The sequence below is a fragment of the Sutcliffiella sp. NPDC057660 genome (assembly GCF_042800035.1).
Classification (GTDB): domain Bacteria; phylum Bacillota; class Bacilli; order Bacillales; family Bacillaceae_I; genus Sutcliffiella_A.
This window is the reverse complement of record NZ_JBHVHV010000010.1, coordinates 146,909-204,579: the sequence shown is the minus strand read 5'-3', so window position 1 is coordinate 204,579 and position 57,671 is coordinate 146,909. Positions and strand designations below refer to the sequence as shown.

Sequence of the window (57,671 nt, the reverse complement as noted above, 5' to 3'; positions counted from 1 at the left end):
ACAGGGAAATTCAATGCACGCGATAAAGCGGCACTTCATCTGCATGCAGGGGCAAAGCGAGTGATTCTCACTGCGCCTGGTAAAGAAGAGGATGTAACCATCGTAATGGGTGTAAATGAAAAAGCCTTGGATTTGGATCAGCATTATGTCATTTCAAATGCATCTTGTACGACGAACTGCTTGGCACCTGTTGTGAAAGTCCTCGATGAGCAGTTCGGAATTGAAAATGGCCTGATGACGACGGTCCATGCTTATACGAATGATCAGAAAAACATCGATAATCCTCATAAGGACCTGAGACGTGCGAGAGCGTGCGGCCAGTCCATCATCCCGACGTCGACCGGTGCAGCGAAAGCATTGTCCCTTGTATTGCCTCATCTGAAGGGCAAACTTCATGGGATGGCATTACGTGTACCTACACCGAATGTCTCGCTGGTAGACTTGGTTGTGGACTTAAAGCAGCCTGTAACAGTGGATGATATAAACAATGCTTTCCAAACAGCTGCAGTCGGATCCATGGACGGCATCCTGGGTATAACCATGGAGCCTCTAGTGTCAGTCGATTTCAATACCAATCCACACTCGGCAGTGATCGATGGTCTATCCACTATGGTAATGGGGGAAACTAAGGTGAAAGTATTGGCTTGGTATGACAACGAGTGGGGCTACTCCTGCCGTGTTGTGGACCTGGTTCATTATGTAGCGGAGAAAATGGTGGAAGCGAAAGAAGTAATGGCTGGATAATATTTCACATAGTATGAACTGAAAAAATGTGAAAGCGGTTAACATCCCATGTTAGCCGCTTTTTTGCGTTGGAAGAATAGGGAGGATGAATTCTTTCTATTTTTGATAACAAAAAAATATGAAATGTATGTTGCAAAACTAATATAAAAACAGTATACTATTTTTCGTGAACTTCTTGAAACGGTTATGTGGCTACTTAAAGGGTTAGGACCTCTCTGGACTAACTTTCCCCCGTGGTAGTAATACAATAATCAATCTTCACCTTTGAGGAATTCATGTATTCTAAAAAATGTTAAAGGGGGAACGTGAGATGGAAACAGTAGGTCGTCACGTTATTTCAGAATTATGGGGTTGCGATTTTGATAAGTTGAATGATATGGATTACATTGAAAAAACTTTTGTTGATGCTGCGTTGAAATCCGGCGCTGAGGTTCGCGAGGTTGCATTCCATAAGTTTGCACCACAAGGAGTCAGCGGAGTTGTCATCATCTCTGAATCACATTTAACTATTCACAGCTTCCCGGAACACGGATATGCAAGCATTGACGTTTATACATGCGGTGAGTTGGATCCTAACATTTCTGCAGATTACATTGCTGAAGCTTTAAATGCTCAGACTCGTGAAACAATCGAACTTCCACGTGGAATGGGTCCTGTTCAAGTAAACAAAGCGAAAGCACTTTAAAATTATATCTAAATCGATTAAAATGGTAAGAGGTGTATAATATGCACCTCTTTTTATTATATCTTTTTTCCTACATATCATTTCTTTTATATAGAACGTAGTAAATCTAAGGGGTTGTCAAATTATCGTGGGAGCTATTCAAAAATTAAAAAACCTTTTATCCACTCATACGGAGACAAGGGAAAATCATATTGATGCAGCATTGCGAAGCCATTATTACAAGGTATCCAACAAAAATGCCATGAAAGCCCTCCAGGAAATGTTCCAAAAGATGGACGGGTTTTCAGTCAAATCCGTTTCAGAGGAACACGGAGAAATAGCGGTACAGGTGAACAAAGGAAAAAAGGCCTTCATGGTCGTGACAGTGATTTCGGTGAGGCCATTTGAAACGGCGATCGACTTTTCCGTTACAACGGATTCTGCCATTCTGCCGACAGATTTCGGCTTCAGTCGCAAACTGGTCCTGCATATGTACCAGGAACTTAATAAATCTCTCAACTATACAGGTTCGGGTTTAAATTCGGAAAGATAAAAATACGATAAGGAAATGGAGCTGAAACCCTTATGAAATGTCCAGCTTGTCAACATAATGGCACCAAGGTATTGGATTCCAGACCAGTGGAGGAAGGGCGCTCTATTCGTAGACGAAGAGAGTGTGAGTCCTGCTCCTATCGCTTTACCACTTTTGAAAAGGTGGAAGAGATGCCTTTGATCGTGGTGAAAAAAGAAGGGATCAGAGAAGAATTCAGTAGGGAAAAGGTGCTGCGTGGCCTGATAAAAGCCTGCGAAAAAAGACCGGTAGCGCTCAAAGTGCTAGAGGACATTGTCATCGAAGTGGAAAAGGAACTCCGCAATATCGGCATATCAGAAGTGAAGAGCGATATAGTGGGCGAGATGGTAATGGAGCGCCTTTCCAAAATTGACGAGGTTGCCTATGTAAGGTTTGCATCGGTTTACCGCCAATTTAAAGATATCAATGTTTTCCTTGATGAATTAAAAGAGATAATAGAAAAAGAGCGGAAATAATATCGCATAATTAGCAAAACAGAGAGGAGAAATATCAGCCTCTCTGTTTTATCATTGATCACTTATAGTTACAGAAAGGTTTGAATGTGTTATGTCTGAACGGCATTGGAAAGAACTGGTCCCTGTTGACCGCTATATGGTCCGTGCCAGCGGGGTACTTCAATCATTTGATCGGAAAATATTGACCATGCTTTATCAGCCTCTTCTTGGCTACAGGGGGTTCAGCCTGTTCATGACGCTTTGGAGTGAATTGGACCAGGATCGGCTATGGGGGGAAGTGACGACCCATCACGGCATCATGACAACGATGCAATGCAATTTAAAGGACATCCATCAGGAACGGATCAAGCTGGAAGGAATCGGACTGTTGAAGACCTGGGTGAAGGAGGACGAGCATTCCCGGACGTTCATCTATGAGCTTCAGCCTCCCCTTTCTCCTGATGCCTTCTTTTCCGAGCCTATGCTGACCATCTACCTCTACAATCGACTCGGTAAGACAAAATACTTGAGCGTAAAGAAGTATTTTTCAGATGAGGCGATTCCGGATGCGGATTACACCCAGATCACCCGTCAATTCAGTGACGTTTTCCAATCTGTCCAAGCAGAAAATATCGCCTATGCAGCGAATGAGGAAACGATGGAAGAACTGCAGCTATCAGAAGATAAAGAGTGGATAGGACGTAAAGTCGGTCAGGAGCCGGAAGTCGGAAAAAGTGAATTTGATTTCGAGTTGTTCTATGCCGGTCTTTCGGATGTGGTAATTCCAAAGAAAGCAATCACATCAAAAGTGAAGCAAGCCATTCAGAAGCTCGCCTTTATCTATCAGATCGATCCAATAACGATGAAGGATCTGATGATGAATGTCATTGATGAAGACGATATGATCAATCTGGAGAAATTAAGAAAAGCGGCACGTGACTGGTACCAATTGGAGTACCACAATACACTTCCCTCCTTGGTTGAGAAAACCCAGCCGGCCAATCTTAAACAGTTTACCGATAAAAATCCTTCATCCAAGGAGGAGCAGTTGATCCAGCAACTTGAAAATGTATCGCCTAAAGCGATGCTTACAGATCTCTCGGGAGGGGCGGAGCCGTCAGTCTCGGATTTGCGCATTGTCGAGGACGTCATGTTCAAGCAACAGCTCACCCCTGGGGTTACAAACGTATTGCTGTACTACGTTCTGTTGAAAACGGACATGAAGCTGAACCGCAAATATGTGGAGAAAATAGCAAGCCACTGGGCCCGCAAGCAGGTCAAAACAGTGAGCGCTGCGATGGAGCTTGCAAAAGAGGAACATCGCCAGTATCAAAACTGGGCCGATACGAAAACGACGAAAAAATCTGCCTCCGCTTCGAAAGAGAAGCAGGTACGAAACCGCTTTGTAAGCGAGTCGGACCCTGCAGAGGAGAACGCTGAAAGCTACCAGGAAGTACAGGAACAGGACAAACAGAAGCTCGCAGAACGACTTGCAAAATTGAAAAACAGGAAGTTGAAGCTTGATAACTAGAACCACATAGCCGCGTGCACTCGGTTTTTCTGAGTGTTGCGCGGCTTTTCGTCTGTATTTTTTCTATGAAGATTGCACCTTCTCACGTTATTCATCTAATTATTGGGTATGGTAAAATAAATGCACGAAAATTTCATGTCGAAAGGAGGAACGATAGTGGAAAAAGTGGCACTTATTTTAAACCCGAACGCCGGGAAGCGAAAGCTCGTGGAGTCGATGGATGTGATTAAAGAAAAGCTGCAGAAAGCGTTTAAAGATGTGGAAGTTTGTGTAACCAAGGAAGCAGGGGATGGAGCAAAGATAGTTTCCGACCTAGAAGGAAAGGTCGACCTTATCATTGGCGCAGGTGGGGACGGAACCATCTATGAGCTGATTAACGCCATTTGCAAGCTGAAGGATCGCCCTGCTTTTGCCATTATTCCGGGTGGCACCTGCAATGATTTTTCCAGGACCATCGGGATGAACCAGGACCCGGTCCTTGCTGCGGAACAGATTGTGGAAAAGAGAATGGAGCTCGTCGATGTAGGAAAATGTGAGAAGCAATACTTTCTTAATTTTTGGGGAATCGGCCTGATATCAAAGGTTTCGGATAATATGGATACCCAAAATAAACAACTGCTTGGAAAGCTTTCGTATTATATCAGTGCCGGCCAGACGGTTTTTGATAGTGAACCCTTTCAGCTTAAAGTAAAGAGTGATACGACAAGCTACGATGGAGAAGCGATGATGCTTCTGATCGGAAATGGCTCCTATGTAGGGGGATTCCAGTCCTTCTTCCCGGAAAGTCATGTACAGGACGGGGTACTAGATGTCCTTATTGTCAAACAAACATCCCTCACCCACTTATGGACATGGATGCAATCAAAAATTCAGCAGCAATTTCCTGCAGAAGCAAACGAGGATCTGATCTATTTCCAGGCAAGGGAAATTGAAATTGAGGCTACCCCAACACAGGAAATAGATTGTGACGGGGAGTGTAATTTCAGCACCCCATCCAAAATAAAGATTCTACCGAAGCATCTGAAAGTATTGGTGGGAGACTTTGCCGCTTTTGTTTAGCGAAGTTCTCCACCTCCGCGAAGAGGGGGAGGCTTGTATATAAAATAATCCCCTCTTGTTCCTTATATTTGTTATCATTTTTTCCCTCGTCCTCCCATATACATAGAATCAGGTGTACCAAAGGGGGGACAAACTTGTTTGAGATTTCCTTTCGCGATGAATTGGATGCAAAAACAGTGTTTTTACGAATACTCGAGACTAATCCAGAAGGTGATTCAATCCTTTCTTTACATAAAGAAAAAATTGTAGTGGAGTCTAAGGATATCGTTTTTTACCAACATGCAATCATACCCGCATTAAAGAGCTTCATTACAAAGGTGAAGGAAAAAGCATATATTGTATCTACCTTGGAAAATATATTTTATTTCAAGGATGAAGAGGAGCACGAGCAGATTCTATGTATCTTGCAATCTATCCTTCAAGGGGAAAGAAGCGATATACCCAATCTCCCTCCCATACAGGAAAGGGAAAAACAACTTGACTCCATCATCCATGGCTTTTTTATGGAGCCGGTTTCCTTTTCTTTTGATTCCTTTTTGACTTTCCGTTTAAAAGAGTACTATGATACCCTGCAGATCTATCTGGAGGCGGCAATAGATGAATACAAGCTGGAACAAGAATACCAGACCTTCATCCATCAGCTGCGGGAGCTGTTGAACGCTACTGATTCCAAATTGAATGAAGTCCATCTTGTCTACCAATACCAATTTGATTTCTACGATGAAAGCCTGAATCATATTACGAAGAATCAACTGATAAAATACATGAACCGAACGCATTTCAACAACTATTCCTACTATATCGATTCAGTCGTATTGGCCCCGTTGGTATCCATTGCACCGAGAAAACTCTTCCTTTATACCGACAATACGGATCATCAGCTGGTGGAAACCATCCGGAATATTTTCGAGGAAAGAACGGAAATTCTTCCTTATCACTATTTTGGGCAAAAAAAAAGCAAAATTGATTAAGATGTGTACTTGATTTTCCTTGATATGGAGAATATAATAACAGACATAATCAATTTTAAACCTTATAGCCTACAAGTAATGATGAGGACATGAGTACATTTGACACGAATTCAAGAGAGGGAAGTCACCGGCTGAAAGCTTCCTATTACGGTTAAAGTATTTACCGCCTCTAAACTTCAGCAGCGAAAATAAAAGTAGCTGTTGACGGGGAAATCCCCCGTTATCGAAAACGAAGCCGTCTTTTTATCAATTTTTAAAAGATGGGAACTTGGGTGGAAACACGGATATTAAACTCGTCCCTTATTTATAGGGGACGGGTTTTTTTATTTTTTCAAAAAATCTAAAGAAGAGGTGACAGGGATGTCGGAATTATTGAAAATCACATTTCCAGACGGAGCGGTAAAGGAGTTTGAGCGTGGCACGACAACAGAAGATATCGCTGCATCCATTAGCCCGGGTCTGAAAAAGAAAGCAATTGCAGGTAGATTTAACGGAGAGTTCATTGACCTTCGTTCCCCGATAGAAGCAGATGGAGAAATCAGCATTGTTGTCCAGGATACGGAAGAAGCCCTGGGAATCATGCGTCACAGCACTGCCCACTTGATGGCACAGGCGATCAAGCGTCTATATGGCAATGTGAAGCTTGGGATTGGACCAGTCATTGAAAATGGGTTCTACTATGACATTGATATGGAAGAGTCCTTGACTCCGGATGATCTGCAGAAAATCGAAAAAGAAATGAAGAAGATTGTAAGTGAAAACTTGGATGTAGTCCGGGTGGAAGTCAGCAGGGAAGAAGCAATGCGCCGCTACGATGAATTGAATGACGAGCTGAAGCTTGAGTTGATTCGTGAGCTTCCGGAAGGCGAAACAATCTCCATCTACGAGCAGGGCGAATTCTTTGACCTATGCCGAGGGATTCATGTACCATCCACTGGAAAAATCAAGGAGTTCAAGCTCCTAAGCATCGCTGGAGCGTACTGGAGAGGCGACAGCAAAAACAAGATGCTGCAGCGTATCTACGGAACTGCTTTCTTCAAAAAAGCGGAGCTTGACGAGCATCTTCGCCTGTTGGAAGAAGCAAAAGAGCGTGACCACCGTAAGATCGGAAAAGAGCTTGACCTGTTTTTCAACTCTCAAAAGGTTGGGCAAGGGTTGCCGCTATGGCTGCCTAAAGGAGCTACAATCCGCCGCGTGATTGAGCGTTATATTGTGGACAAAGAAGTTTCTCTTGGCTATGACCACGTTTACACTCCGGTGATGGGCAGCGTGGATCTTTATAAAACTTCCGGTCACTGGGACCACTATCAGGACGGCATGTTCCCTCCGATGGAGATGGATAACGAGCAGCTGGTGCTCCGTCCAATGAACTGTCCGCACCATATGATGGTCTACAAAAACAGCATTCACAGCTATCGCCAGCTGCCAGTCCGCATTGCGGAGCTTGGAACAATGCACCGCTATGAAATGTCCGGAGCGTTGGCAGGACTGCAGCGTGTACGTGGAATGACACTGAATGATGCGCACATCTTCGTTCGCCCTGACCAGATCAAGGATGAGCTGAAGCGTGTTGTTAACCTGGTTCTTGAAGTGTACAAAGATTTCGGCCTGGATGACTATTCTTTCCGTCTTTCCTACCGTGATCCGGAAAACAAAGAAAAGTACTTTGACGACGATGCAATGTGGGAAAAAGCACAAGGCATGCTGAAAGAAGCAATGGACGATCTAGGCTTGAACTACTTCGAAGCAATCGACGAAGCGGCATTCTACGGTCCTAAATTGGACGTACAGGTCCGTACTGCCCTTGGAAAAGAGGAAACACTTTCCACTGTACAGCTTGACTTCCTATTGCCTGAGAAATTCGATCTGACTTATGTCGGGGAAGACGGCAAACAGCACCGTCCGGTCGTTATCCACCGCGGAGTCGTTTCCACAATGGAACGCTTTGTTGCCTTCCTGATCGAGGAGTACAAAGGCGCATTCCCAACTTGGCTTGCACCTGTTCAAGTTCAAGTGATTCCTGTATCACCTGACGCACACTTCGACTATGCAAAAGAAGTACAGGATCTACTGAAATCCAAAGGGCTGCGTGTGGAAATGGACGAAAGAAACGAGAAAATCGGCTACAAAATCCGTGAAGCACAAATGCAGAAAATCCCTTACATGCTCGTAATCGGAGACAATGAAATCCAAGAACGCGACGTCAATGTCCGCAAATACGGAGAGCAGAAATCGGAAACAGTCTCCTTGGAGAAATTTGTGGATGAGATCGTGAAAGAAGCGAAGAGATAGAAAAAGTTGATTTTTGATTTTAGAACTTCTCCAGCTGTTGATTGGAGCAATAGGCGAAGACTCCTGCGGGAGATAGCGCTAGAGTGGAGACCCCACAGGCGCAGCCGAGGAGGCTCCACCAGCGCCCCGCGGAAAGCGAAGCCTATTGCGGAAATCAACAGCGGTATTTTATGTGAAATTCTAATTTTCAACTAACCAGAAAAAAACTATTGCATAACTGTAATTTATCTGATATCATTTAAAACGTTGTTTCATTTGATACGAATTCTTGACAATCAATCATCATTAATGATATATTATACAAGGTCAAATTGAATACTTGTTTGAGAACAAGAAGAAGCACCCGCTTCTCACCTGATTGACGCAAATGTTTGCAGTTGGCAGGTTTTACGAGAAAGATTTCAATCTTTTACTTAATCGTAAAGTGTGGGTGTCATGTGCACCCACACTTTTTTGTTTGCAGAGTAATTGTTCGTCAAACGGTGTTCGGAAAAAACCTTGGAGGTGGCTAATTATTAGCAAAGATATGATGGTAAACGATGGCATTCGTGCCCGTGAAGTTCGTCTAATCGGTCAAAATGGAGACCAGCTTGGAATCAAGTCAAAGGTGGAAGCGCTGGAAATCGCAGCACGTGCAAACCTTGACTTAGTAATGGTAGCGCCAACTGCAAAACCTCCTGTATGTCGAATCATGGACTACGGAAAGTTCCGTTTCGAACAACAGAAGAAAGACAAAGAAGCGCGCAAAAACCAAAAAGTAATCAACATTAAGGAAGTTCGTTTAAGTCCTTCTATTGATGAGCATGATTTCAATACGAAACTTCGTAATGCAATTAAGTTCCTTGAAAAAGGGGACAAAGTGAAAGCTTCGATCCGATTCAAAGGCCGTGCAATCACTCATAAGGAAATTGGTCAGCGAGTGCTGGACCGTTTCTCAGCAGCTTGTGCAGAAGTGGCAACAATCGAATCACATCCGAAAATGGATGGTCGTAGCATGTTCTTAGTACTAGCACCCAAAAACGAAAAGTAATGATATGAGGAGGAACTCCAATGCCTAAAATGAAAACTCATCGTGGATCAGCGAAAAGATTCAAGAAAACTGGATCTGGAAGCCTGAAGCGTTCTCATGCTTACACAAGTCACTTGTTCGCTAACAAATCTCAGAAGCAAAAACGTAAATTACGTAAAGCAGCTGTAGTTAGCAAAGGCGATTTCAAGCGCATCCGTCACATGTTAGACAACATCAAGTAATAAATAATTAGGAGGTATTTATAATGCCAAGAGTTAAAGGCGGTACAGTAACACGTCAACGTCGTAAAAAAGTCATTAAGTTAGCTAAAGGTTATTATGGTTCTAAACACACTTTATATAAAGTTGCAAACCAACAAGTAATGAAATCCCTAATGTACGCTTATCGCGATCGTCGCCAAAAGAAACGCGACTTCCGTAAGCTTTGGATCGCTCGTATCAACGCAGCGGCTCGCATGAACGGTCTTTCTTACAGCCGTCTAATGCACGGTTTGAAATTAGCTGGTATCGAAGTTAACCGTAAAATGTTAGCTGAGCTAGCAGTTACTGACGAAAAAGCATTTGCTGAATTTGCAACAGCTGCAAAAAACAGCTTGAACAAATAATTTTACTGATTGAGGCTATCTCTATAGATAGCCTCTTTTCTTTATTTTCTGCAAGAGTCGGTGTAGTATAAAGAAATCAAGAAAAAGGCGCGGAGGTCGAACATGGAACTATTTATCACTATTTACATACTAATAAATATCCTTGCTTTTCTACTGATGAAAGTGGATAAAAAAAGGGCGGTCAATCATGAATGGAGAATCGCGGAATCCAAGCTCTGGACCGTTTCATTCATAGGAGGGGCATTGGGAGCGTGGATGGGGATGAGAACCTATCGGCATAAAACGAAGCATTTTCCCTTCAAGTACGGTCTACCTTGCATTACGATTCTGCAAGTGGCACTGTTAAGCTATATTCTCATCGTGTTAACATAATGGATCCTTTTTTGAATAAGCTATATTATTCCTTTATCCAAGAATAGGAGAGGTGAAGCCTTATGGATGAAAAGTTGAACGTATTATTTGTCATCATTGAAACTCATTGGTGGCTGGCTTCTCTCGGTTTTATTATCTTTCATATAGTAAGACAAGTCCTTTTCATTCCGGTAGTCATTATCTGTATTGCAGGCGGAGCCCTATTTGGAGGCTTGATCGGCAGCATCTACTCCATAGTGGGGTTGACGCTCTCCAGTCTTTTCTTCTATTTTCTTTACCACCAGATGCCAAGGGTATTTGGAAAGGTCCTTGCCATGAAGGAACGATGGTTCGGCAACAGAGGAAACCTTTCAGTAGGGCAAATCACCGTTCTGCGCCTCATCCCCTTCATCCATTTCCATCTTCTCTCCCTTTGTCTGATTGAAACTACCAAGACATTTTCAAAATATGCCAGAGCGTCTCTACTTACCAATATCCCGCTTGCCATCATCTATACTGTTTTTGGTCAATTCATCACTGAGTTCTCTCCAACTGCCATGGTTGGTGTAATGATAATCCTTACAGTGATGCTATTAATCATGAGACAGAAGGTAGTAGTAATGAAATGGGAGCAATTTTTTCAAAAAGAAAAGCAATACAAAAGAGGATAGCCTAGGATGCCGATTTCGACCGGGCAGCCATGCTATCCTCTCTTTTTAATTTTCCTTCAAAAACTCTTTTATCGGACTTTTCCAATCAATGATAGCGTCCGGGTACTGCTTTCGGACTTCCTTTTGAATGAAAGAAAAATCCTGCTTCTTCAAACCCTCCAGCTTCTCCGGATTTTTCGGCCAGATGAAAATCGAAATGACCTCAAATGATTTCTCGGTTGTCCCTAAATACTTTTCGCCCTCAAACATGACTCCTTTATAGGTAAGCAGGAAATTCTTGCGTACATTGTTTTTCTGATCTAGCAGGTAAAAGTTCTTCTGCTCATGTGCAAGCTCCAGTTTCCGTTTCGGATTGAGCAAATACTTGAAAATCGAATAAATAATAAAAATAATGAGTGCAAGCAATGCCAATCTGATGAGAATAATAAAAAACATATTCGCTTCTCCTTCGCAAAAACATAAAATTTATTATAAAATACCTTTTATACGGGTTAGTGGAGCAGAAGGTTTCATTTTAATTTAAAAAATATTTATAAGGGCGGTACATATGGGACTAAAAGAGCTTTACACGATGCAGAAGGAACTTGATGCAAAAATAGAAGAACAGCACGGACTGAACAATAGAGATCTCGTCGACCAAAAGATCTTGGCGCTCCTTGTTGAATTGGGGGAACTGGCCAACGAAACAAGATGCTTCAAGTTCTGGAGCGTCAAGCCTGCTTCTGAACGAAATGTCATACTCGAGGAATATGTGGATGGGGTTCACTTTCTCCTTTCCGTTGGATTGACGTTAGGCTACAAGGAGGATATTCCACGTGAAGTGGGGACCAGAACAGAATCGCTGACAGATCAATTTTTAATACTCTACGATCTGATAAGCTTGTTCCGGGTCGAAAAGCAGGAGGAACCGTTTCAGGTGCTATTTGCAACCTACGTGGAGCTTGGGGAGATGCTGGGCTTTTCATGGAAAGAAGTAGAAGAGGCGTATATGGAGAAGAATCTAGTGAATCATAAGAGGCAGCAGCAGGGATACTAATGTTTTTTACATAAGTAAGAGTTTTCTGTATAATATTCTTTGAGAGAAATTAAGGGGGTCGAAATAAATGGCTAAATTAGATGAAACATTGACCATGCTAAAAGATTTAACAGATGCAAAGGGTATTCCAGGCAATGAAAAAGAACCACGCGATGTAATGAGAAAATACATAACTCCTTTTGCAGATGAAGTCATGACAGACGGATTGGGAAGCTTGATCGCGAAGAAAATCGGGAAAGCGGACGGACCGAAAGTAATGGTAGCCGGCCACTTGGATGAAGTCGGCTTCATGGTAACAAACATTGATGACCGCGGTTTCCTGCGCTTCCAAACAGTTGGTGGCTGGTGGTCCCAGGTAATGCTGGCACAGCGTGTCACAATAGTAACGAGCAAAGGTGACGTAACAGGTGTCATCGGTTCCAAGCCGCCACACATCCTGCCTCCAGAAGCGCGCAAGAAACCGGTTGACATCAAGGACATGTTCATCGATATCGGTGCATCCAGCCGTGAAGAAGCACAGGAATGGGGCGTTCGTCCTGGCGACCAGGTGGTTCCATACTTCGAATTCACCGTTATGAACAACGAAAAAATGCTTCTTGCAAAAGCATGGGATAACCGTATTGGCTGTGCCATCGCTATTGATGTATTGAAGCATTTGAAAGATGCAGACCATCCAAACGTGGTTTACGGTGTAGGAACGGTGCAAGAGGAAGTGGGACTTCGCGGTGCGAAAACATCCGCTAACCTGATTCAACCTGACATCGGCTTCGGTGTTGACGTTGGAATCGCTGGGGACACTCCAGGCGTAACCGAAAAAGAAGCACTAAGCAAAATGGGCAAAGGTCCGCAAATCATCCTTTATGATGCAAGCATGATCTCCCACAAAGGCTTGCGTGACTTTGTAACAGGCGTAGCAGATGAACTGAACATTCCATATCAGTTCGATTCCGTTGCAGGAGGCGGTACGGACTCAGGTGCGATCCACATGACTGCACAGGGTGTTCCATCCTTGTCCATAACGATTGCTACCCGTTACATCCACTCCCACGCAGCAATGCTACATCGTGATGATTACGAGAACGCAGTGAAGCTGATTGCGGAAGTGATCAAGCGTCTGGATAGCGAGACGGTTGAGAGATTGACTTTTGATTGATGATTTTTGATGATTGGGAACCTGTCGCTCGGTTGGGCGATGGGTTTTCTTTTTTTGATTTAGTTAAGGTAAAATATTGAATTTTTGGATAGGATTTAAAAATGATGTTTTTGGATTAATTAAGTGGAAATTTGGATTAAATATAGGCTCTGCGGATCTGAAACAAAGGTTCTCAGATCCAAAATTGTTATTATTGGATTAATCAAAAAAATATATGAAGAATTATGCTAAATACTGGTAAAATTAAATGTATAAATAAAATCAGGAGGTCTTTAACTATTATTATTCCCATTGATAAACCTATAGTATTGCTGCAAATGGAAGCTTTATTAAGAAGAATACGTGAATTTCATCCAAAAAGATCGATTATAATTGAAGATCTTGCAAAAAGGACAGCAGGGCATAAAGGGGAAGTATCTTTAAACTTCCATTTGTCAGGCTTGGATCAAAAACAATTTCGTATCCTTCACAATGTTAGGCTTAAGGTTAATGAGTTCATTTTTCAAATTGATTTTATGTTAGTTTCTACAAACTTTATATTAATTTTAGAAGTTAAAAATATCGCAGGTACCATACATTTTGAAAGCAACTTTGACCAATTTATCAGAACAATAAACGGAAAGGAAGAAGGTTTCTACAATCCTTTAGTACAAGTTCGCAGACAGGAAAACCTTTTAAATCAATGGTTAAAGGTAAATAAATTTCCTTCCATTCCTATTGAAAGCTTCATTGTATTTACGAATCCTCAAACTATCATTAAAGCGGATAACCGATTTAGAGACAGTAAAAAAATAATTCACAGCTATTATTTAGCTACCAAGATAGATTTGCTGGAGAAAATCCATCGGCACCAGTCCCTTACTGAAAAGGATTTAGCTAAACTTACCAGATTAATAAAAAAGAAAAATGAGCCAGAAGAAGTAGATATTCTTGCGCGATATGGAATAAAAAAAGAGGAAATTTTGAAGGGGATACACTGTCCAAATTGTTCTTATCTTCCTTTGAAAAGAAAAGGGAAATGGATCTGTGAAAAATGCCGCTGTTTCTTTCAAGATGCCCATTTAATTGCCCTCCATGATTATTTGCTTCTTTTACAGCCTACAATTTCATATCAGCAGTTTAAGGATTTTCTCCAAATTGAATCAAGATCAGTCGCGTCCAAACTCCTTTCCTCTTTAGGCCTTTCCTACACAGGTTCTACCAAGAACAGAGTCTACTATTTAAGTAAGGATTCCATATTTGATACAAGTTCTTCATAAGGTTTTCTGAAAGTTAAAAACAAAACAGCCCCATAAAGGAGCTGCCCCAACCTAATACTATTTCAATCCGTCCTCAAGTGTAGAGAGCATTTCTGATTTTTCCTGCTCGGAGGAATTTTCCCAAATTACCTCAAACAATACGCCTAAACCTGGAAGCATTTTTTCCTCGCCTTTATTAATGGCATCTAGGATCGTATCTCTCAGTTGGTCTTGGGAATTGCCTTCCACATTCTGACGAATAGCATGACGTAAATTCAAATTCATCCTTATCACCTCGTAGGGAAAAATAGTATCATCCCTAGCTTGTCTGTTCACGGCTTTAAATATGTATAAAAAATGCGTATAATAGCAGTATCGAGCACTAAAAGGAGAATTACGACGTTGAAGCATATTGAATCGGTAAAAAATAATAAAGTGAAGCAGTGGAAGAAGCTGCATAAAAAGAAAGAACGGGAACAGTCAGGAATGTTCCTGATCGAAGGATTTCATCTGATCGAGGAAGCCTTGAAAATAGAAGGTCTCATTGAAGAAATCATTGTAGCGGAAGACCGCCCTATTCCCTCTCACTGGAACCTGAACAACGTGGAACTCATTTATGCTGTTCCTAACGTGCTAAAGGAACTCAGTGAAACGGAGACGCCGCAGGGGATCGCCGCCATCTGCCGGATATCCAAAAGTGATGAAACAGCCATCAAGCCGAATCAACGGCTACTTTTCCTCGATAATGTACAAGATCCGGGAAATGTGGGAACAATGATAAGAACGGCTGATGCCGCAGGCTTGGATATGGTCATCCTGGGAGAGGGTTGTGCAGATCTTTACAGCTCCAAGGTCATCCGATCCACCCAAGGGTCCCTTTTTCACTTGCCGATTTTAAGAGGAAATCTGCAAGAATGGATTCAAAAAGCAAAGGAACAAGGGATACCTGTTTACGGAACATCTCTTCAAAATGCTATTCCTTACGATGAAGTTGCGCCATCAGAATCTTTTGCACTTATCCTCGGTAACGAGGGAAAAGGCATGGCAGTGGAGCACTTGAAGCAGACCGATCAAAATCTCTACATTCCGATCCATGGTCAGAGCGAATCGTTGAATGTCGCTGTCGCAGCAGGAATATTAATGTATTATTTACGAGGATAGAGTTGCATCCGGCAACTGTTTTCAATATAATATAAAAATAGTTACATAAAATGCATGTTCAAAAAGGAGGATAAAAAGAGCAAAGAATTTCGAGGAAGCGAAGTCTCGAGCACCGCAGCGTATGATTTGTAATGTTGCGGAGCGGAGAGGCAAGCTGACGAAGAAATTCGAAGCTATTTTTACCGGACTTTTTGAATATCCTAATAAAGAACAAAGCAATGACAGAGGAAAGTAGCTTACACCCGACCTTTTCAGGGAAAAAATGCCGTAGACTGCAAGCATTTTTAAGGAAGGCTAAGTGAAATTTCACCTCCTGAGTTGGCACTTGGACCAGCAACCATGCTGTAAAGGTGTTCCGGTTAGATAGCCGTTATCTGGAATGGAGCGAACAAAGAGCATTATTTCTTTGTTAACTAGGGTGGTACCGCGAATATCTCGTCCCTTTTTGAGGGGCGAGTTTTTTATTTGTCAAAAAATGAATCAAGGAGGAATAGATGTGGAAGAGCGTTTAAAGGAACTCGAAGCACTTGCGTTAGAGCAGGTAAGTCAAGCACAGGATCTTAAGCAGTTGAATGAAGTGCGTGTTGCGTACCTTGGAAAAAAAGGGCCAATCACGGAAATTTTAAAAGGAATGGGTAAGCTTTCTGCCGAAGAGCGTCCGAAAATGGGGGCACTAGCAAATGTTGTCCGTGAAGCTGTTGCTTCTAAAATCGAAGAAAAACAGATGGAAATGGAAAAGGCGGAGGTAGCGAAAAAGCTTGCATCCGAAACTATCGACGTAACATTACCAGGACGTCCTGCACCGACAGGAAACCCACATCCTTTAACGAAGGTAATCGAAGAAATTGAAGACCTGTTCCTTGGGATGGGATACACGATCACAGAAGGTCCGGAAGTGGAAACGGACTACTACAATTTCGAAGCATTGAACCTGCCGAAGGATCACCCGGCACGTGATATGCAGGATTCCTTCTATATTACGGATGAAGTATTATTGCGTACACAAACTTCACCTGTACAGGCAAGAACAATGGAAGCGAACAAGGAAAAAGGGCCAATCAAGATCATCTGTCCTGGTAAAGTGTATCGCCGTGATGATGACGATGCGACCCACTCCCATCAGTTCACGCAAATCGAGGGGCTTGTCATTGATGAGAATATCAGCATGAGTGACTTAAAAGGTACGCTTGAAACCTTTGCGAAGAAGATGTTCGGGGAAGACCGAGAAATCCGTCTGCGCCCAAGCTTCTTCCCATTCACTGAGCCATCTGTTGAGATTGATGTGACATGTGCGAAATGTGGCGGAAAAGGCTGTGGCATGTGTAAAGGCACAGGCTGGATCGAGATTTTAGGTGCAGGTATGGTTCATCCCCGTGTACTCGAGATGTCCGGCTATGACCCGAAAAAATATCAGGGATTTGCTTTTGGAATGGGGCCGGAGCGTATTGCAATGTTGCGTTACGGCATTGATGACATCCGCCATTTCTACACGAACGATCAGCGTTTCGTGAAGCAATTCAATCGAGTTTAAGAGGAGGGAAAACCATGTTAGTATCTTACAATTGGTTAAAAGATTACGTAAATATAGATGATATTTCCGCAGAGGACCTGGCGGAAAAGATTACAAGAAGCGGTATTGAAGTGGAAGGCGTGGAGCTTTTGAATGATGGCATCCAAGGTGTTGTAGTCGGTCATGTCCTTGAAAAAGAGCAGCACCCGAATGCCGATAAGCTGAACAAATGTCTTGTGGACGTTGGAGACGAAGAGCCGGTACAGATTATCTGTGGTGCACGAAACGTCGATAAAGGCCAGAAGGTTGCTGTTGCGAAAGTTGGTGCTGTCCTTCCAGGGAATTTTAAAATAAAGCGTGCGAAACTGCGCGGCGAAGAGTCAAACGGAATGATCTGTTCCTTGCAGGAGCTTGGCATCGGTTCCAAGCTTGTAGCCAAGGAGTTTGCAGAAGGTATTTTCGTTTTCCCAGAAGACGTGGAAGTCGGGACGGATGCACTCGCATACTTGAACCGTAACGACAAAGTGATGGAGCTTGGCTTGACGCCAAACCGTTCGGACGCTTTGAGCATGCTTGGAGTGGCCTATGAAGTTGGCGCAATTCTTGGAAGAGAAGTGAAATGGCCGGAAACAGGCTACGAAGCGAACAACGAACAGGCTTCCGACTACATCTCAGTTAAAGTGGATGCAGCAGAAGACAACCCATTATATGTAGCAAAAATCGTGAAGAACGTGAAAATCGGCCCTGCGCCACTTTGGATGCAAGGAAGATTGATGGCAGCTGGAATACGTCCACATAACAATGTTGTCGACATCACGAACTATATTTTACTGGAATACGGTCAGCCGTTGCATGCCTTCGATTATGATCGTCTTGGCAGCAAGGAAGTTCTTGTGCGCCGTGCGAACAAAGAAGAAAAAATCATCACGCTTGACGATGCAGAACGCACATTAACCGAAGATCACCTGGTTATCACAAATGGCACAGAACCGATCGCCCTTGCAGGTGTGATGGGCGGAGCAAATTCAGAGGTTCAATCAGACACTACAACAATCCTGCTCGAGTCTGCATACTTTAACGGGGTAACTGTCCGTAAAGCATCCAAAGACCACGGTCTGCGCAGTGAAGCAAGTGCACGCTTTGAAAAAGGAATCGATCCGAACCGCACACGTGAAGCGGCTGAAAGGGCGGTTGCATTGATGGCGGAGTATGCCGGCGGAGAAGTGGTAAGTGGATCTGTTGAAGTGAACACATTAAAAGCGGAGCCTGCAGTGGTGGTGACTACTGTGGAAAAAATCAATTCCGTTCTTGGCACAAGCGTAACGGCAGCGGAAGTGAAGGATATCTTCACTAGACTTCAATTCGAAGTGAAAGAAGACAACGGAAGCTTTACTGTAACGGTACCTACGCGTCGCGGGGACATCACTATCGAAGAGGACCTTGTGGAAGAAGTGGCTCGTCTTTACGGCTACGATAATATCCCGACAACCCTGCCGGTAAGTGCAGCGACACCTGGAGTATTGACACCTTATCAAGCGAAACGCCGTAAGGTTCGCCGCTACCTGGAAGGTGCCGGTCTGATCCAGAACATCACCTATTCCTTGACCAGTGAAGAGCGTGCGAAACAATTCGTGCTTGAAGATGGAAAAGCAATCCGTTTGGCGATGCCGATGAGTGAAGAGAGAAGCACCTTGCGTTTAAGTCTTGTTCCACATCTATTGGAGGCGCTGCAGCATAATATCGCTCGTTCCTTGCCTGCAAATGCAGTCTATGAAGTAGGTTCAGTTTTCATTGGATCCGATGATGCTATTCTTCCTGCTGAAAAAGAGCGTCTGGCTGGAGCATTGACAGGATTATGGGAACAGCATCCTTGGCAGGGCGAGAAAAAGGCAGTTGACTTCTTTGTGGTAAAAGGAATCCTGGAAGGTATGTTCGCCTTGCTTGGTGTAAGTGAAGAAATTTCTTATACCCGTGCAGAAAAAGACGGCTTGCATCCTGGCCGTACAGCTGAAATTCTTTTAAATGGAGAAAGTGTCGGTTTCATCGGCCAGCTTCATCCGGAAAAATTAAATGAATTGGATCTGCCTGAAACATACGTGTTCGAGCTTTCATTAACAGACCTCTTTGGTGCTAATGTGGAAGAAATCAAATACGAAGCCATCCCTAGATTCCCGTCCATCGGTCGTGACATCGCACTTGTAGTGGACCGCAGTACGCCAGCAGGCGAGCTGGAAGCGGTGATCAAGGAAACTGGCGGAACACTACTCACGGACGTCCAGGTGTTCGACGTATACGAAGGCGATAAAATTGACGCTTCCAAAAAATCGGTCGCATTCGCGCTGCGCTACTACCACCCAGAGCACACGCTGACAGATGAAGAAGTAACAAAAGTCCATACAAAAGTTCTAAAAGCAGTGGAAGAGAAATTTGACGCTGTATTGAGAAGCTGATAATTGGATCTGATGTGAGCGGCGACCCCTCTGATGGGTTAGTCGCTCATTTTTGTATAGATTTGAAAAAAGTTCGATAGAATCTAAAAAAAGTTCGATAGACCGGCAAAAAAGTTCAATAGAATCCCGAAAAAGTCCGATAGCCCCTCAAAAAAGTTCGATAGAATCCCAAAAAAGTTCGATAGAAACCTCCCCCTCCTCAATTAGGCATTCTTTATGCAATCCCAGCCTGGTCACAGCTCCCATCTAAAATAAAAAATAGGTAAAACGTACGATTTATAAGAACAAGTGTTCTGTTTTTCTGATAGAATGTTATAATAGAGGAGACAGTATAATAGGAACGGGTGGTGCGGTGAAGTCCCTGTGGAGAACGGGGGTGACCGTATGAGTGAGATGCAGCTATTTTTGACCTCAGGACTATTCCTCTTTGCATTTGTGAATCTAGTAATTGTGCTGATAAAGGAAATGACAAAAAAATAACCCACCCGTGACTACTGATTCGCTGTTAGGCAGTCGGGTGAGTTATTAGTACGTTCGACTCCACAGTAGCCGTGCTTCTGCGGGAGTTATACTGTTAAGGGTCAAAGTGCGTCCAACACTTTGGCTTCTTCGAATATGTGTATAAATTGATTATAGCACAACCTCAAAGGCTGTAAACAGATGCAATGGCATCAAACCAATTTTCTGGCTTTCTGCGTATTGGCGAAATGCACCTTGGCTATTTGGTTCAATATCGATTCACCGTGAGTACGGATCACTTGCGCAGCGACCTCATCCACTTTTGCCCCGGCACCTTTAGGGATGGTTACACCTGCAATCTCACTGATTTTGTCCATCTCTTTCAGAAAAGAATATCGTGCAATAATGGATGCTGCTGCCACCGAGAGATGAAGGCCTTCCGCTTTGGTGGAAAAGTAGACATTCTCTTTGATGATAGTCTTTTCTTTTGCCACATGCCTGTAGTACACGCCAGCTTCAGCAAACTGGTCGATCAGGATGGCGTCCGGCTTTTCCGGAGCAATTTTGCCAAGCACGTTTTCCAGTGCCTTGTTATGCAATATCGCTTTGATTTTCCCTTGTGTCATGCCACTCTGCTGAAGCTTGTTGTATTTTTCATTATGCAGAACAAGCAGGCTGTATGAAATGTGCGGCAGAATATTCTTTGCAATCTGCACAATCTTCTCGTCAGTAAGGGATTTTGAATCCTTTACTCCAAAATCGGTCAGCTTCGCCATTTGGTCTTTTCTTACATAGGCGGCACACACCGTAATGGGACCGAAATAATCTCCTGTTCCCACCTCATCTGATCCGATGACCGATAAGGACGCAAAACCAGGGGGCAGACCAGCTCCACTTTTGGTTGCGGGAGACTGTGGCTTACTAGCAGTAGTCTTCACCGCAGTTGCAGGTGTCCCCCCGAACTCTCTCCAGATCGCCGCTTCTTCATCTGCACTTTTTCCCTGGAATAAAACTTTACCTGATTTATAGGCTGTAATCATGCACTGAGGCGATTTTGCTGCGAACACGGCACCGGATGGAAGCTTCTGGATCTGGTGTGGATGATAGAACTCTTTCAGTTTTATAAGAACACTTGTTGGCACTTGTATGACTTGATATGACAAATCTTTCACTCCTACTACAAAATTTTACATTTTTCTATGGAAACTAACAGGTATGCTTTCCAACTTCCAATCTTTCATGGTATTATTAAGATTAGGATTTTATGAATGGGGGCATACACGTTGTCAGAGCAGAAAACTCGCACGACCGTCGACATATATGGACAGCAATATTCTATTGTTGGTACGGAAAGTATAAGTCACATACGACTTGTTGCTTCCATTGTCGATGAAAAAATGAGAGAAATCAATGGGAAAAATTCAAATCTGGATATCAGCAAACTGGCTGTGCTTACAGCAGTCAATGTTGTACATGATTATATCAAATTAAAAGATGCATACGATACACTTGAAAATGAAATGAAGAAAAAGGGCTGAATGGAATGTTGGATTTAATCATTATCTTCTTGTTTATAATGGGGTTAATTATAGGCATACGCCGTGGTTTCATCATGCAGATCGTACATTTGTCCGGTTTTATCGCAGCGTTTGTCGTAGCATATATGTTCTATGCCGATCTTGCTCCAAAACTGAAGCTTTGGATTCCGATGCCAAGCTTTGGCGATCCGGAGTCGGCGACGATGTTTTTTGAAACAATCAGCTTGGATACCGCTTATTATCGTGCCATAGCTTTTGCCATGCTATTTTTTGGCACAAGGATAGCCGCACAGATTATAGGCTCGATGTTTGATTTTCTTTCCCATCTGCCAATTCTGAAGCAGCTGAATAGCTGGGCTGGCGCTGTACTTGGTTTTGTGGAAATCTACTTGATTGTGTTTATTTTTCTTTACATAGGTGCATTGGTGCCAGTGGAAATTGTCCAAAGCTCGATCAGCGATTCCTCCATGGCGAAAGGAATCGTCGAAAACACGCCTGTTTTTTCTGAAAAGCTGAAGGATTTATGGACAGGGTATATGGCCGGAAATTAAAACTCCTCTTCTTTGTTGAGGGGTTTTTCTTTTGTTATGGTGTCTTTCCGGTTTTTCAATTGTACTTTTGCGTCAATTATTTGTATGATTTTATTTAGAGGACTATTATTCTGGGGTAGGGTGATACGAGTGAACAAGAAGCAGATTGTCAAATGGTTGGAGACCATTGCGATATATATGGAATTGAAAGGTGAAAACGGTTTTAAAGTATCAGCCTTCAGGAAAGCGGCGCTGGCACTTGAAAACGATGAAAGAAGCCTAGGTCAGATCGATGATTTTACGAAGATAAACGGCATTGGAAAAGGGACTGCATCCGTCATACAAGAGGTACTGGAGACAGGGAAATCATCAGTATTGGACGAATTGCAGGAGCAGGTTCCAGAAGGGTTGGTTCCATTATTGAATCTGCCGGGTCTTGGCGGAAAGAAAATAGCGAAACTTTATCAGGAATTAAACGTAGTGGATATTGTGACATTGAAAGAAGCATGTGAGTCCGGGAAGGTTCAGGCTCTTGCAGGCTTTGGAAAGAAAACGGAAGAGAAGATACTTGCTGCCATAGAAGAAGTCGGGAAAAGACCGGATCGCCTGCCAATTTCCTTTATGACGGAGATTGCAGAGGAAATAGAAAGACACCTTTCGAAAGTTACCGGAATAGAAGCCTATTCAAGAGCGGGAAGCTTAAGAAGATACAGAGAAACGATAAAAGATCTTGATTTTATCATCTCTACCACGAATCCTGCAGAGGTCCGCGAGCAGCTTGTAAAAATGGACAGGGTGAAGGAGATTATCTCAAACGGGGATACGAAGGTTTCAATTGTGCTTGAATACAACTATGATGTTTCCGTCGATTTCCGAATGGTAGTGCCCATCAGCTTTCCGACGACACTGCACCATTTTACAGGATCCAAGGATCATAATGTACGCATGCGCCAGCTTGCTAAGGACCGAGGTGAGAAAATAAGCGAGTACGGCGTGGAGAATGTGGAAACGGGTGAAGTCACCCATTTCGAAACGGAAGAAGAATTTTTCAAGCATTTCGATCTTCCTTTTATCCCTCCGGAAGTCAGGGAAGATGGAACAGAAGTGGATTATGCAATCAGTAATGGAGAAATTCCGGTTGTTTCCTTGAAAGACATTCAGGGCGACCTGCATATGCATACGACATGGAGCGATGGCGCCTATACGCTCGAAGAAATGATTGAAGCATGCCGTGCCAAAGGATATAAATACATTGCCATCACTGATCATTCCCAGTACTTGAAGGTGGCAAACGGGCTGACCGCGGAAAGGCTGCGTCAGCAAAAGGAAGAGATACGGAAGCTCAATGAAAAATATGATGATATTACGGTACTATCAGGGGTGGAAATGGATATTCTACCGGATGGTTCCTTGGATTATGATGATAGATTGCTTGAAGAGATGGACCTAGTCATCGCCTCCATCCACTCCAGCTTCTCGCAAAAGAGAGAAGTGATCATGGAGCGTTTGAAAGCGGCATTGGAAAACAACCATGTGGACATCATCGCCCACCCGACAGGAAGACTGATAGGTAAAAGGGAAGGCTATGATGTGGATATGGAGATGCTGATTCAATTGGCGAAGGATACGGATACGGCGCTTGAGCTCAATGCCAATCCGCACAGATTGGACCTGGCAAGCAAATATGTAAGAATGGCACAGGATGCAGGGGTAAAGCTTGTAATCAATACGGATGCCCATAGCATCGATATGCTTGAACATATGGAAACGGGAGTTGCAACTGCCAGAAAAGGCTGGATCAGAAAAGAAAATGTCATCAACACCTGGACGGAAGATGAGCTGAAGAGATTCTTATCACGTCATCATAGGTAAGGCAAGCAGAGAAGGGAGTTATGGTCACGTGCAACAGAGAGTACTAAAGGTTTTGGAATTTAATAAAGTAAAAGATAAATTGGCTTCCTTTACAGCTTCCTCATTAGGAAAAGAAAAGGTGGCACAGCTTCTGCCTTCCACCGAATATGCGGAAGTTGTGGAAAGACAGGCAGAGACCGACGAAGCTGCCATGATCCTCAGGTTAAAAGGGGAGGTGCCTCTTGGAGGAATTACCGACATCCGTGCGCATGTGAAGCGAGCGGAAATCGGCGGTACGTTAAACACGCACGAACTATTGGATGTTGCAGGAACAATCTACGCAGCAAGGAAGCTTGATCGTTATGTAGAAGCCCTGCTCGATGATGAAATTGATGTTCCGATCATGAAAAATTACATGGAGCAGTTGAACATCTATCCTGAGCTCGAAAGAAATATTAAAAACTGTATTGATGAGTACGGGGAAGTATTGGATGGAGCAAGTGACAAGCTGCGCGGGATCCGCCAGCAGCTGCGTTCGACGGAATCGAGGGTTCGTGAAAAGCTCGAAAGCATGATCAGATCCTCCAATGCACAAAAAATGCTTTCCGATGCAATCATCACGATCCGTAACGAGCGCTATGTCATCCCTGTCAAACAGGAATATAGAGGGGCTTACGGAGGGATTGTCCATGACCAATCCTCATCCGGTGCGACACTATTTATCGAGCCGCAGCAGGTGGTCGATCTGAACAATGTCCTACAAGAAGCCAAAGTAAAAGAGAAGCTTGAAATCGACCGCATTCTCGCTGAACTGTCACAAGAGGTGGCAGAAGTCGCAAGAGAGTTGTTGGCCAATGTCATGATACTGGCGGATATTGACTTTATGTTTGCTAAGGCGAAATACGGCAAGCATGTGAAAGGGACCAAGCCTGCAATCAATGATGAGAAGTATGTGAGACTTGTCCAGGCACGCCATCCGTTGATTTCTCCGGATGAAGTGGTCCCGAATACAATAGAATTAGGGAAAGACTATACATCCATTGTCATCACCGGTCCGAACACGGGAGGAAAAACTGTTACATTGAAGACATTGGGACTATTGACGATCATGGCACAGGCCGGATTGCATATTCCAGCACAGGACGGCTCGGAAGTCGGCGTCTTCTCGGCCGTGTATGCAGATATCGGGGATGAACAGTCGATTGAACAGAGCTTGAGTACCTTCTCCTCTCATATGGTAAATATCGTGGATATCTTGAAAAAGGTGGACCATAACAGCCTTGTGCTCTTCGATGAGCTGGGAGCGGGAACAGACCCTCAAGAGGGAGCGGCCCTTGCCATCTCCATTTTGGATGAAGTATACAGCCGAGGTGCCTGTGTTATTGCGACAACCCATTACCCGGAATTGAAGGCGTACGGATATAACAGGGATGGCGTAGTAAATGCGAGTGTGGAATTTGACGTCAATACACTAAGCCCGACCTATCGTCTATTGATCGGGGTTCCTGGCCGAAGCAATGCATTCGAAATTTCGAAGCGCCTTGGATTATCCATGGATGTGATAGAACGCGCCAAAGGCTTTGTGAGCGAAGATAGCAACAAAGTGGAAAACATGATCGCCTCCTTGGAAGCTTCCCAAAAGAGGGCGGAAGAAGAGTGGAAAGAAGCCGAGCAAATCAGAAAGACCTCCCAAAAACTGCATGAGGACTTACGAGTTCAGATGCAGGAGCTGAATGAAGAGCGCGATAAGCTTATGGAAAAAGCGGCACTAAAAGCGGAAAAAATGGTGGAAGATGCAAAAGAAGAAGCGGAAAAGGTCATCAGGGAGCTCCGGAAAATGAGAATCGAGCAGCATGCCAATGTCAAAGAGCATGAACTGATTGATGCCAAAAAACGCTTGGAAGAAGCCGTGCCAACCGTCAAGAAGTCAACCTCAACCAAAAAGCAGGAAGCAACCAATCAGACCCTGGAGCCGGGTGACGAGGTAAAAGTATTGAGCCTGAACCAGAAAGGCCATCTGGTGGAAAAGACAAATGATAAGGAATGGCAGGTCCAGATCGGGATCCTGAAAATGAAAGTGAAAACAAAAGACCTCCAGTATGTAAGCAGGCCTAAGCCTGTCGAGACAAGGCCAATAGCTGCGATAAAAGGCAAGGATTATCATGTAAACATTGAGCTGGACCTGCGTGGGGAACGCTTTGAGGATGCATTGATGCGTGTGGAGAAATACATTGATGATGCAACACTTGCTGGTTATCATCGCGTATCCATCATTCATGGTAAAGGAACCGGGGCGCTGCGCATTGGGGTGCAAAATTACTTGAAAAATCATCGCTCTGTGAAAAACTATCGCTTTGGAGAAGCTTCAGAAGGCGGAACCGGAGTGACAGTGGTCGAACTGAAATAACAGGGGGAGCAAACTATGTCTAGTTTCTGGGAGAATGAATTGGTAAGAACGGCAGCCAATTTCAGTGTCGTGGTTCTTTGCATGATTTTATTTCTGGCGATCTTTGAGCTGGTGACGAAATATCATAATATGGAAGAGATCAAAAAAGGCAATATGGCTGTAGCATTGGCAACTGGGGGAAAGATCTTGGGGATAGCCAATATCTTTCGCTACTCCATCCTTGATCATGATACGCTATTTACAATGATAGGGTGGGGGGCGCTTGGCTTCGTCCTTTTACTTTTTGCCTATTTCATTTTTGAGTTTCTGACACCAAGCTTCAATATTGACGATGAAATAAGTAAGGACAATCGGGCAGTAGGACTTATTTCCTTTGCCATATCTGTAGGACTGTCATTTATCATTGGAGCAAGCATCGGGTAAGGAGTTATGGAATGGAAACTTTAGCAAAAGTACTGATTGGACTATGCGGATTGTTTGTATTGATCGGCATCGTATATCTATTTTTTTTAGCATAAGACAGCAGGAGTTTGACTAAATCAATTTTGGTCAAACTCTTTTTTGGTAAGGATGCGCTGCAATTTATCAAAATATTAAAAAAATGTTATAATTTTGATGGGATTACTGATATACTATAACAAAAAGACATGGGCCTATTGTAATAGTACAGGCCGAAAAAGGAGGGAATGAATTGGAACAAGTAGTTAATAAGCCATGGCTCTCGCTTTATCCAAGTGAAATACCTCATGAAATCAACTTCGAAGAAAGAACACTTCAATCCTATCTAAAGGAAGCTGCAATTGAACATCCTTCCAAAACCGCCATACATTTTCTTGGGAAAAAGCTCACTTTCCAAGAGGTGTATGATCAATCTTTGAAACTTGCAAACTACCTGAAAGATCTTGGTGTGAAAAAGGGTGATCGCGTCTCCATCATGCTGCCAAACTGTCCCCAAGCCGTCATCAGTTATTATGGCGTGCTTTTTGCAGGTGGGATTGTGGTGCAGACCAATCCGCTATACATGGAAAGGGAACTCGAATACCAGATAAATGATTCCGGTTCAGAGATCATCATTACACTCGATATCCTCTATCCAAGAGTATCTAAAGTGAAAGCGCTGACAAAACTCAGGGATATCATCGTTACGGGAATAAAGGATTATCTGCCGTTTCCGAAAAATATGCTCTACCCTTTTGTCCAGAAAAAACAATATGGCATCGTCGTGAAAGTGGAGCATAGTGGAGAAAACCACTTGTTTACAGAAGTGATGAAGGAATCCCAGGTTAATGAGATTAATGTGGATATTGACCCGCAGAATGATCTTGCCTTGCTTCAATATACCGGAGGGACGACAGGTTTTCCGAAAGGTGTCATGCTGACTCACATGAACCTGGTTTCCAACACGATGATGAGTGTGAAGTGGATGTATAAATGTAAAAGGGCACAGGAGAAGGTAATCGGGATCTTGCCATTCTTTCACGTATATGGAATGACGGCTGTCATGAATCTTTCCATCATGCAGGCATTTGAAATGGTGCTTTTGCCGAAATTCGATCCAGAGACAACATTGAAAACGATCCAAAAAGAGAAGCCGACCCTATTCCCGGGAGCTCCAACCATCTATATTGCACTCTTGAATCATCCTGATATCCAAAAATACGACCTGTCTTCCATTGATTCCTGCATCAGCGGATCTGCCGCACTCCCTGTGGAGGTTCAGGAACAGTTTGAACGGGTAACCGGCGGTAAGCTTGTAGAAGGCTACGGCCTCTCAGAAGCATCCCCTGTCACCCATGCAAACTTTTTATGGGATGAAAGAGTATCGGGAAGCGTAGGTATTCCATGGCCCAACACTGATTCCAAAATCATTTCCATGGAAACCGGTGAAGAGGCTCCTGTAAACGAAATCGGGGAAATCGTAGTAAGAGGTCCCCAAATAATGAAGGGATATTGGAACCGCAAGGAAGAAACGGAAGCGGTGCTGAAGGATGGCTGGCTTTTGACCGGCGACTTGGGCTATATGGATGATCGAGGTTTCTTCTATGTGGTGGACCGCAAAAAGGACATGATCATTGCAGGGGGCTTCAATATCTATCCTCGCGAGATTGAGGAAGTGCTTTATGAGCATGAGAAAATCCAGGAAGTGATTGTTGCAGGGATACCCGACCCATATAGAGGGGAGACGGTAAAAGCATATGTTGTCAAAAAGCAAGGCGCTGTTCTAACTGAGGAGGAGCTGGATGCCTATGCAAGAAAGCATCTCGCCGCCTACAAGGTTCCAAGACTATATGAATTCAGGGACGAACTGCCAAAAACAGCGGTCGGTAAAATATTAAGAAGAGCGCTAATTGAAGAGGAAAAACAAAAGATCGCAAAATAAAATCAAAAGAAAAAGATGGTGTGAGCATCGTCTTTTTCTTTTTATATATTTTATAGACCAATGATGATTTTTAAGAATCTAGCTGTTGATTGGAGAAATAGGCGAAGACTCCGGCGGGTGTTGCGTTTAGTTGAGACCCCACAGGCGAAGCCGAGGAGGCTCAACAAACGCCCCGCGGAAAGCGCAGCCTAGTGCGGAAATCAACTGCGGTGTTCAATGGACCAAACAACTTTTTATCTCTCATTCTCAGAATAATATGATAAGATAGTAATTGACAGTTCTTTTCGTGTAAAGTATTATAAAATTATGAATGATTATTCATTCATTTTGCAAAAGGAGAGAACAGGTTGAAACAACAACAAAAGCCTAAATACAAACAAATAATAGATGCCGCAGTCATTGTTATGGCAGAGAACGGCTACCATCATGCACAAGTTTCCAAAATCGCGAAACAGGCAGGAGTAGCGGACGGAACCATCTATTTATATTTTAAAAATAAAGAAGACATCCTTATTTCGCTCTTTCAGGAAAAAATGGGGCTCTTCGTCGAAAAGATTCGTCAAGAAATTGCAGGAAAATCGACATCCAAAGAGAAACTATTAACATTGATACAAAAACATTTTTCCATGCTTGCAGCCGACCATCACCTGGCCATCGTCACCCAGTTGGAACTAAGGCAATCGAATAAAGAGCTCCGCTTGAAGATTAATGAAGTGCTAAAAGGGTATCTAATGGTAGTGGATGAAGTTCTGACTGTCGGGAAAGAAACCGGTGAGTTCAGGGAGGATCTGGATGTGCGACTGGCAAGGCAGATGGTGTTCGGTACAATTGATGAGACCATCACCACCTGGGTGATGAATGATCAGAAGTATGACCTGACAGCCATTGCACCGCGAGTACATGACTTGTTGATCAAAGGGTTTGGAGTCACACCTTAAGTGGCTCCGGTTTATACATAAGGAGGAATGGGACATGAATTTTCTACAAGTGAATGTGGAGGATGAGGTTGCCCTCATTACCATTAATAAGGCGCCGGCAAATGCTTTATCGTCCGCAGTTTTGAAAGAGCTCTCAATTGTTCTCGACGGGTTGAAAAATCAGGAGGAAGTTCGTGTAGTGCTTCTTCATGGGGAAGGCAGATTTTTCTCGGCGGGAGCGGATATCAAGGAATTCACCACTATCGAAACTGGTGAAGAGTTTGCGAGGCTCGCTAAATTCGGCCAGGACCTTTTCGAAAAAATGGAAACCTTCCCTAAACCGATAATAGCTGCCATTCATGGGGCTGCTCTCGGCGGAGGGCTTGAGCTTGCGATGGGCTGCCATATCCGTCTTGTAACCAAAACAGCCAAGCTAGGTCTGCCTGAGCTTCAATTGGGGCTTATCCCTGGCTTTGCAGGAACACAGCGTTTACCTAGATTAGTAGGTTCTGCCAAAGCTTTTGAAATGCTATTTACAAGTGATCCTTTGACAGGGGAAGAAGCAGTCTCATGGGGACTTGCGAATCATGCATTTGAAGAAGAGTCTTTAATGGGTGAAGCATTCAAAATGGCAAAGAAAATCGCCAAAAAAGGACCGATTTCTGTGGCTTCTGTCATTGAATTGTCACGCTACTCCAAAACGCAGGAATATCATGACGGCGTAAAAAGGGAAGCAGAGCTGTTTGGAAAAGTATTTACATCAGAAGATGGAAAAGAAGGCATCCAGGCGTTTATAGAAAAAAGAGCTCCCGAATTCAAAGGGAAGTAATTTTTTCTATCTATAAAAAACAGAATATTACTAATAAAACTAATGTTTAAACAGGAGGTACTGTGATGAATATTTATGTGCTACTTAAAAGAACGTTTGATACGGAAGAGAGACTGACGGTGTCAAATGGTGGAATAAATGAGGACGGGGCGGAATTTATCATCAACCCTTACGATGAATATGCAGTCGAAGAAGCCATTCAAGTAAGAGACGCTCATGGCGGTGAAATCACTGTTGTCACTGTTGGTACCGACGAAGCGGAAAAAGAACTTCGTACGGCATTGGCAATGGGTGCCGACAAAGCGGTGCTGATCAATACAGAGGATGATATTCAAAACGGTGACCAGTTCACAACAGCAAAAATCTTGGCGGAATACCTAAAAGACAAGGATGCAGATCTGATCCTTGGTGGAAACGTGGCAATCGACGGCGGATCCGGACAAGTGGCACCTCGTGTTGCAGAACTGCTTGACATCCCTTACGTAACAACGATCACGAAGCTTGAAATCGAAGGACAAAAAGTAACCATCACTCGTGACGTTGAAGGGGATTCCGAAGTAATCGAGACATCTCTTCCATTATTGGTAACAGCCCAGCAAGGGTTGAATGAACCGCGCTATCCATCATTGCCTGGTATCATGAAGGCCAAGAAAAAGCCTTTGGAGGAACTGGAACTGGATGATCTCGATCTTGAAGAAGATGATGTGGAAGCAAAAACAAAGACATTGGAAATCTATCTGCCGCCTAAAAAAGAAGCGGGTAGAGTATTACAGGGCGAGCTTGATGCGCAAGTAAAAGAACTTGTGGCAGCACTTAGAAATGAAGCGAAAGTAATCTAACCTATACAGATAGATCGATACATGGACAGGAGGAGACAAACATGGCAAGAAAAGTTTTAACTTTAGCAGAGGTACGTGAATCGGCATTACGTATTGTTTCATTTGAAGCGATTGCTGCAGGTAAAACAGTGGCAGAGGGTGGAGAAGTTGTTACCGTATTAGTGGGAGAAAGTGTTGGTTCCCTGGCACAGGAGCTTATTGCATACGGAGCGGACCGTGTCATTACCGTAGAACACGCAAATTTGAAAACGTATACATCTGATGGATACGCGCAAGCATTAACGGCTGTCATCGACGCAGAAAAACCGGAAGGACTGATTTTCGGCCACACTGCATTAGGAAAAGACCTTTCACCAAAGCTTGCAAGCAAGTTGAATTCAGGACTTGTTTCCGATGCAACAGAAGTAGAAGAAGTGGGTGGAAACCTAGTGTTCACTCGCCCGATCTACTCAGGTAAAGCGTTTGAAAAGAAAATCGTTACGGATGGTCTTATCTTTGCAACGATCCGTCCGAACAACATCGCAACGCTAGAAAAGGATGAGTCCAGAACTGGCGACGTTTCTTCTTTGGATGTAGATGTAAAAGACCTTCGTACCATCATAAAAGAAGTGGTTCGCAAAGCAACGGACGGTGTCGACCTTTCCGAAGCGAAGGTAGTAGTGGCAGGTGGCCGTGGAGTGAAGAGTACAGAAGGGTTTGAACCTCTAAAAGAGCTGGCTGATGTGCTTGGAGCAGCAGTAGGGGCATCCCGTGGAGCATGTGATGCGGACTATTGCGATTACTCCCTGCAAATAGGGCAGACAGGTAAAGTCATCACTCCTGACCTTTATATCGCTTGCGGTATCTCAGGAGCGATCCAGCATTTGGCAGGTATGTCCAACTCCAAGGTTATCGTAGCAATCAACAAAGATCCGGAAGCGAATATCTTCAAGATTGCGGATTATGGAATTGTTGGAGACCTGTTCGAAGTTGTACCTTTATTGACAGCAGAGTTCAAAAAGCTATTAGTAACAAACTAAGGCAGCGGACAGACCAAGCGAGTGGGGTACACTCGCTTGGTCGTTTTTTATTGGAAAACCGCAAATTAATTTTGAAAAATAGGTTAAAACTAGAGTGAGGCAAATAATTAGCGTCCGTTTTTCGGAAATGCTATACTCTAGCTATATTGAAACTCTGAAAGATAATCCATCTGGCAGAGAGAAACCAATTAACATACGTTAATTGTGACATAAACGTTTAGGAGGAATTATAATGGCTATTCAAAATGTAACAGATCAAACTTTTACGCAGGAAACAAGCGAAGGCTTAGTATTAGCAGACTTCTGGGCACCTTGGTGTGGTCCTTGTAAGATGATTGCTCCAGTACTTGAAGAACTAGACCAAGACATGGGCGACAAAGTGAAAATCGTAAAAGTCGACGTAGACGAAAACCAAGAAACTGCTGGCAAATTCGGCGTAATGAGCATCCCGACTTTACTTGTTATCAAAAACGGTGAAGTGGTAGACAAAGCTGTTGGTTACCAACCTAAAGAAGCTTTAGCAGAACTATTGAACAAACACGCTTAAGCCTAGCTGATAGCGTTCTGAAAGTCCGGTGTCCCTTGTTAATAAGGGTGCCGGGCTTTTTTGTATGAAAAAGTTTGTAAATTATCTTATGTATCCAGCTGTTGATTGGAGCAATAGGCGAAGACTCCTGCGGGAGTTAGCGGTAGGCTGGAGACCCCGCAAGGCGAAGCCTGAGGAGGCTCCAGCACCGCCCCTTGGGTCGCTGCGCCTAGTGCGGAAATCAAAAGCGGTGTTTCAAGAACCTTGTAAGGTTAGCAGATCCAAGATTCATTCAGCCTATGGGGAAATCGCACCAAACTCAAAATGGAACAAAAAAACAGATAGATGTATAATAAAAGGAGACAAATCATTGGTTGGGGTGAAAGGGTAAATGGAACAGAACATAAAAGAAAAGCTTGCGATATTGCCTGACCAACCAGGATGCTACCTCATGAAGGACAGGCAGGGTACCATCATCTATGTTGGAAAGGCAAAGGTCCTGAAGAACCGGGTCCGCTCTTATTTTACAGGCAGTCATGACGGCAAGACGCTGAGGCTGGTAAATGAGATCGTGGATTTTGAATATATTGTCACGTCTTCAAATATCGAAGCATTGATACTTGAACTGAATTTGATCAAAAAGCATAACCCGAAATACAATGTGATGCTGAAGGATGATAAGCGCTATCCTTTTATAAAAATTACCGCGGAGAAGCATCCACGTCTTCTCATCACAAGAAAGGTGGCAAAGGATAAGGGCAAATATTTCGGACCCTATCCGAATGTACAGGCTGCCAATGAAACCAAGAAGCTGCTTGACCGCGTCTACCCGCTGCGTAAATGTATGACCCTTCCTGACAGAGTCTGTCTTTATTATCATTTGGGACAATGCCTGGCACCGTGTGTAGAGGATATATCCCAGGAAACAAATAAAGAGATGGTCGATGGAATTGTCCGGTTCCTTAACGGAGGATATAAAGAGGTCAAGGAAGAATTGACCGTGAAGATGCAGAAGGCCGCAGAGGATCTGGAGTTTGAACGGGCAAAGGAGTTTCGCGACCAGATCCTGAATATCGAAGCCACGATGGAAAAGCAGAAGATGGAAATGAACGACTTTGTGGACCGTGATGTGTTCGGGTATGCGGTGGACAAGGGCTGGATGTGTGTGCAGGTGTTCTTTATCCGACAAGGCAAGCTGATAGAACGGGATGTATCACTTTTCCCGATCTATAATGAACCGGAGGAGGATTTCCTGACATACCTCGGACAATTCTATTCCAAACAGAATCACTTTGTACCAAAAGAAGTGATGGTACCGAATGCAATCGATTTGGAGATGGCGCAGGCACTACTGCAGACCAATGTGATGCAGCCGCAAAGAGGAAAAAAGAAACAATTGGTGGACTTGGCAGAAAAAAATGCCACAGTAGCCTTGGTGGAGAAATTCTCCTTGATAGAACGTGATGAAAAGAGAACAATCAAAGCGGTGGAAAACCTTGGTGAGATTCTTGGAATTGAAACCCCGATAAGAATTGAAGCATTTGACAACTCCAATATCCAAGGGACAGATCCTGTTTCTGCAATGGTTGTGTTCATCGATGGCAAACCGGAAAAAAGGGAGTATCGCAAATATAAGACGAAAAGTGTACAAGGACCGGATGATTACGAATCCATGCGTGAGGTGGTAAGAAGAAGGTACACGAGAGTACTGAAGGAATCATTGCCACTTCCAGACCTTATCATCATTGATGGCGCAAAAGGGCATATGTCTGCTGTAAGGGATGTGCTGGAAAATGAGTTGAACCTCTTCATTCCGATTGTCGGTCTTGCAAAAGACGAGAGGCATCGAACGAGTAATCTGCTGGCTGGAGAGGACGCAATGATCGTGCCTCTTGAACGGACGAGCCAGGAGTTCTACCTGCTCCAGAGAATCCAGGATGAGGTTCATCGATTTGCGATTACATTCCATCGCCAGCTAAGGAGCAAAAATGTCTTCCACTCCGTTTTGGACGATATTCCGGGAGTAGGTGCGACAAGGAAAAAAGCGCTGCTCAAGCAGTTTGGATCTGTTGCAAAACTGAAGGAAGCAACTGTGGAAGAGATTCAGCAGGCGAAAATCCCACGCCCCATCGCTGAAGAAATTTTTAAGAAATTACAGGAATAGGTGTTGTATCTATTCTAGGAGTCTGATATAATCACTATTAATTTCATAATGTGCCACTTCAAATTAATGAAGTGATGATAGAGGTGCGAACTTCAAAAGTATGTAATCGGAGAAGAAAGAGCTTCCGAGAAGATTACGGAAAGGGGAGGATCGCCGAAGTAAAAAAAAGTCTCTTTTTCTTTTTTTTACTGGTTCTGCGTTTAAGAAATGTAGGACTGTCAGGCTGTATTTGTGCTGCCTGGAGAGCTATCTCACGCGTGAACGGTTTTTATATTTTGCCAATCACAGCAATGAGACATAGCTCATTGCTGTTTTTTTTATACCTTCATGCAGGAAAGAGTCATGGTTTAAAGACTCATTTCTTCGCAACGGTGCACCATTGGGCTTTCTATCTTTTACATTATGATGAAATAAACAGAAAAGGGAATGGTGGGTATGTCAACAATTGTTGTACAAAAATTTGGAGGAACTTCTGTCGGGTCTGTTGAGCGGATTCAGCATGTTGCAAAACGAGTTATTACTGAAGTGGAAAAAGGACACAGGGTAGTGGTGGTGGTTTCGGCCATGGGGAAAACGACGGATCAACTTTTAACATTGGCAAATGCAATCAATCCACACCCGAGCAAACGCGACATGGATATGCTGCTTACAACTGGGGAGCAGATCACCATTTCACTTTTAGCAATGGCCCTTCAAGTCAGAGGCCATGAAGCGGTATCCCTGACTGGCTGGCAGGCCGGTATTCGTACGGAGCCTGTACATGGCAATGCCAGAATCACCCATATTGAAACAGATCAGTTGAACAGTCACTTGGCTGCCGGGAAAATTGTGATTGTGGCAGGCTTCCAAGGCATTACCGAGACAAATGAAATCACGACACTTGGCCGCGGTGGTTCCGATACAACGGCTGTGGCATTGGCTGCTGCTCTTGAAGCAGAGAAATGTGATATCTATACAGATGTAACCGGGGTGTTTACGACCGATCCCCGTTTTGTGAAAGAAGCAAGAAAATTGGCGGCAGTATCCTATGACGAAATGCTGGAGCTTGCCAATTTAGGAGCAGGTGTATTGCACCCAAGAGCGGTTGAATTTGCTAAAAATTATGGAGTTCAGCTTGTTGTGCGTTCAAGTATGGAAGAGGAAGAAGGCACCATCATTGAGGAGGAAGTTTCCATGGAAAAGAGTCTAGTAGTAAGAGGAATTGCGTTTGAAGATCAGATTACCCGTATTACCGTATGTGGATTGCCGAATGAGCTACATACCCTATCCACTATTTTTACAACCTTGGCGAAACATAGCCTGAACGTCGATATCATCATCCAGACAAGTATGGATAAAGATACAACCAATATCTCTTTCTCGGTAAAAACGAAAGATGTTGAAGAGACAATCCAAGTACTTGAGCAATATAAAGAACATCTGGGCTTTACCCATATTGAAAAAGAAAGCAACTTGGCGAAGGTTTCCATCGTTGGGTCCGGGATGATTTCCAACCCCGGTGTAGCTGCGGAAATGTTCCAGGTGCTGGCGACAGAAGGCATCCACGTCAAAATGGTAAGTACATCCGAAATCAAGGTCTCCACTGTGGTGGATGTAGGAGTAATGGTGAAGGCTGTGGAGGCATTGCATGTAGCGTTCAAGCTTGGGGAAGAATCTGTGGAGCGTGTGATGAACTGAAAATGAAAGAGGTGGGCATCCTTTTAGTAATCCATTTTGTTTTGAGGTGCTTTTATAAAAATATATGCTGAAATGACAGTCATATGGACATCAATATTTGTAAAGAAACTCGCCTTAGTAATTGGCGAGTTTCTTTATTAGGAATACAAAACAATGTTTAAATAAAACCTCACTCACAGATGATCGGGTCATCTTAATCTTTTTAATTTAATGTCTTGTCCCTTATCGAGGAAGCAGCAAAAGAAAAATAAGCGAAGATTTTCCGGTTAAATGCAGAATGTAGCTTGTTTCGGGGAAAATAAGGGGAGTTTTTCCGCTTACGCACGGTAAAATCCCCCATTTTCGAATTTTACTAGTCAATAGGCGGAATTTCTCCGTCTAATTCAGCCTTTTTTAATAGTAATTACAAATTAAACGGAATTTCTCCGTCTATTTATCAGCTTTAGCGCTTAACCGCATCTCTGAACCGATAAGTGCGAACCGACTTGATCCTAGATGAGGGAATCAGCTGCAAAGATCAATAAATTCGTACTCAAAACGGTACGGTTAATGACAGAAGACTTGGTCAACTCTTTTACTTGTACCATCCTTATTGTCCCTCATAATAATGATGTCAAAGTTAATGAAATTTCTTAAAAAAGTTGAAAAATATAAGAAGAAAAGACGTATGCAAATTTTTGTGTCATTTAATAAGAATACACCTGAAAACGGAACCTTTTACCCTATTGGAGGGTGATCTTTTTTTTGTAGTTTTGTATAATAATATAGATTGAATAATATGCTTGGGGGTTCCAGCTACATGAAGAAAAGCCATGTTATCACTTATGGAGATGCTTTTGTCGATTACATAGCAAAGGATAGAACAAATGAATCATATATTACACACCTTGGCGGAGCCGCATTAAATATTGCGGTAGGGTTGAGCCGGCTGAATGTGCCAATCCACCTTATCACGGTAACTGGTGAAAATGAAACAAGTATGTTCGCCCGCAAGGAGCTAATGAAGGAAGGGGTGGGCCTTGATTATGCGCAAAAGATTCCCGAAAAGCGAGTGAGTGGAGTATATGTGCATCGTTTACCCGAAGGAGAACGAAGCTTCCATAAATATGTGGATGAAACACCGGACATCCAAGTGAAGAAATCCCATATTGATCCCAAAGCATTCCTTCATGCCTCCATCTTTCATATCAGCTCGGGTACCATGTTTCATCCAGTAGCGCTCGAGACCACCCGCCATGCCGTGAATCTGGCAAAAGGAAGTGGCACTTTACTTTCCTTTGATGTGAATATCCGACGGCCACGCTGGGATAGTGATGAACGATGCAGATTTACAATTCGTTCTTTTTTACCAGAAGTGGATATTCTGAAGCTAACGGAAGAGGAGCTATTGTTCCTGACTAAAACTTCGAGTATGGAGGAAGGGATAGCCGACCTTGTACAATTTGATATACCGTTGATCCTTGTGACGGCCGGTGAATCAGGAACTTATGCCGTACAAAATCAAATCACCCATCATTTTTCTGTGGAAAAGGTGGAGACGGTCGATACTACCGGTGCCGGAGATGCTTTCATGGCAGGCATACTACGATATGTTCATGTAAAAGGAATACCAGCCACAGTTGCAGCGCTTAGTGACTGCGTAGGATTTGCCAACCATCTTGGCGCCATTGCCACAACAAAGCAGGGAGCCATGACAGCGATGCCGCGATTGGAAGAAATCGATTCTTTGTCAGGTATGTAGTCGAAAAGCAGTTTGGCACGAACTCTGCGCAGTTCCGCACGAACTAGCCACGGTTCCGCAACAACTCCCCAAACAATGGCACGAACCTAAAGCGGTAGAGCCCACAACACAGAAAAAGAAAAGCGCATGCCTCAGCATGCGCTAGAAAGTATAGGTTATTTGTCCCATTGGACGGTGATGTAGATCTCCTGGCGTTTTTTCTGCTCTTCGATTGCCTCGGCAGTTTTGCCTTTTTGGCGCTGAATCTGTTCTGCAAGAAAGCCGGCTTCAAGCTGGAAGATTGCGTCCTTATTCAACTCAAGGCGTCGCTTCACCATTTCGCCACTTAGGAGGTATTTGATTTCATATTTTTTCTGTTCGATAATTTCAAGCTCTCCCCATCCCGCTTCTTTGAAAAATTGAGAGATCTCTTCCTGGGTGCCAATAGTGAATCGTCTTGCAAGCTGCTTGCCGGACCAATAGATAATCTGTGTGTGATCTTTTCCCAAAAGATCTGGAAGGAGCATGTCCCGTATCAGTTCGTACCCAAAAACAGGGACTTGTAAGGTTGTGTCCATTTCTTCTTGCTGTTCTTGCTGCTTGTTTGCTTCGGTCAATTTACTTCCCCTCTTTCTATTACCCTCATTATATAATAAAGCCCTTTTAAAAATAAATGAAGCGGAAGAAGTATTTTATACTAGAAAAATATTATCTTTTTTTTCTGACATATTAAACCACACTTGACTTTTTCAAAAATTACAATTTTTGTACGCGTTTTCTTGACGCTTCCAATATGGGGGAGTAAAATAAACTTGTCACATATTTGTCGATATATCTGTAAAGGCTTTCATTATATTGAAAGTTTAAAAAAGGGATGCGGGAGTTCGAGTGATTTTTTACTATAATAGATAGTGAAAGAGAGAACTTGTAAACATCTAATCTATTTTCTTACTTAAAAAAGGGGGTTAAGTGATGGCAACAGAACGTGAATTTTTACTTCGAAGACTCCACTCGCTTCTAGGAGTCATTCCGGTTGGTATTTTCTTAATTCAGCACTTGGTTGTTAACCATTTTGCTACAAAGAGTCCGGATGCATTTAACAAAGCGGCACATTTTATGGAGAGCCTGCCGTTCCGTTATGCTTTAGAAATTTTTGTGATTTTCCTGCCAATTCTATTCCACGCAATTTACGGCTTATATATTGCTTTTACAGCAAAGAACAATGTAAGCAAGTATGGGTATGGACGCAACTGGATGTTCATGGTTCAACGTTTCACAGGTGTTGTTACGTTGATTTTCATCGTATGGCATGTATGGGAAACACGTATTGCAGCCGCAAGAGGAGCGGAAGTGAACTTTGATATGATGGCTAACATTCTTGCTAGTCCTGCTATGTTCGGATTTTACGTTGTTGGTGTAATTGCAACGATTTTCCACTTCGCAAATGGCCTATGGTCTTTCTGTGTAAGCTGGGGAATTACTGTAACTCCTCGTTCTCAACAAATTGCTACCTACGTGACAATGGGTATCTTTGTCGCTCTTTCAGTCGTAGGAGTTCGAGCATTATTAGCATTCGTATAAGACCTATCGCAACTATTAAGGAGTGAGTTACCATTGAGTAAAAAAATTATCGTAGTCGGCGGTGGATTAGCGGGCTTAATGGCTACCATTAAGATTGCAGAAGCCGGTGTACCAGTGGATTTATTTTCATTAGTACCAGTTAAACGTTCTCACTCGGTTTGTGCCCAGGGTGGAATTAACGGGGCAGTAAACACAAAAGGAGAAGGGGATTCTCCTTGGGAGCATTTTGACGATTCAGTATATGGTGGGGATTTCTTAGCAAATCAACCTCCAGTTAAAGCAATGTGTGAAGCGGCACCAGGGATCATCCACCTTTTGGACCGTATGGGCGTTATGTTCAACCGTACACCTGAAGGACTTTTGGACTTCCGTCGCTTTGGTGGAACACAGCATCACCGTACAGCATTCGCTGGAGCAACAACAGGCCAGCAATTATTATACGCACTGGATGAGCAGGTTCGCCGCCATGAGGTGTCCGGTCTTGTTACGAAATATGAAGGTTGGGAGTTCCTTGGTTCAGTAGTTGATGACGAAGGCGTATGCCGTGGTGTTGTTGCACAGAACCTGACAAGCATGGAAATCGTTTCGTTCCCTGCTGACGCTGTCATTATGGCAACAGGCGGTCCTGGAATCATTTTCGGTAAATCAACAAACTCTGTCATCAATACCGGTTCTGCTGCATCGATCGTGTATCAGCAGGGTGCCTACTATGCAAACGGTGAATTCATCCAGATCCATCCTACAGCTATTCCCGGGGACGACAAGCTTCGTCTGATGAGTGAATCTGCCCGTGGAGAAGGTGGACGAGTCTGGACATATAAAGATGGGAAGCCTTGGTACTTCCTTGAGGAAAAATACCCTGCTTACGGTAACCTTGTTCCTCGTGATATTGCAACTCGTGAAATCTTTGACGTGTGTGTAAATCAAAAACTAGGTGTAAACGGCGAAAACATGGTATACCTGGATCTTTCTCATAAAGACCCGAAAGAACTGGATATCAAGCTTGGTGGAATCATTGAAATCTATGAAAAGTTCATGGGTGATGATCCGCGTAAAGTACCAATGAAGATTTTCCCGGCTGTTCACTATTCCATGGGTGGTCTGTGGGTGGATTATGACCAAATGACAAACATTCCAGGTCTATTTGCAGCAGGAGAATGTGATTACTCCCAGCATGGTGCGAACCGTCTAGGTGCCAACTCCCTACTATCAGCCATCTATGGCGGTATGGTAGCTGGTCCAAAAGCGGTTGAATACATGAACGGACTTGAAAAATCTACAGATTCTCTTGCCACTTCTCTTTTCGATCGCTATGTAAAAGAAGAAGAGCAGAAATGGAACCGCATCATGACGATGAACGGTACGGAGAATGCATATGTTATTCACAAAGAGCTTGGCGAGTGGATGACAGACAACGTAACAGTTGTACGTTACAACGATAAGCTTTTACAGACAGATGCAAAAATCCAGGAACTATTAGAGCGTTATGACAATATCAATATCCATGACACAGCAAAATGGAGCAACCAGGGAGCGGCGTTCACCCGTCAGCTATTCCACATGCTTCAATTGGCGCGTGTCGTGACAATCGGTGCCTATAACCGTAATGAAAGCCGCGGAGCGCACTATAAACCGGACTTCCCGGAACGTAATGATGAAGAATTCCTAAAAACAACGATGGCGAAATTCACCGGCCCTAAATCCGCACCTGAATTCCATTATGAAGATGTGGATGTTAGCTTGATTCCGCCGCGTAAGCGTGATTATTCCAAGAAAAAAGGGGGTAAAGAATGATGGCTGAACAAACAAAAACAGTAACGTTTAAAGTGAAGCGTCAAGATGGTCCTGATGGAACCCCTTTCTATGAAACATTTGAATTGCCTTACCGTCCTAACATGAACGTCATTTCCGCCTTGATGGAAGTGCGACGTAATCCTGTAAATGCAGACGGTAAAGCTACAACACCTGTAAACTGGGATATGAACTGTTTGGAAGAGGTCTGTGGAGCGTGCTCCATGGTAATCAACGGCAAGCCTCGCCAATCCTGTACTGCGCTTGTAGACCAGTTGGAGCAGCCGATCGTGCTTGAGCCGATGAGCACTTTCCCGGTTGTCCGTGACCTGCAGGTGGACAGAAGCCGTATGTTCGATTCCTTGAAAAAGGTAAAAGCTTGGATTCCGATCGACGGAACATACGATCTAGGGCCTGGTCCGCGTATGCCAGAGAAAAAACGCCAATGGGCTTACGAGCTTTCGAAATGCATGACATGTGGTGTTTGTCTTGAAGCATGTCCTAACGTAAACAGCAAATCGGACTTCATCGGTCCTGCTCCTCTTTCCCAGGTGCGACTATTCAATGCGCATCCAACTGGGGAGATGAACAAATCAGAACGCCTGGAAGCAATCATGGGTGACGGTGGGCTTGCAAACTGTGGTAACTCACAGAACTGTGTGCAGTCTTGCCCTAAAGGCATTCCATTGACCACTTCCATTGCGGCTCTTAACCGTGATACGACTATCCAGATGTTCCGTAATTTCTTTGGCAGTGACCAAGCATAAATAAAACGAACGCCTCTTTCTTGTTAAGGGGCGTTTTTTTACAAATAAATGATTTATCTGAAGATATTGAAAATAAACTGGAGGTTAACACAAATGAAAAATACGGCTTATATCAATGACATGCAAAGTTGGATGAATGAGTTCTCATTCAGTCATGAGGTGACAGTCCGCTTCTCGGAAACCGATATGTTTGGGCATATGAACAACACTGTTCCATTTGTCTATTTTGAAGAATCAAGAATTGAGTTCTTTAAAGCATTGGGATTCATGCAGGATTGGACAAAGCCCTCGAGCAGCACCATTCCAGTGGTGGCAGATCTGCAGTGTGATTTTCTGAAGCAGGTGTATTTCGGAGAGAAGCTTGAAATCTTTGTGAAAGCGAATGAGTTGGGAACATCCTCGGTTGACTTGCATTACCTCGGAAAAAGGGAGAATGGGGACCCATGCTTTGTTGGGAGAGGTCGGATGGTTCAGCTCAATAAGCATACCGGAAAAGGGGAAGCGTGGAGCGAGGAACAGCGAAGTTTATTCCTTTCTCCGCTTTCTATAAAAAATTAACGCCTTTTTTTCCCTTTCGGAAGAAAAACTGCGTATTTAGATGTAACTCCATCCTGCCTGTTAACATATTATACCATGACTAAATATACACCCATCCGCTAGTTCAGCTCTGGCTAAGGCAAGGAGGGTTACAATTATTGAAGGAGAAAGAGTTTCAACCAAAGCCATTGCTTACCAAAAGAGAAAGAGAAGTATTTGAGCTGTTAGTTCAAGATAAAACAACAAAAGAAATTGCTGGTGAGTTGTTTATCAGTGAGAAAACAGTTCGGAACCACATTTCAAATGCTATGCAAAAGCTGGGAGTCAAGGGGCGGTCCCAAGCAGTTGTCGAGCTTCTTCGCATGGGAGAGTTAGAGCTTTAATAATCTGCCGGCTATCTATTAACAATCTGTTAAGGAAGATAGTCGGTTATTTTATTTAAAATTTATTTAAAACCCAAGTATTTCGATTGGTTCTCATATGATTATTGATTGTTACATCTTGCTTTTTAGAGGAAAACATAAGAGAATGGTAAGGAGAACATTTAATTTCGTATTACTAAACTTCACAAGTCCTTACAGAATATAGATAAAAAGACATATATGTAGAAAGAGGGTCGGGAATGACAATGCAAAATGAGTTAGTATCAGAAGATCAATTGGTAGCGGATATTGAAAAATCATTAAGATACATAGCGACACTGGTAAAACAGAAAGGTCGCGAAATCCTTAGCAACTATACGATTACACCACCACAATTTGTTGCCTTGCAATGGTTGATGGAAGGCGGGGATATGACGATCGGGGAGCTTTCCACCAAGATGTATCTTGCGTGCAGCACGACAACAGACCTGGTAGACCGCATGGAAAAAAATGAACTCGTACAGCGAGTGAAAGACCCCAACGACCGCCGAGTGGTACGCATCCACCTGTTGGAAGAGGGCGCACGGATCATTGAAGAAGTAGTGCATAAGAGACAGGAGTATTTGCGAAACATCCTAAAGAACTATTCACAAGATGAGATTTTCATGTTAGAAAAGTGTTTAGCACGATTACATCTAGAAATGAAAGAATGAGGGATTTAGTTGCAAAGACCAATTGGCGTAATTGATTCGGGAGTTGGAGGCCTTACAGTTGCAAAAGAAATGATGCGACAGCTTCCAAAAGAAAGAATTATCTATCTGGGTGACACGGCCCGTTGTCCGTATGGACCAAGACCTGCTGAAGAGGTCCGCAGGTTCACCTGGGAAATGACAAGATTCCTGCTGCTGCACGATATCAAAATGCTCGTGATCGCCTGCAATACCGCAACAGCAGTTGTGTTGGAGGAAATCAGGGAGCAGTTGGACATTCCTGTCATTGGTGTCGTGGATCCGGGTGCCCGAACTGCACTGAAAGTCACGTCCAACAATCATGTTGGCGTAATCGGTACGGTAGGGACCGTAAATAGTGGTGCTTATGAAAACGCGTTGAAATCAATCAATAGCGATGTCACAGTTGACAGCCTTGCCTGTCCCAACTTCGTCCCATTGGTGGAAAGCGGGGAATTCGAAGGAGAAGCTGCCTTTGGCATAGTCCGTGAAACCTTGATTCCTTTCCAGGGGATGGGTATGGATACGTTGATCCTCGGTTGCACCCATTATCCGCTGTTGCAACCTACCATTCAGGAAGTGGTGGGACCTGACGTCCAGCTGATCTGTTCTGGGGACGAAACGGCAAGGGAAGTGAGCACCATCCTGAACTTCAAGAAACTACTGAACCGGACTGACTCCAAAGAGGAGCATGTATTCTATACAACTGGCTCCCAAGAGCTTTTCGAAAAAATTGCCTCCAAGCTGTTTGAACAGCAGGTAAAAAATGTGAAGACGATTGTTTTGGAACCCATTTCGATATAAAAATGTGGACTCCATTGGCAGTAATAGAAAAACTCTTTCCTTTTCGGAAGGAGTTTTTTCTTTTTGGACAAATTCTTTTTTCATCCGGTCTATTTTAGACATAGGGCTCGTATACATGTTAGTACAAACCGTCTTAGGAGGGAAACCTATGTCTAATAAAAAAGTGAAAATGACTGCTGCAGCTGTTCTTGCATCCTCTGTGTTATTGTCTGGATGTGGATTATTCGGAGGGGATGAGCAGGCCACGCCTGAAGCGGATATTCCAAAGGATGTCAGTTACGTGGATGATGCCGAGGATGTGACAGAAGAAACGGAAGGTAGTGAAACAGAGGGAACAGCAACTGATGGTGAGGATGAAGCTTCAACTGAAACAACTAAAAGGGAATTATACTTAATCGACAGCAACGGCTATGTTGTAGCCCAAACATTTGATTTGCCAAAGACGGAAGGTACAGCAAAACAAGCCCTGGAATATCTGGTGAAGGGTGGCCCTATTGAGGAACTGCTGCCTAATGGATTCCGTGCGGTTCTTCCTGCAGGTACAGAAGTGGATGTGAACCTGAAGGAGGATGGCACCATTGTTGCTGACTTCTCCGATGAGTTCATTGAATATGATAAGAATGATGAAATGAAAATCCTTGAATCCATCACCTGGACATTAACACAATTTCCAAACGTGAAAAAAGTCCAGATCCAGGTAAACGGGCATAACCAGGAAGTGATGCCTGTAAACAAGACACCAATCGGAAAAGGGGTAAGCAGGGCAAACGGTATCAATCTTGATACTTCTGAAACGGTGGATATCCGGAATACCCGCGCGGTAACCCTCTATTTTGTTGCTGAAAACAATGAAGGAGATCCGTACTATGTTCCTGTCACGAAGCGTTTAGCGATGGAGGAATCAAACGATTATACTGCAATCGTCAATGCACTAGTTTCCGGACCTTCCTATAACTCCGGCTTAACGAAGGAATTGAACAATGAAATCAAGCTTTTATCTGAACCGAAATATGCCAATGGCAATCTGACACTGGATTTCAATGAAGATATCCTTGGGCTCGAGGAGAAGGTAGTATCCAGAGCAGTAGTGGATTCCCTTGTCCTGACTTTAACCGAGCAAGCCGGAGTAGAAACAATCTCCATTACAGTGAATGGGGAAGGCGACTTGATGGCTACAGACGGAACAAATGTATCAGAGCCTGTTGCGAGACCTGAAAATGTGAATACAGGAAGGTTTTAATCTCTAAAATTTGATATACTAATGGAGGACATGTGAAGAGGTGGGTAACTGCCTCTTTTTCCTATTGTTTCGTGATCATTCACTCTTACTGTTTGGCAGTTATCATGCTGCCTACTATAGAAAAGGAGTTTAGAATATGCCGAGAGTAGATGGAAGAGATAAAAATGAATTAAGAAAAATTCAAATCATCCCTCATTACATAACCCATCCGGAGGGGAGCGTCCTGATCACAGTTGGGGAGACAAAGGTTATCTGTACTGCTACCGTCGAGGATCGAGTACCCCCGTTTATGCGAGGACAGGGAAAAGGGTGGATAACAGCCGAATATTCCATGCTTCCTAGAGCAACGGAAAAAAGAACGATGCGTGAATCCACTAAAGGAAAAGTATCAGGCCGTACGATGGAGATTCAGCGTCTGATAGGAAGGGCGCTGCGGTCAGTGGTGGACTTGGAGAAACTCGGAGAAAAGACAATCTGGATTGATTGTGACGTGATCCAAGCCGATGGTGGTACAAGAACCGCATCGATTACAGGTGCCTTCGTGGCGATGGTTCTCGCCTTCCAAAAACTTGTGGAGGCGAAAAAAATCAAAGCTCTGCCAATCACTGATTATTTGGCAGCTACATCGGTCGGAATCGATGCGCAAGTTGGGCCGATTCTCGATTTGAATTACATAGAAGATTCAAAAGCACAAGTGGACATGAATGTTGTCATGACAGGATCGTTGGATTTTGTAGAGTTGCAGGGAACTGGAGAGGAAGCCACTTTTTCCAGAAAACAGCTTAATGAGCTATTGGACCTTGCAGAAGAAGGGATGCTTCAGCTGGTAGAATGCCAAAAGCAGGCCCTTGGCACGATTGCTGACAACATTGGAATATCAAAAGAGGAAGTGAAAGGACTATGAGCATGCAGGAGATTATCATCGCGACGAACAATCCCGGAAAAGTTCAGGAGTTTCAAACAATCCTTGAACCAAAAGGAATCGCAGTTAAATCATTGGCAGATTTCCCAGAGATTCCGGAAGTGGAAGAGACAGGGACAACCTTTGAGGAAAATGCCCTACTAAAAGCATCTGCGGTAGCGGAATATCTGGGCAAAACCGTTCTTGCCGATGACTCCGGGTTGGAAGTGGATGCCCTGAACGGTGAACCGGGTGTGTACTCAGCACGGTACGCGGGTACTAATAAAAATGACAGGGAAAATTATCTGAAGGTGTTAGGGAAGCTGGAAAATGTACCTGATGAAAAAAGAACGGCAAGATTCGTATGCGTACTGGCAATCGTGCAGCCTTCAGGAAATAATCATACTGTCCGTGGGACCTGTGAAGGGAAGATTACACATCAGCCTATTGGTGAAAATGGATTCGGCTACGACCCCGTATTCTTTGTAGAAGAAAAAGGGAAAACGATGGCACAGCTCTCCAAAGAGGAAAAAAGTGAAATCAGCCACAGAGGGAATGCTATCAAGCAATTAACCAATAAGTGGGATGATCTATTTCTCACAAAATAGGAGTGAGAGGATGAAAGTATTAGTTGTCAGTGACAATCATGGACAAACAGATGTCCTGCAGCAGCTGAAGGCCCGCCACCAAGATGAGGTGGAGCATTTCATTCATTGTGGGGATTCCGAATTGCCATCGGACAGCTCGGTAATGGAAGGATTTTACGCGGTTAGGGGAAATTGTGATTTCGATAGTGGTTATCCACAGCAATTAATCAAAGAAGTTGAAAGTAATCGCTTCTTTATTGCCCATGGTCACCTTCATCAGGTGAAATCCTCCTTGATGCCGATCAAGTATGCTGCAGAAGAGGAGGAAGCAAATATTGTCTGCTTCGGCCACTCACATATCGCGGGTGCGGAATATACAGGGGGAATCCTCTTTGTGAATCCTGGCAGCATCAGCTTGCCACGTATGACACGTGATAAAACCTATGCTATAATAGAAGAAACAAATCTGGACTTTTTCGTACACTACTATAATGAAAAGGGAGAGAGATTATCCTCTCATACCTTCAACAAGTAGAGAGGGGAGCCCCACTTCTCTCTCTTTTTTCACTTTAAAAGTTATATAAGAAAAGTTTTTGAAAAAGTGTTGACTTTAGAATCCCTATCTCATATAATAAATCTTGTCGCTGATGATAATTAGTAAATATTTCTTGTGACATTAACTTGTCCTAGTAGCTCAGCAGGATAGAGCACGATCGAATATGCTTCCTTGAAATACTACAGCGTACCGATTTTAATACATCCTGATTAGTCTCCCTGAAAATCGGGACGACAACTTGAAAAGTAAGTTCCATTTAATTAAGTCCCAGTAGCTCAGCAGGATAGAGCAACGGCCTTCTAAGCCGTGTGTCGGGGGTTCGAATCCCTCCTGGGACGCCATTTTACCTAAAGCACCATGTACGTTTTTATGAGCACTTATTCTTTGAGTGCTGATAAAATTGTATGTGGTGTTTTTTCGTCTGATGAATAGGCTCTTTTTTTAGATTGTTGCTTTAAGAAAAGGGCATGGCTAAAGATGAGATGTCAACATTAAACACCCTGTTGGTCTCCGTTCCAGGCGTTCGCTTTTCCAGGGCGGCCTCGGGAGCCTCCTCGTCGCCTTGCGCCTGCGGGGTCTCCCTTGACACGCTGCTCCCGCAGGAGTCTCACGCCTTGCACTCCAACCAACAGGGGTGACTTATAGTAAAAATTTTACCTTACTAAAGGAACAAAAATTGCATTTTATCTCAATTTTTCATTTCAATAGCGAATTTAATTTGTTTTAAGACTCTTTCTAATAGCAAATAGTGTTTAACCCGTGAGTTGATTGTAGCGGAGGACACTTGACTCCTGTGGGAGATTAGAGGGCATGGGAGACCCCACAGGCGAAGCCGAGGAGGCTCCCATCCCTCCCCGGCGAATCTTGTGTCCGCAGCGGAAATCAACGGGCTACATTTGATGGGTACAATTTATCTAAATAGCAACAAAGAATGCAAAAACACTAAGAAAAAGAAACCCATCCATCTCGAATGGTATGTACAAGGCATTCCCATTTCACTTGTACTCCCAACTAAACATTGATACACTTGTTTCAAATATTTCCACAAAAAAATAGGATGGAAAAATACATATGACAAACAAACCGAAACAGATAAAGAAGGTTGTAAAGTTTCCGAATCTTAAACAGCGATTATTGGAAAAAGCGATGAACACAATGAAGGAAAAGAAGTTTTCCGAGGCGCTTGCGCTGTTTGAACAAGCAAGAGAAAATGAATATGCCTATGCAGAAGTGGAGCTAGGGATGATTGTCTGTTATATGGAACTTGGACAGCTTGCCGAGGCGAAGAACCGCTGTAAGAAAATGCTGAGGGAAGACATAGGGGATTACTTTCACATCCTCCAGATCTATATTACTATCCTTATTCAGCTGAAAGAGTATGGGGAAGTGAAGAATACGATTGAGGCGATTTTAGAGGAAGATAGAATCCCCGCCCAGTATGCACAGAACTTTTATCAGCTGCTGGAATTTGCGAGAAAAATGCTCCCAGGGCAGGAAGAAGCAAAGGATAAGGAAAAGGAAGCTCCGGTAATATACGATGATTCGCACACTTTTCCCATCGAAAGTCTACATAGCGGCACACTGCAAAAACAGTATGAAATCATTCAACAATTAAAGCAGATGCATATTCGTCCGTATCTTCCTGACATCGAACAATATCTTCAAGATGTAGATAAGCATCCTGTTTTAAAGACATTTCTCCTCCATATGCTGACGGAGCAAGGAGTGGAGAAGGAAGTTCACGTACATAAGCTAGGTCAAACCGCTATCGTCGTACCAAAGGATCTACCCACTGGTGAAGAGGATCCATTTCTAAACAAAGTACTCGGGCTTTTGGATGATACGGTGAACAGTGAGAATCCGGTTTTGTTTGAAAGTTTGAAGGAAATGCTTGTAAGGTTACATACTGCACAGTTTCCTATCCCTTTTCAACCCTCTTCCCCCAAATTATGGGCAGCAGGGTTGCATAGGATAGGCAATGATCTCTATGGGATTCCTCATGACGGAGAGGAGTTTTTTGAGCAATATGGTATTACAGCTGTTGAACTGGAAGGCATCCTTGGCCAAATTAAGAAACTTGAAGATTTTTCATTTTTACATTTATAATGGTATCTGTTGAACTCATTGCAGGTTGTGTTATAATGTAAGGGTTGTAAACTGTATATACCGTATAGGTTTCTTAGATTATTCCAGAATATGGGACAATCAAGAATGTGCATGCAGCAAATTTTGTAAACAAACAACCACGTGAAAACGAGGTTATGCCGATTAGATAGTGACTGTTTCATTATCTCTTTCGAAAATAGATGTTGGAGGGAAAATTATGTCTGCTAAATGGGAAAAGTTAGAAGGAAATCAAGGCGTGTTAACAATTGAAGTTGACGCTGAAACTGTTAACAAGGGTCTTGACGAAGCATTTAAAAAAGTTGTAACAAAAGTTAACGTACCTGGATTCCGTAAAGGTAAAGTACCTCGTGGAATGTTCGAACAACGCTTTGGTGTGGAAGTACTTTATCAAGATGCTCTTGATATCATTCTTCCTGAAGCTTATGCAAAAGCTGTAACTGAAACGGGTATCGAGCCTGTTGACCAACCGGAAATCGATATCGAAAATATCGAAAAGAACCAGCCTTTGGTATTTACTGCTAAAGTAATCGTGAAGCCAGAAGTAAAACTTGGCGACTACAAAGGGTTAGAAGTTGAGCGTTTGGATGCAAACGTTTCTGACGAAGATGTAGATGCTGAATTAAAAGGTCTTCAAGAGCGTCAAGCTGAGCTTGTTGTAAAAGAAGAAGGCGCTGTAGAAAATGGCGACACAGTTGTGATGGACTTTGAAGGATTCGTAAATGGTGAAGCTTTCGAAGGTGGAAAAGGGGAGAACTATTCTTTGGAAATCGGTTCTAACACGTTCATCCCAGGCTTCGAAGAGCAACTGGTTGGTATGACTGCCGGAGCAGAGAAAGATGTAGAAGTTTCTTTCCCTGAAGAGTACCATGCTGAAGAGCTAGCTGGTAAGCCTGCAGTGTTCAAAGTGACACTTCATGAAATCAAAACTAAAGAACTTCCTGCACTTGACGACGAGTTCGCGAAAGATGTAGACGAAGAAGTTGAAACGCTTGAAGAGCTTAAAGCAAAAACAAAAGCTCGTCTAGAAGAAGCAAAGAAAACAGAAGCTGACAATCACCTTCGTGACACGCTAGTGGAAAAAGCTGCTGCTAACTCAGAAGTGGAAATTCCAGAAGCTATGGTGAAAACAGAAACTGACCGCATGGTTAAAGAATTCGAACAACGCCTTCAAATGCAAGGTATGACTTTAGATCTTTACTTCCAGTTCTCTGGTCAGGACGAAGAAGCTCTTCGCACTCAAATGAAAGAGGATGCAGAAAAGCGTGTGAAAATGAACTTGACTCTTGAAGCTATTTCCATTGCTGAAAACATCGAAGTAACAGATGAAGAAGCGAACGAAGAAGTAGAAAAAATGGCTGGCATGTACAATATGCCTGTAGAGCAAATCAAGCAAGCATTAGGAAGCTTGGAAGGGCTTAAAGAAGATTTGAAAATCAGAAAAGCAATTGATTTCCTTGTAGAAAACAGTAAAGATGTTGCATAATAATAAATAAGAAACAAGGCGCGACTTGATCGTGCCTTGTTTTGTACCATCTGGACAAGATTCTGATTAGATTTTCCTTTATTTCCACCCATCGCTGTGTTATTTAGTTCATATCATGGATACAATAGTACGGACTCTTCCTCTAAAATATCCATACATAACCAAAGAGATATTATTAGAAATGTAAGGTAAATATGTGGTAAAATGCAGTACATAACTATTCGTTTTGAGTAATGGGAAAATGGATTTTTTCTTATTTGATAAGAAAGCTGGGCTGGATAATAGGTCTGTTCGGCATTTCTATTCTTTGCTTTATCTTAGCCAGCCGGTGGATGAGAATAGAGAGAAATGATAAGGGGTGAAACAATTTGTTTAAATTTAATGACGAAAAAGGACAATTAAAATGTTCTTTTTGTGGGAAAACGCAGGATCAAGTTCGAAAACTTGTTGCTGGGCCAGGTGTATACATATGTGATGAATGTATTGAACTTTGTACAGAGATTGTGGAAGAGGAGCTAGGTACAGAGGAAGAAGTTGAGTTTAAAGACGTTCCGAAGCCAAAAGAGATTCGTGATATTCTAGACGAGTATGTTATTGGACAGGAGTCTGCAAAAAAATCGCTTTCCGTAGCGGTATATAACCACTACAAGCGTATCAATTCAAACAGCAAGATTGATGACGTGGAACTTGCGAAGAGTAATATTGCCATGATCGGGCCTACCGGTAGTGGGAAAACCTTATTGGCTCAAACACTAGCAAGAATACTGAATGTTCCTTTCGCTATTGCCGATGCGACTTCTTTGACAGAGGCTGGTTATGTTGGGGAAGACGTAGAGAATATTCTGCTTAAACTGATTCAAGCAGCGGATTATGATGTAGAAAAGGCTGAAAAAGGCATCATCTACATCGATGAGATCGATAAAGTTGCTCGTAAGTCGGAGAATCCATCCATTACGCGCGACGTTTCCGGTGAAGGTGTACAGCAAGCGTTGCTGAAGATTTTGGAAGGTACTGTTGCAAGTGTACCTCCTCAAGGCGGACGTAAGCACCCTCATCAGGAATTCATTCAGATTGATACCACGAATATCCTATTTATTTGCGGTGGGGCATTTGACGGAATCGAACAGATCATCAAGCGCCGCCTAGGTAAAAAAGTAATTGGATTCGGAACTGTTGAAGCAAAAGCGGATGAGCTGGAGCAAAAGGAGCTTCTTTCTAAAGTGTTGCCAGAAGACCTTCTTCGCTTTGGTTTGATCCCGGAGTTCATCGGACGACTTCCGGTTACTGCAAGCTTGATGCCGTTGGATGAAGATGCATTGATCGAAATCTTGACTAAGCCTAAAAATGCACTTGTGAAGCAATATCAAAAGATGTTGGATCTTGATAATGTCGAGCTTGAGTTTGAAGATGGAGCGTTAGTTGAGATTGCGAAAAAAGCGATCGAAAGAAAAACGGGGGCACGTGGACTAAGATCTATCATTGAAGGCATCATGCTTGATGTGATGTATGAACTTCCTTCAAGAGATGATATTAAGAAATGTGTCATCACTGCTGATACCGTAGCGAACAATGTCGCTCCAAAACTGATTTTGGATGATGGATCCGAATTGGAAGAGGACGAAAAGACATCTGCATAAGCAGTAAAAGAGCATTCCTTTTGGGAGTGCTCTTTTTTTGTGTAAAATCAATCAAACTGCATATTGAAAATAAAATAAAGTACGCCTATTTCCAAGGGGGAAATTAGATTCTCCCTATGAATGACAAAACTGAATCTAGGCTTTGGAAAACGCTTCTCCACTTTAATTTCAGCAACAAGCATTCCATCACTTTTTATGTAGGCTGTCCGCTTGAACATCTCCTTTTGAATCGTAAGGGTATAATTCTCCTTTTCATATAGGAACTTGCCATGCGTCTTTACTTTTGATATATCTTTTAAAAAATATTTCTTTTCTTCAAACCGCTGATTTTTTATAAGAATATCCCACTTCATCCGCACTAAATTCTCTTTAAAGGTTCGTTCCTGTACTATCAGTTCCTCCCCGGATTGTGCAGATCCTCTGCAATCCTTTTTTCCGAAAAACACGATGACACCTTCCGATAAGATCGGGATAGGCAGTTTGGATATGATTTCTATCCATTTTTTTCGATAGGTTCGTCCAAAAGAGGCTATTGTTTGTCCTTCTAGGTTAGAAATTTTTATCGGTTTCGATGAATATTTGAATAGTGGTAAGGTAAATGTATATTCCTGCAAAAAAGCACCCCCTTCCTTGTATTTTACGGGTAAGGAAAGATTAAGTTTCATAATTTAACCAAATGCACATTTGTGGTTTATTCCATCTTTTGCACGGAGATACTAGCAAATAATCACATCACGAATGCAGGAGGGTAATTATGTCTTGGACAGGTATTGCACTGTTTATTCAGCTTTTCTTTGGGGTCATCATTGGACTCTATTTTTGGAACCTGCTACGAAATCAACGTACTCAGAAAGTCTCGATTGATAAAGAGTCAAAAAAGGAAATGGAACAATTACGTAAAATGAGAAGCATCTCTCTTTCCGAACCTTTGGCGGAAAAAGTGAGGCCGACCAGTTTCAAAGAAATAGTCGGACAAGAAGACGGAATCAAAGCATTGAAAGCGGCAATATGCGGACCAAATCCACAGCATGTCATCATTTACGGACCTCCTGGTGTGGGGAAAACTGCTGCAGCACGACTGGTATTGGAGGAAGCAAAAAAGAACAGGAAGTCACCTTTTAAATCCTCCGCGGTATTTATTGAACTTGATGCAACCACAGCAAGATTTGATGAAAGAGGAATTGCCGATCCTTTGATAGGATCTGTGCATGACCCGATCTATCAAGGTGCAGGTGCGATGGGACAAGCTGGTATACCACAACCGAAGCAGGGTGCTGTAACCAATGCGCATGGAGGAATGCTCTTCATTGATGAAATCGGGGAGCTGCATTCCATTCAAATGAATAAACTCCTGAAAGTGCTTGAAGACCGAAAAGTGTTTCTTGATAGTGCGTACTATAGTGAAGAGAATCATCAAATCCCTCAACATATTCATGATATTTTCCAAAATGGTCTGCCGGCGGATTTCCGGTTGGTTGGCGCAACTACAAGAACACCAAACGAAATACCTCCAGCTATTCGCTCCCGCTGTATGGAAGTATTTTTCCGTGAATTGGACAAAGAAGAGCTGGAAGTGGTTGCAAGGAACGCTGTGGACAAGATACATATGACAGCAGAGGAGGCTGGAATCAGTCTGCTCGCATCATACACAAGAAATGGGCGGGAAGTGGTGAACATGATGCAGATTGCCGCAGGCCTTGCCATTACAGAAGACAGGTACGAAGTGAAGCTTGAAGACATTGAGTGGGTCATCCATTCCAGTCAGCTGGCTCCTAAATACGAAAACAAAATCAAGGAAAAAGCACAGCTTGGTCTCGTGAATGGCCTTGCGGTATTCGGACCAAATTCAGGAGCGTTATTGGAAATTGAGGTCACGGCCATCCCAACCGAGCCTAAAAAAGGTACGGTGAATATCACAGGAATCGTGGAAGAAGAAAGTCTAGGTGGCCAGGGCGGCAAATCGGTGCGCCGCAAAAGCATGGCTAAGGGATCGGTGGAAAACGTCATCACGGTACTGCGTTCACTTGGAGTACCAGCTGCTGATTTTGATATCCATGTGAACTTCCCTGGAGGTGTCCCGATTGATGGACCTTCAGCAGGAATTGCAATGGCGACAGGAATCTATTCCGCCATCTTCAAATTACCTGTTTCCAATCTAATTGCAATGACAGGGGAAATCAGTATCCATGGTACAGTCAAGCCGATCGGTGGTGTGATTCCAAAGATTAAGGCGGCTAAGCAGGCGGGTGCCACGAGAGTAATCATCCCTGCTGAGAATATGCAATCCATCATCAAGGAAATAGATGGAATCGAAGTGATTCCTGTGCATGAGTTCCAGGAAGTGCTGGACCTGGCTCTGGTAAGGGAAAAAGCGACCGACACCATTATCGAGAATATCATACAGGTGCCAATCGCTGTACCGAAGACGGAATCGATGTAAAAATCATCGAAATGGCATGTCCTGACTTTTTTAGTTGCAGAAGGTCAGGGCATGTTTTTTGTAGTCTCCATTATTGCACTTCCACTCCTAAAAAGGTAAAATTTTTACTACTGGTTTTGATAATAACTTCCTGAAACAAGTAAAGAATATTACAAACAATATCTTTTCTTTGTATTTGCCCACTCTTAATTAGACAGGGCTATGCAATTAGGATAGAATTGAACAAAGATGAAACAACATTGGAAGAGCGTACGGGGGTGTTACGATGGCAGAGAATAAGGAATATCATGTTCCATTATTGCCTTTAAGAGGTTTGATGGTATTTCCGACGATGGTGCTCCACTTGGATGTGGGCAGGGATAAATCCATTCAGGCCTTGGAAACAGCAATGCTGAATGACAATATTGTAGTCCTTTCTACACAAAAAGAGGTAAGTACGGATGTACCTTCAGAAGAGGATCTGTATGAATGGGGAACATTGACAAAGGTGAAGCAGATGCTGAAGCTTCCAAATGGGACGGTCCGGGTACTGGTTGAGGGGCTCGAGCGTGCTAAGATTGAAGAGTTTATCGAGAAGGAAACACATTGGGAAGCGAAGTTGCTGACCTATCCTGATACAGAGGATAAGGATGCAGAAGATGAAGCGTTGATGAGAACGTTATTGGAATACTTTCATACATATACGAAGCTTTCAAAGAAGACGACGATCGAGACGTATCATACGGTATCTGATATTGCGGAGCCGGGAAGAATGGCGGATATCGTCACTTCGCATCTCCCTTTAAAAATGAAAGAGAAGCAAGCGGTGCTCGAAACGAGAGATGTAAAGGATCGGCTTCATAAAGTAATCAAGTATGTAAACAACGAAAAAGAAGTACTTCAATTGGAAAAGAAAATCGGACTTCGAGTGAAGCGGTCGATGGAGCGCACGCAAAAGGAATATTACCTGCGTGAACAAATGAAGGCCATTCAAAAAGAGCTTGGTGATAAGGAAGGCAAAGCAGGCGAAATTGAAGAACTGAAAGAAAAGCTGAGCAAGATTGACATGCCTGAAAACGTGAAAAAGACGGCATTAAAAGAAATCGACAGGTATGAAAAAATCCCATCCAGCTCAGCTGAAAGCTCTGTAATCCGCAATTATATCGACTGGCTATTAGGCTTGCCTTGGGATATCTCGACAGAGGATCAGCTTGATATTAAAAGAGCAGAACAAATCCTGAATGAAGATCATTTCGGTTTGGAAAATGTGAAGGAGCGTGTACTGGAGTATTTGGCGGTACAGCAGCTGACAAAATCACTGAAGGGGCCAATTCTTTGCTTGGCGGGACCTCCAGGAGTGGGGAAAACGTCGCTTGCGAGATCCATTGCAAAGTCCCTGAACAGAAAGTTTGTCCGAGTATCCTTGGGCGGCGTGCGGGATGAGTCTGAAATTCGCGGACATAGAAGAACCTATGTCGGTGCCATGCCGGGCCGTATTATTCAAGGGATGAAAAAAGCGGGAACAATCAATCCGGTTTTCCTGCTGGATGAAATCGATAAAATGTCCAACGATTTCCGTGGAGATCCCTCTTCAGCCCTGTTGGAAGTCCTGGATCCGGAACAGAATTTTAATTTCAGTGACCATTATATCGAAGAGGCCTACGATTTATCGAACGTCATGTTTGTGGCAACGGCCAATAATCTGGCGACAATTCCTGGGCCGCTGCGTGACCGTATGGAAATTATCACAATCGCAGGGTATACGGAAATAGAAAAGCTTAATATCGGTAAAGACCATCTATTG

General features: G+C 43.3%; 54 protein-coding genes, 1 tRNA gene, 1 riboswitch and 3 other annotated features (2 of these 59 running past the window's edge). Of the genes, 50 read left to right on the top strand and 5 right to left on the bottom strand.

What is annotated here, in order from left to right; all coding sequences use genetic code 11:
* The 13 genes from ACFVAD_RS13545 to ACFVAD_RS13485 form a co-directional block, all read left to right on the top strand.
* Positions 1 to 744, top strand: partial view of a glyceraldehyde-3-phosphate dehydrogenase gene (locus ACFVAD_RS13545; RefSeq protein ID WP_386640802.1) — the 3' portion only. It extends 288 nt beyond the left edge of the window; the window shows 744 of its 1,032 coding nt (coding positions 289–1,032); its start codon lies beyond the left edge, outside the window; its stop codon occupies positions 742 to 744.
* A gap of 310 nt (positions 745 to 1,054) precedes the next feature.
* Positions 1,055 to 1,429, top strand: coding sequence for an adenosylmethionine decarboxylase (gene speD, locus ACFVAD_RS13540; protein ID WP_078379448.1), 375 nt, complete (start codon positions 1,055 to 1,057; stop codon positions 1,427 to 1,429).
* Positions 1,430 to 1,556: 127 nt separating this feature from the next.
* Complete coding sequence (locus tag ACFVAD_RS13535) at positions 1,557 to 1,961, top strand: cytosolic protein (RefSeq protein WP_386640799.1); 405 nt, start codon at positions 1,557 to 1,559, stop codon at positions 1,959 to 1,961.
* 32 nt (positions 1,962 to 1,993) lie between these two features.
* The gene (gene nrdR, locus ACFVAD_RS13530) at positions 1,994 to 2,455 is read left to right on the top strand and encodes a transcriptional regulator NrdR (RefSeq protein ID WP_204416270.1); all 462 of its coding nucleotides are present in this window, start codon (positions 1,994 to 1,996) and stop codon (positions 2,453 to 2,455) included.
* Positions 2,456 to 2,546: 91 nt separating this feature from the next.
* Positions 2,547 to 3,965 (top strand): replication initiation and membrane attachment family protein, encoded by a 1,419-nt coding sequence (locus ACFVAD_RS13525; RefSeq protein ID WP_386640796.1) that lies wholly within the window; start codon positions 2,547 to 2,549, stop codon positions 3,963 to 3,965.
* Positions 3,966 to 4,121: 156 nt separating this feature from the next.
* Positions 4,122 to 5,024 carry a diacylglycerol/lipid kinase family protein gene (locus ACFVAD_RS13520; RefSeq protein WP_386640793.1) on the top strand — a complete coding sequence of 301 codons (903 nt, stop codon included), beginning with the start codon at positions 4,122 to 4,124 and terminating at the stop codon, positions 5,022 to 5,024.
* A gap of 134 nt (positions 5,025 to 5,158) precedes the next feature.
* On the top strand, positions 5,159 to 5,995 hold the full coding sequence (gene ytxC / locus ACFVAD_RS13515) for a sporulation protein YtxC (RefSeq protein ID WP_386640791.1): 837 nt from the start codon (positions 5,159 to 5,161) through the stop codon (positions 5,993 to 5,995).
* Positions 5,996 to 6,064: 69 nt separating this feature from the next.
* Positions 6,065 to 6,299 (top strand) — a binding site (T-box leader).
* A 56-nt stretch (positions 6,300 to 6,355) separates the two neighbouring features.
* Positions 6,356 to 8,287, top strand: coding sequence for a threonine--tRNA ligase (gene thrS / locus ACFVAD_RS13510; RefSeq protein ID WP_386640788.1), 1,932 nt, complete (start codon positions 6,356 to 6,358; stop codon positions 8,285 to 8,287).
* 325 nt (positions 8,288 to 8,612) lie between these two features.
* Positions 8,613 to 8,748: a sequence feature (ribosomal protein L20 leader region), on the top strand.
* A 50-nt stretch (positions 8,749 to 8,798) separates the two neighbouring features.
* A complete protein-coding gene (gene infC, locus ACFVAD_RS13505) occupies positions 8,799 to 9,317 on the top strand; it encodes a translation initiation factor IF-3 (protein WP_386640873.1) in 519 nt (172 codons plus the stop codon).
* Between the two features lie 20 nt (positions 9,318 to 9,337).
* A complete protein-coding gene (gene rpmI / locus ACFVAD_RS13500) occupies positions 9,338 to 9,538 on the top strand; it encodes a 50S ribosomal protein L35 (RefSeq protein ID WP_066415379.1) in 201 nt (66 codons plus the stop codon).
* A 23-nt stretch (positions 9,539 to 9,561) separates the two neighbouring features.
* Positions 9,562 to 9,921, top strand: coding sequence for a 50S ribosomal protein L20 (gene rplT, locus ACFVAD_RS13495; protein WP_386640784.1), 360 nt, complete (start codon positions 9,562 to 9,564; stop codon positions 9,919 to 9,921).
* Between the two features lie 102 nt (positions 9,922 to 10,023).
* Positions 10,024 to 10,293 (top strand): DUF1294 domain-containing protein, encoded by a 270-nt coding sequence (locus ACFVAD_RS13490; RefSeq protein ID WP_386640781.1) that lies wholly within the window; start codon positions 10,024 to 10,026, stop codon positions 10,291 to 10,293.
* A 62-nt stretch (positions 10,294 to 10,355) separates the two neighbouring features.
* Entirely contained in the window at positions 10,356 to 10,943 is a 588-nt protein-coding gene (locus ACFVAD_RS13485) for a TVP38/TMEM64 family protein (RefSeq protein ID WP_386640778.1), read from the top strand.
* Between the two features lie 45 nt (positions 10,944 to 10,988).
* Here the strand turns inward: ACFVAD_RS13485 and ACFVAD_RS13480 are convergent, their stop codons facing one another.
* Positions 10,989 to 11,378, bottom strand: coding sequence for a sigma-w pathway protein ysdB (locus ACFVAD_RS13480; RefSeq protein ID WP_386640776.1), 390 nt, complete (start codon positions 11,376 to 11,378; stop codon positions 10,989 to 10,991).
* Positions 11,379 to 11,490: 112 nt separating this feature from the next.
* On the opposite strand from ACFVAD_RS13480, the gene ACFVAD_RS13475 reads away from it, so the two are divergent.
* From ACFVAD_RS13475 to ACFVAD_RS13465, 3 genes are all read left to right on the top strand, one after another.
* Positions 11,491 to 11,979 carry a dUTP diphosphatase gene (locus ACFVAD_RS13475; RefSeq protein WP_386640774.1) on the top strand — a complete coding sequence of 163 codons (489 nt, stop codon included), beginning with the start codon at positions 11,491 to 11,493 and terminating at the stop codon, positions 11,977 to 11,979.
* A gap of 67 nt (positions 11,980 to 12,046) precedes the next feature.
* Positions 12,047 to 13,132: a M42 family metallopeptidase gene (locus ACFVAD_RS13470; RefSeq protein ID WP_386640771.1), complete on the top strand. Its 1,086-nt coding sequence runs from the start codon at positions 12,047 to 12,049 to the stop codon at positions 13,130 to 13,132.
* A 224-nt stretch (positions 13,133 to 13,356) separates the two neighbouring features.
* Positions 13,357 to 14,391 carry an NERD domain-containing protein gene (locus ACFVAD_RS13465; protein WP_386640768.1) on the top strand — a complete coding sequence of 345 codons (1,035 nt, stop codon included), beginning with the start codon at positions 13,357 to 13,359 and terminating at the stop codon, positions 14,389 to 14,391.
* Between the two features lie 57 nt (positions 14,392 to 14,448).
* Here ACFVAD_RS13465 and sspI read toward each other — a convergent pair whose 3' ends face one another.
* Complete coding sequence (gene sspI / locus ACFVAD_RS13460) at positions 14,449 to 14,655, bottom strand: small acid-soluble spore protein SspI (protein ID WP_152445403.1); 207 nt, start codon at positions 14,653 to 14,655, stop codon at positions 14,449 to 14,451.
* A 72-nt stretch (positions 14,656 to 14,727) separates the two neighbouring features.
* Between sspI and ACFVAD_RS13455 the strand changes: the two genes are divergently transcribed.
* From ACFVAD_RS13455 to pheT, 3 genes are all read left to right on the top strand, one after another.
* Positions 14,728 to 15,531 (top strand): TrmH family RNA methyltransferase, encoded by an 804-nt coding sequence (locus ACFVAD_RS13455; protein ID WP_386640764.1) that lies wholly within the window; start codon positions 14,728 to 14,730, stop codon positions 15,529 to 15,531.
* 209 nt (positions 15,532 to 15,740) lie between these two features.
* Positions 15,741 to 15,977: a binding site (T-box leader), on the top strand.
* 50 nt (positions 15,978 to 16,027) lie between these two features.
* Positions 16,028 to 17,062, top strand: coding sequence for a phenylalanine--tRNA ligase subunit alpha (gene pheS / locus ACFVAD_RS13450; protein WP_386640762.1), 1,035 nt, complete (start codon positions 16,028 to 16,030; stop codon positions 17,060 to 17,062).
* A 14-nt stretch (positions 17,063 to 17,076) separates the two neighbouring features.
* Positions 17,077 to 19,491: a phenylalanine--tRNA ligase subunit beta gene (gene pheT, locus ACFVAD_RS13445; RefSeq protein WP_386640759.1), complete on the top strand. Its 2,415-nt coding sequence runs from the start codon at positions 17,077 to 17,079 to the stop codon at positions 19,489 to 19,491.
* 671 nt (positions 19,492 to 20,162) lie between these two features.
* On the opposite strand, the gene rnhC is transcribed toward pheT, so the two are convergent.
* Complete coding sequence (rnhC, locus tag ACFVAD_RS13440; protein WP_386640756.1) at positions 20,163 to 21,113, bottom strand: ribonuclease HIII; 951 nt, start codon at positions 21,111 to 21,113, stop codon at positions 20,163 to 20,165.
* A 105-nt stretch (positions 21,114 to 21,218) separates the two neighbouring features.
* Here rnhC and zapA point away from each other — a divergent pair, with 105 nt between their 5' ends.
* The 14 genes from zapA to ACFVAD_RS13370 all read left to right on the top strand — a co-directional run bounded on the left by zapA (position 21,219) and on the right by ACFVAD_RS13370 (position 38,368).
* Entirely contained in the window at positions 21,219 to 21,488 is a 270-nt protein-coding gene (gene zapA, locus ACFVAD_RS13435) for a cell division protein ZapA (protein WP_204416237.1), read from the top strand.
* 5 nt (positions 21,489 to 21,493) lie between these two features.
* The gene (locus ACFVAD_RS13430; protein WP_386640753.1) at positions 21,494 to 22,039 is read left to right on the top strand and encodes a CvpA family protein; all 546 of its coding nucleotides are present in this window, start codon (positions 21,494 to 21,496) and stop codon (positions 22,037 to 22,039) included.
* A gap of 120 nt (positions 22,040 to 22,159) precedes the next feature.
* Entirely contained in the window at positions 22,160 to 23,890 is a 1,731-nt protein-coding gene (gene polX / locus ACFVAD_RS13425; RefSeq protein ID WP_386640750.1) for a DNA polymerase/3'-5' exonuclease PolX, read from the top strand.
* Between the two features lie 28 nt (positions 23,891 to 23,918).
* Positions 23,919 to 26,276 (top strand): endonuclease MutS2, encoded by a 2,358-nt coding sequence (locus tag ACFVAD_RS13420; RefSeq protein ID WP_386640747.1) that lies wholly within the window; start codon positions 23,919 to 23,921, stop codon positions 26,274 to 26,276.
* Between the two features lie 15 nt (positions 26,277 to 26,291).
* Complete coding sequence (locus ACFVAD_RS13415) at positions 26,292 to 26,699, top strand: DUF350 domain-containing protein (protein ID WP_386640744.1); 408 nt, start codon at positions 26,292 to 26,294, stop codon at positions 26,697 to 26,699.
* A gap of 268 nt (positions 26,700 to 26,967) precedes the next feature.
* Positions 26,968 to 28,656, top strand: a complete 1,689-nt coding sequence (locus tag ACFVAD_RS13410; protein ID WP_386640742.1) for a long-chain-fatty-acid--CoA ligase — start codon at positions 26,968 to 26,970, stop codon at positions 28,654 to 28,656.
* Positions 28,657 to 29,003: 347 nt separating this feature from the next.
* Positions 29,004 to 29,594 carry a fatty acid metabolism transcriptional regulator FadR gene (locus tag ACFVAD_RS13405; protein WP_386640739.1) on the top strand — a complete coding sequence of 197 codons (591 nt, stop codon included), beginning with the start codon at positions 29,004 to 29,006 and terminating at the stop codon, positions 29,592 to 29,594.
* 34 nt (positions 29,595 to 29,628) lie between these two features.
* Positions 29,629 to 30,402, top strand: a complete 774-nt coding sequence (locus ACFVAD_RS13400; protein ID WP_386640737.1) for an enoyl-CoA hydratase — start codon at positions 29,629 to 29,631, stop codon at positions 30,400 to 30,402.
* Positions 30,403 to 30,467: 65 nt separating this feature from the next.
* A complete protein-coding gene (locus ACFVAD_RS13395; RefSeq protein ID WP_386640734.1) occupies positions 30,468 to 31,241 on the top strand; it encodes an electron transfer flavoprotein subunit beta/FixA family protein in 774 nt (257 codons plus the stop codon).
* Between the two features lie 41 nt (positions 31,242 to 31,282).
* Complete coding sequence (locus ACFVAD_RS13390) at positions 31,283 to 32,260, top strand: electron transfer flavoprotein subunit alpha/FixB family protein (RefSeq protein WP_386640731.1); 978 nt, start codon at positions 31,283 to 31,285, stop codon at positions 32,258 to 32,260.
* A 232-nt stretch (positions 32,261 to 32,492) separates the two neighbouring features.
* Entirely contained in the window at positions 32,493 to 32,807 is a 315-nt protein-coding gene (gene trxA / locus ACFVAD_RS13385) for a thioredoxin (protein ID WP_204416222.1), read from the top strand.
* A 370-nt stretch (positions 32,808 to 33,177) separates the two neighbouring features.
* On the top strand, positions 33,178 to 34,950 hold the full coding sequence (uvrC, locus tag ACFVAD_RS13380; protein WP_386640727.1) for an excinuclease ABC subunit UvrC: 1,773 nt from the start codon (positions 33,178 to 33,180) through the stop codon (positions 34,948 to 34,950).
* A 70-nt stretch (positions 34,951 to 35,020) separates the two neighbouring features.
* A riboswitch (Lysine riboswitch) is annotated at positions 35,021 to 35,207 on the top strand.
* A 178-nt stretch (positions 35,208 to 35,385) separates the two neighbouring features.
* Positions 35,386 to 36,627 (top strand): aspartate kinase, encoded by a 1,242-nt coding sequence (locus tag ACFVAD_RS13375; RefSeq protein ID WP_386640724.1) that lies wholly within the window; start codon positions 35,386 to 35,388, stop codon positions 36,625 to 36,627.
* A 799-nt stretch (positions 36,628 to 37,426) separates the two neighbouring features.
* Complete coding sequence (locus ACFVAD_RS13370; RefSeq protein WP_386640721.1) at positions 37,427 to 38,368, top strand: carbohydrate kinase family protein; 942 nt, start codon at positions 37,427 to 37,429, stop codon at positions 38,366 to 38,368.
* A gap of 155 nt (positions 38,369 to 38,523) precedes the next feature.
* Here the strand turns inward: ACFVAD_RS13370 and ACFVAD_RS13365 are convergent, their stop codons facing one another.
* Complete coding sequence (locus ACFVAD_RS13365) at positions 38,524 to 38,964, bottom strand: YslB family protein (RefSeq protein ID WP_386640719.1); 441 nt, start codon at positions 38,962 to 38,964, stop codon at positions 38,524 to 38,526.
* 355 nt (positions 38,965 to 39,319) lie between these two features.
* On the opposite strand from ACFVAD_RS13365, the gene ACFVAD_RS13360 reads away from it, so the two are divergent.
* The 15 genes from ACFVAD_RS13360 to clpX all read left to right on the top strand — a co-directional run bounded on the left by ACFVAD_RS13360 (position 39,320) and on the right by clpX (position 53,448).
* Positions 39,320 to 39,928: a succinate dehydrogenase cytochrome b558 subunit gene (locus ACFVAD_RS13360; RefSeq protein ID WP_386640716.1), complete on the top strand. Its 609-nt coding sequence runs from the start codon at positions 39,320 to 39,322 to the stop codon at positions 39,926 to 39,928.
* Between the two features lie 33 nt (positions 39,929 to 39,961).
* Complete coding sequence (gene sdhA, locus ACFVAD_RS13355; protein WP_386640714.1) at positions 39,962 to 41,722, top strand: succinate dehydrogenase flavoprotein subunit; 1,761 nt, start codon at positions 39,962 to 39,964, stop codon at positions 41,720 to 41,722.
* The gene (gene sdhB, locus ACFVAD_RS13350; protein ID WP_386640711.1) at positions 41,719 to 42,486 is read left to right on the top strand and encodes a succinate dehydrogenase iron-sulfur subunit; all 768 of its coding nucleotides are present in this window, start codon (positions 41,719 to 41,721) and stop codon (positions 42,484 to 42,486) included. The genes sdhA and sdhB overlap by 4 nt, the downstream gene beginning before the upstream one ends.
* 93 nt (positions 42,487 to 42,579) lie before the next feature.
* Positions 42,580 to 43,044, top strand: coding sequence for an acyl-CoA thioesterase (locus tag ACFVAD_RS13345; protein ID WP_386640708.1), 465 nt, complete (start codon positions 42,580 to 42,582; stop codon positions 43,042 to 43,044).
* A gap of 137 nt (positions 43,045 to 43,181) precedes the next feature.
* Positions 43,182 to 43,406, top strand: a complete 225-nt coding sequence (gene gerE, locus ACFVAD_RS13340) for a spore germination transcription factor GerE (protein WP_047972062.1) — start codon at positions 43,182 to 43,184, stop codon at positions 43,404 to 43,406.
* Between the two features lie 239 nt (positions 43,407 to 43,645).
* Positions 43,646 to 44,098: a MarR family winged helix-turn-helix transcriptional regulator gene (locus ACFVAD_RS13335; RefSeq protein WP_386640705.1), complete on the top strand. Its 453-nt coding sequence runs from the start codon at positions 43,646 to 43,648 to the stop codon at positions 44,096 to 44,098.
* A gap of 9 nt (positions 44,099 to 44,107) precedes the next feature.
* Positions 44,108 to 44,917 carry a glutamate racemase gene (gene racE / locus ACFVAD_RS13330; protein ID WP_386640702.1) on the top strand — a complete coding sequence of 270 codons (810 nt, stop codon included), beginning with the start codon at positions 44,108 to 44,110 and terminating at the stop codon, positions 44,915 to 44,917.
* Positions 44,918 to 45,065: 148 nt separating this feature from the next.
* A complete protein-coding gene (locus tag ACFVAD_RS13325) occupies positions 45,066 to 46,157 on the top strand; it encodes a GerMN domain-containing protein (RefSeq protein ID WP_386640699.1) in 1,092 nt (363 codons plus the stop codon).
* A gap of 136 nt (positions 46,158 to 46,293) precedes the next feature.
* Complete coding sequence (gene rph, locus ACFVAD_RS13320; RefSeq protein ID WP_386640696.1) at positions 46,294 to 47,061, top strand: ribonuclease PH; 768 nt, start codon at positions 46,294 to 46,296, stop codon at positions 47,059 to 47,061.
* A 2-nt stretch (positions 47,062 to 47,063) separates the two neighbouring features.
* Positions 47,064 to 47,666: an XTP/dITP diphosphatase gene (locus ACFVAD_RS13315; protein ID WP_386640870.1), complete on the top strand. Its 603-nt coding sequence runs from the start codon at positions 47,064 to 47,066 to the stop codon at positions 47,664 to 47,666.
* A 10-nt stretch (positions 47,667 to 47,676) separates the two neighbouring features.
* Complete coding sequence (locus ACFVAD_RS13310) at positions 47,677 to 48,180, top strand: metallophosphoesterase (protein WP_386640693.1); 504 nt, start codon at positions 47,677 to 47,679, stop codon at positions 48,178 to 48,180.
* Positions 48,181 to 48,465: 285 nt separating this feature from the next.
* A tRNA-Arg gene (locus ACFVAD_RS13305) sits at positions 48,466 to 48,542 on the top strand.
* A 730-nt stretch (positions 48,543 to 49,272) separates the two neighbouring features.
* A complete protein-coding gene (locus ACFVAD_RS13300; protein WP_386640690.1) occupies positions 49,273 to 50,307 on the top strand; it encodes a tetratricopeptide repeat protein in 1,035 nt (344 codons plus the stop codon).
* Between the two features lie 217 nt (positions 50,308 to 50,524).
* Positions 50,525 to 51,811, top strand: coding sequence for a trigger factor (gene tig / locus ACFVAD_RS13295; protein WP_386640687.1), 1,287 nt, complete (start codon positions 50,525 to 50,527; stop codon positions 51,809 to 51,811).
* A gap of 368 nt (positions 51,812 to 52,179) precedes the next feature.
* The gene (gene clpX, locus ACFVAD_RS13290; protein WP_386640684.1) at positions 52,180 to 53,448 is read left to right on the top strand and encodes an ATP-dependent protease ATP-binding subunit ClpX; all 1,269 of its coding nucleotides are present in this window, start codon (positions 52,180 to 52,182) and stop codon (positions 53,446 to 53,448) included.
* Positions 53,449 to 53,495: 47 nt separating this feature from the next.
* Here the strand turns inward: clpX and ACFVAD_RS13285 are convergent, their stop codons facing one another.
* Positions 53,496 to 54,062: a tubby C-terminal domain-like protein gene (locus ACFVAD_RS13285; protein WP_386640682.1), complete on the bottom strand. Its 567-nt coding sequence runs from the start codon at positions 54,060 to 54,062 to the stop codon at positions 53,496 to 53,498.
* Between the two features lie 140 nt (positions 54,063 to 54,202).
* Here ACFVAD_RS13285 and lonB point away from each other — a divergent pair, with 140 nt between their 5' ends.
* Positions 54,203 to 55,888: an ATP-dependent protease LonB gene (gene lonB / locus ACFVAD_RS13280; RefSeq protein WP_386640679.1), complete on the top strand. Its 1,686-nt coding sequence runs from the start codon at positions 54,203 to 54,205 to the stop codon at positions 55,886 to 55,888.
* A gap of 265 nt (positions 55,889 to 56,153) precedes the next feature.
* Positions 56,154 to 57,671, top strand: the 5' portion of a protein-coding gene (gene lon, locus ACFVAD_RS13275) for an endopeptidase La (RefSeq protein WP_386640677.1). The gene runs 807 nt beyond the window's last position; 1,518 of the gene's 2,325 nt are visible here — the first part of the coding sequence; its start codon is at positions 56,154 to 56,156; its stop codon lies off the right edge, out of view.

Bases quoted from the DNA above. Each gene is read 5' to 3' on its own strand.
- ACFVAD_RS13375 (WP_386640724.1), top strand. From the start codon at position 35,386: ATGTCAACAATTGTTGTACAAAAATTTGGAGGAACTTCTGTCGGGTCT.
- ACFVAD_RS13525 (WP_386640796.1), top strand. From the start codon at position 2,547: ATGTCTGAACGGCATTGGAAAGAACTGGTCCCTGTTGACCGCTATATG.
- ACFVAD_RS13475 (WP_386640774.1), top strand. From the start codon at position 11,491: ATGGGACTAAAAGAGCTTTACACGATGCAGAAGGAACTTGATGCAAAA.
- ACFVAD_RS13455 (WP_386640764.1), top strand. From the start codon at position 14,728: ATGCGTATAATAGCAGTATCGAGCACTAAAAGGAGAATTACGACGTTG.
- rpmI (WP_066415379.1), top strand. From the start codon at position 9,338: ATGCCTAAAATGAAAACTCATCGTGGATCAGCGAAAAGATTCAAGAAA.
- ACFVAD_RS13310 (WP_386640693.1), top strand. From the start codon at position 47,677: ATGAAAGTATTAGTTGTCAGTGACAATCATGGACAAACAGATGTCCTG.
- ACFVAD_RS13485 (WP_386640778.1), top strand. From the start codon at position 10,356: ATGGATGAAAAGTTGAACGTATTATTTGTCATCATTGAAACTCATTGG.
- ACFVAD_RS13325 (WP_386640699.1), top strand. From the start codon at position 45,066: ATGTCTAATAAAAAAGTGAAAATGACTGCTGCAGCTGTTCTTGCATCC.
- ACFVAD_RS13300 (WP_386640690.1), top strand. From the start codon at position 49,273: ATGACAAACAAACCGAAACAGATAAAGAAGGTTGTAAAGTTTCCGAAT.
- ACFVAD_RS13360 (WP_386640716.1), top strand. From the start codon at position 39,320: ATGGCAACAGAACGTGAATTTTTACTTCGAAGACTCCACTCGCTTCTA.
- rplT (WP_386640784.1), top strand. From the start codon at position 9,562: ATGCCAAGAGTTAAAGGCGGTACAGTAACACGTCAACGTCGTAAAAAA.
- pheT (WP_386640759.1), top strand. From the start codon at position 17,077: ATGTTAGTATCTTACAATTGGTTAAAAGATTACGTAAATATAGATGAT.
- ACFVAD_RS13430 (WP_386640753.1), top strand. From the start codon at position 21,494: ATGTTGGATTTAATCATTATCTTCTTGTTTATAATGGGGTTAATTATA.
- lonB (WP_386640679.1), top strand. From the start codon at position 54,203: ATGTCTTGGACAGGTATTGCACTGTTTATTCAGCTTTTCTTTGGGGTC.
- trxA (WP_204416222.1), top strand. From the start codon at position 32,493: ATGGCTATTCAAAATGTAACAGATCAAACTTTTACGCAGGAAACAAGC.
- ACFVAD_RS13470 (WP_386640771.1), top strand. From the start codon at position 12,047: ATGGCTAAATTAGATGAAACATTGACCATGCTAAAAGATTTAACAGAT.
- ACFVAD_RS13490 (WP_386640781.1), top strand. From the start codon at position 10,024: ATGGAACTATTTATCACTATTTACATACTAATAAATATCCTTGCTTTT.
- ACFVAD_RS13400 (WP_386640737.1), top strand. From the start codon at position 29,629: ATGAATTTTCTACAAGTGAATGTGGAGGATGAGGTTGCCCTCATTACC.
- tig (WP_386640687.1), top strand. From the start codon at position 50,525: ATGTCTGCTAAATGGGAAAAGTTAGAAGGAAATCAAGGCGTGTTAACA.
- ACFVAD_RS13370 (WP_386640721.1), top strand. From the start codon at position 37,427: ATGAAGAAAAGCCATGTTATCACTTATGGAGATGCTTTTGTCGATTAC.
- ACFVAD_RS13315 (WP_386640870.1), top strand. From the start codon at position 47,064: ATGCAGGAGATTATCATCGCGACGAACAATCCCGGAAAAGTTCAGGAG.
- ACFVAD_RS13335 (WP_386640705.1), top strand. From the start codon at position 43,646: ATGACAATGCAAAATGAGTTAGTATCAGAAGATCAATTGGTAGCGGAT.
- sdhB (WP_386640711.1), top strand. From the start codon at position 41,719: ATGATGGCTGAACAAACAAAAACAGTAACGTTTAAAGTGAAGCGTCAA.
- nrdR (WP_204416270.1), top strand. From the start codon at position 1,994: ATGAAATGTCCAGCTTGTCAACATAATGGCACCAAGGTATTGGATTCC.
- thrS (WP_386640788.1), top strand. From the start codon at position 6,356: ATGTCGGAATTATTGAAAATCACATTTCCAGACGGAGCGGTAAAGGAG.
- rph (WP_386640696.1), top strand. From the start codon at position 46,294: ATGCCGAGAGTAGATGGAAGAGATAAAAATGAATTAAGAAAAATTCAA.
- ACFVAD_RS13415 (WP_386640744.1), top strand. From the start codon at position 26,292: ATGTCTAGTTTCTGGGAGAATGAATTGGTAAGAACGGCAGCCAATTTC.
- sspI (WP_152445403.1), bottom strand. From the start codon at position 14,655: ATGAATTTGAATTTACGTCATGCTATTCGTCAGAATGTGGAAGGCAAT.
- uvrC (WP_386640727.1), top strand. From the start codon at position 33,178: ATGGAACAGAACATAAAAGAAAAGCTTGCGATATTGCCTGACCAACCA.
- ACFVAD_RS13395 (WP_386640734.1), top strand. From the start codon at position 30,468: ATGAATATTTATGTGCTACTTAAAAGAACGTTTGATACGGAAGAGAGA.
- zapA (WP_204416237.1), top strand. From the start codon at position 21,219: ATGGGGGCATACACGTTGTCAGAGCAGAAAACTCGCACGACCGTCGAC.
- speD (WP_078379448.1), top strand. From the start codon at position 1,055: ATGGAAACAGTAGGTCGTCACGTTATTTCAGAATTATGGGGTTGCGAT.
- ACFVAD_RS13390 (WP_386640731.1), top strand. From the start codon at position 31,283: ATGGCAAGAAAAGTTTTAACTTTAGCAGAGGTACGTGAATCGGCATTA.
- ACFVAD_RS13465 (WP_386640768.1), top strand. From the start codon at position 13,357: ATGCTAAATACTGGTAAAATTAAATGTATAAATAAAATCAGGAGGTCT.
- ACFVAD_RS13480 (WP_386640776.1), bottom strand. From the start codon at position 11,378: ATGTTTTTTATTATTCTCATCAGATTGGCATTGCTTGCACTCATTATT.
- ACFVAD_RS13345 (WP_386640708.1), top strand. From the start codon at position 42,580: ATGAAAAATACGGCTTATATCAATGACATGCAAAGTTGGATGAATGAG.